Source organism: Paenibacillus sp. BAC0078, assembly GCF_054483875.1.
This window is the reverse complement of record NZ_JBTLRW010000030.1, coordinates 1-51,052: the sequence shown is the minus strand read 5'-3', so window position 1 is coordinate 51,052 and position 51,052 is coordinate 1. Positions and strand designations below refer to the sequence as shown.

Below are 51,052 nucleotides of genomic sequence, written 5' to 3'. Positions count from 1 at the left end.
GTTTTGATTATATCAGATCAAACCATGTAGGACAATTAAGCTGTCCAAAGACAGCCCTTGTCCTAAGCCGATTCATCCCATGCCTGAAGACGTTGGGCTTTCTCGGCTATATACTGTAAAGAAGCCAGCCTCCAATACAACCGGAGGCTGGCTTTTTTTAATTCAGAATTATTTGGCAAAACGAAATGCACTGAACATGGAGGAGATCAAATATCCGGCCACACCGCCAATAGGGATAAACAGCACAAGCCCCCACCAGCCATACAACGGCAGACAGATAGCCGCCGAGCACAGCAGGGCAAACGGCATCAGCATGATCGGCAGCGCCTTCGAGCCGGCCTCCGCCTTCTGCTGCTTGGTAAACGGCAGAATTCCGATATAATCATCCCCGGAGAACAGCAGCCAGAAGGAAGACAGCCAGTAGGACATTAACGCGATCAGCAGCGCGAAGATCAGCCACTTCAGCACGGAAGACACGATGAGCACCGCTACCAGCCCTACCCCGGTGAACTGCAGGTACAGCTTGAAATGCGCCGGATTCCGCAGCAGCGCTTTGATTGCCGCCGCCGTGAACCGGCTCTCCGGCAGCTTGGATTTCAGCAGCGGCTGCGACTTGCGGAAGATCCACGGCTTGTACCGCGTAGGACGCGGTTTATCCAGAACATTACGCAGCATGAGCGCGGCGATCCTCATCCGCTGCTTGAAGTCCTCGCGCACATCATTCATAAAAGTGCCGCGCAGCCGCAGGCGGTAGCGGATCGCCCAGGCCGTCACTGCCGCAAATACGGCGGTGGTCAGCAGCAGAAGCAGCGGGCTGTCCTTCCAATACAGCGCAGCCCGGATATAAATGGCACAGGGTACGGTCACCGCCGGAATCAGCCACAGCCAGCGGCGGAAGCCCTGGCGCTGCACCTTGACAAGATGCCCCAGCAGCTTGACACACCAGCTGCAGGCAATGGTCATGGCGAGCAGCGCCCAGGCCGCGCCCGGGCTGACCCCATAACCACGGACAATGAAGGGCAGCAGAATGATATACACCGCAGCCATCTTCAGCGCTGTAACTATAAGGCTGTAGACCACTCCCCGCAGAATAATTGTCCTGATCCATCCCTCCCTCTGCCTGAGGAACAGCAGATCGCCCTCTTGCAGAAGCAGAACCATCCCTCCCGTAGCCACAAGAATAGCCAGCAGGGCCGGAAGCATCATGAAGGGCAGAACTGTCACCCAGGAGGGCAGGTCATGATTCCATAACCCATAATAAAAACGTCCGCCAAGCAGCCCCCCGGGAATAATAATATAGAGCAGCACCGTCCAGTCTGCCGCCGTGCGGATAATTGCCCACTGCTCGCGCCAGTGGGAGGTCAGCCGCCGCAGAAACAATCTCTGCGCCGTAGGAAAAGCAAATGAATTCCTGCTCATGTCAACTCGTCGAAGCAATCAAACAACGACCCCTCCGGCAATCCCGCCTGAGCGCGGATCTCTTCCAGTGTACCCGAAGCGGTCATTCTCCCGCCGGAGATCAGCACGAAGCTGTCGCAAATCTTCTCAGCCGTATCCAGTACGTGCGTAGACATCAGCACCCCGGCTCCCCGCTCCCGCTCCGCTGCAAGCAGCCGCAGAAAGTCCTTGGTCGCGCGCGGATCCAGCCCAATGAACGGCTCGTCCACGATGTAGACATCGGGCTGGACCAGGAAGCCCAGCATCAGCATCATTTTTTGCTTCATGCCCTTGGAGAAGCCTGCCGGAAGATCGTTGCGGACATGCTCCATGCCGAACTGGGTCAGGAGCCTCCCGGCAGTCTCCTCAAAGGCTTCATAGGTCAAGCCATAAGCTGCGGCTGCCAGGTCCAGATGCTCCCACAGCGTTAAATCCTCATAAAATACAGGCTGCTCCGGCACGTAAGCATAGGATTTGCTCTCTCCGCCAAGGCTCACCTTGGCTTTGGCATGCTTCAGCAGCCCAAGCAGCGTCTTGATCGTAGTGCTTTTGCCGGCTCCGTTTGGTCCAATTAATCCCAGAAGCTGGCCCCGCCGCACTTGAAAAGAGATATCGGAGATCCTTGCATCTCCAGCCTCGTAGCCGGCCTGGTCAATGAAGACATCGAGTACGATTTCACGCTCTGAGCTGTCCTCTTCACTTTCTTTGATTGCTTCAGGCTTCTGTGCCTGCAGCGCTTCCGTCTCTTCCATGCAGTTCCATCTCCTACATTAATAGCTTTGGTATAATCGCCTACCGGATAGGATAGAATCCAGTAATCCGATCATATCATCCTCAGCGGCCCTATGCTAGGAAACTTCTGCTGCCGGTTCCGCCAAGGTTCGTACAGCCGCTGCATCCCTGTTTTCAATCCCGGTCCGCAGAAAGAGCAGCAGCGCTCCGAGCAGTGCCGCCAGGACCCCCGAGACAATAAAAGCCGAAATAGGCCCTGAGGCTGTAACCAATGCTCCCCCAGCTATCGGTCCGAGAATGACCGCCGCGCTCGTCAGGCTGCCAATGATTCCGAATATCCGGCCTGTGTAGGCTTCCGGCGTCCGTTTCTGAAGCATCGAGTTAAAAGGAATGATAACAAAGCCTGCACCCACCCCTACGAGAACGAACGACCCAAACAATGTAATGTTCATCCAGAGGCCTGCCTGTCCGTAAGCGGTCACTAAAGCGGCAATGGTGAAGACAGAACCCATAAGGACGGTACCTGCGCCCATAAAGACAAGCGGGCGTTTGCTGCAGCCCAGCCGGCCTGACGTCACCGCTGAGAGCAGTGTGCCGAAGCCGCTGGCGGCTACACACCAGCCAAGCAAATCGCCGCTCACACCAGGAATTTCCCGGAACAGGGTGATCGTCTGAGAATCGGCAATTTGAAGCACCAGAAGCACCGCTACAATCATCACCACTCCGCTGAGCACTACCGGCATACCGGCAATCAGCCGCAATCCGGCGCCCGCTTCACTGCGGAACGATTTGCGCTCCTGCGGGTTCTCCGCATTATCACTTGCCCGTTCTGTCTTGAACATCCCCACTCGCGGCAGTCCCAGGAGGATGACCGCAGACACCAGATAGCTTACCGAGTCGATTACATAACACGCGGAAATGCCGAAGGCCGCAACGAGCAGGCCGCCAAGGGCCGGGCCGACAATCTTCGTAATCTGCTCAATGGATGCGCTAAGCGCCACAGCCTGATCCATTTGTCCGGGAGGTACAAGCTCCTTGAGCTTGCCGCTTTTGGCCGGAGAGAACAGCACATCCAGAACTCCCTTGGCCAGCAGCAGAATATACACCTGCCATAAGGACCCGGCAAATACCAGACAGACCACAATTCCCGCGCGCACAAGATCTGATCCGATCATGATTGCTTTGCGGTCCATTTTATCGCTCAAGTATCCCGCAAAGGGACCGCCCAGCAGCATAGGCACTGCCATGCACAGCGATACGGCCGTAATCTCCCAAGGTGTAGCCTGCCACTTCAAACCAACCATAGTCAACAGCGCCAGCACATGCAGCCAATCCCCTACGTTCGATACAAGCTGTGCTGAGATCAGCAGCATAAACGGCTTGTTCGCGGTCAGCTTACCCGGCTTTTCTTCATAACCTTGAGATACGTTCATCCTTCATCCACTCTCCCGTTCGATTGGTTATCTCCTGTAACCCATCTTAAGGAAATTGGAAGGTGTATTCATCGACCCACAGGTGTAACTGTCTGCTGCGCCAGAGGCTGAATATCCTCTCCAACTCAAGGCGGATAACGATAAAAAAAGAAGGATTTTCACAACTTTGATGCACCGTCGAAAAATTGTTTGATTTTTAATAATTAAAAGTGTGCTCATTGTGACAAATCACATGTTCTTCGTCCATTCTTTGCCGTATTGTAAGATTATATCAATAACATTTATATTCCAAACCGTGCGGGGCAACCCTCACGATTAACAATAGAGGTGGAGAAGCATGATACAATCCTATGAACGCGATACTCAACTGACACTGCATTTGTACCGGGTTTTTGCCAAGTCCTTCAAGAGCATTAATGAGCACGCCGTAACCGGCAGCAAGATCGAAGGCTTCAATCCTACAGCCTTTGCCGTAATGGAGGTTCTTTATTATAAAGGACCACAGCCTATCCAGCAGATCGGCGCCAAGCTGCTGCTGCAGAGCGGCAACGTTACTTATGTCATCGACAAGCTGGAAGAACGCGGCTACCTGCAGCGCAAGCCTTGTCCGAGCGACCGGCGGGTGATTTTTGCCGAGCTGACTACAGAGGGCGAACGCCTGATGAACGAAATGTATCCGAAGTACTCGGAGCGGCTGCATCTTGCGTTCAGCGGACTGAGTGATGAAGAGAAGGAACAAATGATTACCCTTTTGAAGAAGATGGGCCTGCAGGCTGAGAAGCTCTCTCCTCTTCCCCGCAAGTAGCTTAAGTCAACAGGGGTTGTGAATCTATTCACTTATTAGATTATCGGCTATATGATGCAAAAAGCTGCACCATCCTGTTCAGGGGGCGCAGCTTTTTTTTGCACGGAAATATGATTCGAACAACGAGAGCTAAACCTTCTTAAGTGCCTTATTCTCCTCCATGACCGACGGCAGACCTTTATGCAGCCCTGAGGATATCACCAGCGATAGAACAGCAAACACAGCCATCACAATAAAAAGCGAATGCAAACCGCCTTCCAGCGCGCCCCGCAGACTGCTCCAGGCTTCGCCGGACAATGCAGCACCTTCATGCGGGTGAAGCAGTTGATTGATGTCAGTTCCGGCTGCAGCAGCACCTGACTCTTCGGCCAGTTGCCTGTCGATGTTCAGGTTCAGCCAGGAGCCAAAAATCGCCACCCCCACTGTCTGTCCAAGCGAGCGTGTAAAGGTATTAAGTGCTGTAGAAGCTCCGCGCTGGTTGTGCTCAACCGAGGACTGAGCGATAATCGTGAACACGGTGGAGGCATAACCGAAGCCTACGCCGCAGAACATCATCAGACACAGGAGCAGTAGTTGCGAAGACTCCGCGGTCATAAATGTCAGGCCGATGGCCCCTACTGCGATTAAGGTCAGACCCAGCATGGTTGTCCGCCGGGAGCCGGAGCGCAATATCATTCTTCCCCCGGCAATCGAGCCGAGCATCCATCCCACGGACATCGGGGCCAGGAGCAGTCCTGATAGGGCCGCGCTTTTTCCGAACACTCCTTGTACCCAAAGCGGCACATATGTGGTTAAGCCAATAATCAGGGTGCTGACCAGCAGATTGGCCCCGGTGGACACCGCGATATTGCGGATGGAGAACAGTCCAAGCGGAAGCATCGGCTCCTCAGTGCGGCGCTCCACAAACCAGAAGAAGACCAGCAGACAGACTGCAGCAGCGAGTGTGAGCAGCAGCAGCGGAGAGGTCCAAGGCAGATTCTGGCCTCCTACGGTAAGTCCGAAGAGCAGTGCCCCCATGCCTGCCGCGAACAACAGTCCCCCTAACACGTCAATCTTTGTCTTGCGCTTAACTCTCTCTTCCTTCAGGAAGCGGGTGATAAAGACAATGGATAATAGCCCAAAAGGCAGATTGAATACGAATACCCAGCGCCAGCTCAGGTAATCCACCACATACCCGCCCAGCAGCGGGCCTACCAGGGAGGAAATTCCCCATACGGAGCTAACCAGCCCCTGGGTTTTGGCCCGTTCCTTAATGCTGTAAATATCTCCTATAATCGTAAAGGTCATCGGAATCAGCGCACCTGCCCCAATTCCCTGAATGCCCCGAAAAATAATCAGTTGCTCCATACTCTGTGAAACACCGCACAGCAGTGAGCCCAGAAGAAAAACAGCCGTTCCGCCGATGAACACCGGCTTGCGGCCAATCAGGTCGCTGAGCTTGCCGAAGATCGGCGTTGTAACCGCCATCGCCAGCAGATAGGCAGTAAATATCCAGCTCAGCCACTGCATCCCTTGAAACTCGCTGACGATAGCCGGTCCAGCCGGTCCGGTTACGGTACCTTCAATTGCCGCCAGAAATGTGGCCAGCAGCACCCCTGTCAATATAAGCTTGCGTTCTGTTCCTGCAATTGCGTTCAATGAATCCATATCCTCTCTCTGCTTGATCCTTTCCTTACTTCATAGCTGCCGACGGCGCAGCAGGGCATACAGAACAACATCCTGAAAACCCGCCGCCGTATGCCGGTACTCACGCAGCAAGCCTTCCTGCTGAAAACCGAGTCCCCGGAACAGCCCCTCAGCCCGGGTATTGTCAGGATGGCACAACCCCTCAATCCGGTTCAGGCCCATCGTGCCAAAGCCAAAAGCCAGCACAAGCGCAAGCGCCTCCCGCATATAGCCCTGTCCCCAATAAGCCGGCAGCAGCTCGCACCCAATCTCGCCCCGGTAAGCTCCCTGAAGCTGCCAACTGTTATAACCGCAACTGCCGATCACTTCACCTTCCGGCCCGACAATACTCCAGCGCAGACTCTCCTCCACAGCCGCCATTTGCATAAGGAGGCGTATCAGCTCCTCTGCTTCCTCTGGTGAAGCGAGCGGCGGCGCGTCCAGCCAGGGGACAACCAAAGGATGGCTCCAAACCGCATACAGCGCCGCCGCATCTTGGGCAGCCATTGCCCGTAGCTCTACCTTCTGTCCTTGGAGTACGGGTATTACTCCGCCACATATGTACAACGCCCCCATCCCCCTTCAATCTTATCAGTATACCATCATCCGGGCACAGCACCTGGCGCTTTTTCACCAAAACCCCAGGGCAATTACTTACGGATTGTTTTGAACCCTGTACTCAAAGTTTCAGGAAATAATGGCTTCGGAAGCGTTCACCCTATTTGCCAGGTAACTGAGTTGGAATTTCTCCACTTCATTCTGCTGAATGACCTCCCAGAGAATGATATGTGGGAAAAAGTCCACTTATTTCCTTATAAAATCACTAAATGAAGGGAAATGAAGAGGTTTAAGTCTACTTTTTCCACCTAGTCATCAAAAAATCGGTAAAACTCACTAATTAGGTTCCCTTTTTCCACTTCATCCTGTTAGAAGATTCCTTGTTCTCACTGCTTTTCAGTTCATCCCCTAAGCGATTGCCCTGGCAAAATCCCCGGAAGGCTTGACGTATCCCGCTGCGCTGTACTATGTTGTTAGTTACAGTTATGGATTCATGCTGACTTATCGTACAGGAAGGTGATGCTTCATGTTTCAAGCCATGCCCTATGACGGCACACGCAGCGAGCGGTTTGAGGCGGTTCTTACCCAGCTCGGAGCACTGATGGAAGGCGAACCGAATGCCATTGCCAATCTGGCCAATGCCTCGGCGCTGCTTAAGCTCTCTCTGCCGGATACCAACTGGACCGGTTTTTATCTATTTGACGGCAAGGAGCTTGTGCTCGGGCCATTTCAGGGATTGCCGGCCTGCATCCGCATTCCGCTCGGCAAAGGAGTATGCGGCACAGCAGCAACGGAGCGCCGTACCCTTGTCGTGGGCGATGTGCATGCCTTCCCCGGACATATTGCCTGTGACGAAGCCTCGAACAGCGAGATTGTCGTTCCGCTGGTACGTGACGGCGTCCTGCTCGGCGTCCTTGACATCGACAGCCCGCTCAAGCACCGTTTTGATGATGAAGAACGGCGCTTCCTGGAGCGGTTCGCAGCAATGGTCTCGGAAGTTATTTAATCTGTCCCTCGGGACATACAAGACCCTCACAGGCGCAGAATGACCTGCGCTCCGTGAGGGTCCTGTTTCGTTCGTTAAGCTTCTCTCAGATACGGGAACAGTTCAAGCTTACCGCCGGACCGGACTGATGTTCCAGATCTCGGCAGCGTAGCGGCTGATCGTATTGTCACTGGAGAACTTGCCGGAGTGTCCAATATTAATAATCGACTTTTTCAGCCATTCCTTACGGTTGCGATAGGCCAGGTCTATCTTGACATGCGTCTCGACATAAGAAGCGAAATCCTTGAGCACAAAGAACTCGTCATTGTTGTCGATCAGCGACTGGTACAATGTCTCGAACTCCTGGGTGTGACAGCAGATAGGACCCGGGGTAACCAGTTGATCCAGCACTTCCTTCACACGGGAGTCTCCATTGTAAATATCGCGTGCGTGGTAGCCGCCAAACTGGTAGTAATCCATGACCTGCTCGGCCCGCAGACCAAATAGGAACATATTGTTGTCTCCCACCATTTCATGCATTTCCACGTTGGCCCCATCCATTGTGCCGATGGTCAGCGCACCGTTCATCATAAACTTCATGTTGCCGGTGCCGGAGGCTTCCTTACTCGCTGTAGAAATCTGCTCACTGACATCGGCGGCCGGAATGATCTTCTCTGCCAGCGAGACCGAGTAATTTTCCAGGAAGAAAATACGGATCTTGCCCTTGATGTCCGGGTCTTTGTTGACGACATCCGCCACAGTGTTAATCAGCTTAATTATCCGCTTCGCCAGGTGATAGCTCGGCGCCGCCTTGGCGCCAAAGATAAAGGTGCGCGGCACAATATCCATTGAAGGGTTGTCCTTCAGCTGATTGTACAGGTGCATAATATGCAGAACATTCAATAGCTGGCGCTTGTAGGCATGCAGCCGCTTGACCTGCACATCGAAGATCGAGTCCGGGTCAACCTGCACGCCATGCTTGCCGGCAATATACTCTGAGAGACGCACCTTGTTACGGCGTTTGATCCCGGCCACCTGCTCCTGGAAGGAGGCATCTTCACTGTACTTGATCAGACCGATCATCTCCTGCGGATGATGAACCCAGCGGGTGCCGATGGAATCATTGATCAGTCCGGCCAGCTCGGGATTGGCATGCTGCAGCCAGCGCCGGTGGGTGATGCCGTTCGTCTTGTTATTGAACCGGTGCGGATACATCTCATTGAACAGGCGCATTTCGCGTTTTTTCAAAATTTCTGTGTGCAATGCAGCAACTCCATTGACGCTATGGCTGGCTATAACTGCCAGATTGGCCATCCGTACCTGATCGTCATGAATGATCGCCATTTGATTAATCCGGTTCTGGTCCCCGGGATACTTGCTCATCAGCTCGCCGCAGAACCGGGCATTGACCTCCTCGATAATGAGGAAGATACGCGGCAGCAGCTCCCGGACCATCCCGAGCGGCCATTTCTCCAGCGCTTCGCTGAGAATGGTATGGTTGGTATAAGAGACCATGCGGGTGGTCATGCTCCAGGCCTTATCCCAGCCCAGTTCATGCACATCCATCAGGATTCGCATCAGCTCAGGGATCACCAGCGTGGGATGCGTATCATTGATATGCAGGGCTACTTTGTCCGGTAGCTGCTCAATCGGAAGTCCCGTCTTGCTGTAGGTCCGCAGAATGCTCTGCAGTCCCGCGCTGCAGAGGAAGTACTGCTGCTTCAAACGGAGCAGCTTGCCCTCATACTCCGAATCATCGGGATACAGGAACTCCGAGATCGACTCCACCGAACGCTTGTATTCCAGGAACTTGTGATAATCGCTTCCTGCCAGCGAACCGAACATTCTCGAAGGCTGGGTAATGGACTCTGCGCTCCAGTTGCGCAGCGTATTCACATGCCTGCGGTCTGCCCCAATAATCGGAACATCATAAGGAACCGCGCGCACCGCTTCATAGTCTTTGTGCTCGAAGACAAGCTCCCCGTCCTTTGCAGAGGTCTCAACATGTCCCCAGAACCGGACTTCCACCTGTTTGTCTTCACGTCTCACTTCCCATACGTTGTCATTCTGCAGCCAATTATCGGGCAGCTCCACCTGATACCCGTCAATGATCTTCTGCTCGAACAGGCCGTATTTATAACGTATGCCGCAGCCATGCCCCGCATATTGCAGGGAGGCCAGCGAATCCATGAAGCAGGCGGCAAGGCGGCCCAGACCGCCATTGCCGAGGCCCGCGTCCGCTTCCTCTTCTTCGACATCCCGGAGACAGAACCCCAGCTCCTCAAGTCCTGACCGTACAACCTCAAGCACGCCCATATTAAGCAGGTTGTTGCCAAGAAGCCTGCCGATCAGAAACTCCATTGAAAAATAGTATACCTGCTTATCCTTATCGGCTTTTAGTTTCTGGTTGGTTTCCACCCAATCTTTGCCCGCGCTCTCGCGGATCATATTGCCGAGAATGTTGTAAATATCGGCGTTAGATGCTTCTTCCAGCGGCTTGCCCAATTTTCCGATGAGTGTCTCGCGGAACACTTGTTTGAAAGTCTCTTTATCGTTGAACAACAGCAGGTTCCTCCTGACAAATGCTTATTTTAATTGCTTTTAGATTTTGCTGCTCTTGGCAATCACAAATGGGCGTTTGCTGTCTCCGACAAGTATCCTGTCCTTGCTCAAATGCACGTCTTTATCCATGATGACATTTTCGATGACGGCATTCTCTTCGATTACGCATTTCTGCATAATAACAGAGTTGATAATGCGCGCCCCCTTGCGGATCTGCACTCCCCGGAAAATCACGCTGTTCTCCACCGTTCCGGCGATAATACAGCCGTTGGCGACAAGCGAGTTGCTGACCTCCGCGCTGTCCAGATACCGGGTCGGGGCTTCATATTTAATCTTAGTCTGCACCTGATTCTCCTTGAACAGTCCGAAATAATTATCCTGCTGGAGCAGGCTCAAGCTGTTCTTATAATAGCTCTCCAGAGAGTTGATTACCGCATGGTAGCCGGTATACTCATAGGCGGCGATTTTGAACTTGTGGCGGTTCTTCTGGATGACATCGCGAAAGAAATAGCTTTCCCCATGAGCAATGCAGTATTCCACCTGCTCCAAAAACAGCTTTTTCTCCATAATGAAAATATCCAGATACACATTCGGATGGTCCTTCTCATGATGAATCTCCGTTACGGCATTCTCTTCGTTCACCTCAACGCGCAGGCACAGATCATGCTCCGGCTGGAGCTGGTCTATTTTTTTGTAAACCAGGGTTACGTCGGCCTCCTGCTCGAGATGATATTGGTACACCTCCTGAAGATCAACAGTGTTAATATGCTGGCTGCCGGAGAACACAATGTATTTGGCTGAAGCCCTTTTGAAGAAATCGAGATTGTTATGGTAATGCTGCAGATCCCCAAGGGAAGTATCCGTCGGATCATTCCAGTCGGGCGGCAGGATGAACAATCCTCCATGCTTGCGGTTCATATCCCATGACTTGCCGTCGCCAAGATGGTCCATCAGGGAGCGGTATTTGCGGCGGACGAACAATCCCACGCTCTCCAGCTCCGCCCGCATCATATTGGAGAGGACAAAATCAATCAGCCGGTAACGGCTGGCAAAAGGCACGGCCGCGCCACAGCGGAAATAGGTCAGCTCGTTTAGTTTATCCAGTTCATGGTCAAGATTAATGACGCCCATCAGTTGTTTCATCCGAATCCACCGTCCTCTGCTGGTTATATGGTTTTGGCCGCAATGCTTTTCCGTTTCTTGCTCCGGTTGTCGATCAGCAGAATTTCATCCTCATTCTCCCGCTCGATACCAATTTCCATATAATCCTCAATTTCCGTGTTTTCGCTGATGATGGCTTTGTGAATTCTGACGTTCTTGCCGATTTTGACCTTGGGCATAATGACCGAATCGGTAATCACGCTGCCTTCGCCCACTTCCACCCCGTAGAAGAGCACCGAATGCTTCACTTCTCCGCGAACGATGCAGCCTTCATTGATAATGCAGCCCGATACCTTCGCTCCGGGAGCCACATACTGCGCCGGCTGATTCGGATTGCGGGTGAAGATGCGCCAGCCCGGATCATTCAAATTCAGCGGCGGGGTATCGCACAGCAGATCCATGTTGGCTTCCCACAGACTTGTCACCGTACCGACATCCCGCCAGTACCCTTCAAAAGGATAAGCGTACAGGGACTGACCGTCCTCCAGCATGAGCGGAATGATGTCCTTGCCGAAATCATGGGAGGAGCCTGCGTTCTCCCCGTCCTCCAGCAGATGCTTGCGAAGAACCTCCCATTTGAAAATATAGACACCCATAGATGCCAGTGTGCTCTTAGGTTTGGCTGGCTTTTCCTCAAATTCGTAAATCTTCAGATCCTCCTCCGTATTGAGTATGCCAAACCGGCTGGCCTCCTCCAGAGGGACATCAATGACCGATATCGTGCAGTCGGCATTTCTCGCCTTGTGGTATTGCAGCATTGCGTTGTAGTCCATTTTATAGATATGGTCGCCGGACAGAATAAGTACATGCTCCGGGTCAAATTGGTCAACAAATTTAAGATTACGGTAAATCGCGTCTGCCGTTCCCCGATACCAGCTGCTTCCGTTCTCCCGTTCATGCGGCGGCAACACGAATACACCGCCATCCTTGCGGTTCAAATCCCAGTCACTGCCTACTCCAATGTATGAGTGCAGCACAAGCGGCTCATATTGCGTCAGCACACCCACTGTATCAATACCTGAATTGGAGCAGTTACTCAAGGGAAAGTCGATAATCCGGTAGGTCCCCCCAAAATAAACAGCGGGCTTAGCGAGTGATTTGGTCAATCCCTTCAACCTTTTCCCTTGGCCTCCCGCCAATAGCATGGCTACCATTTCTTTTTTCATCATGGAAGAGCCTCCTTGACTTATGGGTATTGAAGCATGTAATAAATCAGATTGGTTGAATAGAAATTTCAGAAAGAGGTGCAGCAAAAGAGATGATCTTGACAGGAAATGTGATAAGGTCAAAAACGGGGAAACCGATGGAATCGGGACAGTTCACCAGGTCCAAAGATAAGACTCAAGACCTGTATGTATCCTTATTGTAAAGTGTTCTATAGCCGCCGTCAAAACCCTTTATTGCCTTATTCGAAAACCTTAAAATACGAAATCAAAAATTTATATTTATGTAAAATATTAGAAGGAATTAAGGGGAATATATTGAATTGTATTGGATAGAGGGGATGACGGCTGTTATCCCGAATCCAATGATGAGAGGGGAAGGATTATGAAACAAAGGTTGCTGCTTTCTATGTTAGCGTTTGTTCTTGTTACCGCTTTCTTTCCGGCTGCCATCTATTCGGCGGGGGAAACAAAGCAAGACAGCAGGTCGGGCGCAGTCAGTGCCTACAGCATGATTCAACGTATGGGCAACGGCATCAATATGGGGAACACCCTGGAGCCCCCCTATGAAGGGGAGTGGGCTACTGCGGCCCGCGAATATTATTTTGATGATTATAAAGCCGCAGGCTTCAAGAATGTGCGAATCCCAATCCGCTGGGATAATCATGTAAGCAAGCAGTATCCGTACACCATTAACCCCGCCTTCCTGAACCGGGTTGAGCAGGTTGTTGACTGGTCGCTTTCACGGGGGCTGATCACCATTATTGACGCGCATCATGATGAATGGGTCATGGATAATTACTCGGGCAATATTCAAAGACTGGAGATGATCTGGAAGCAGGTTGCAGACCGGTTCAAGTACAAGTCGGACAATCTGCTGTTTGAGGTTCTGAACGAGCCGCATGGCAATATTCTGGACTCGGAAATAAACGATATGAATACAAGAATATTATCTATTATTCGGCAAACCAACCCTACTCGCAATGTCATTATTGGAGCAGGCTTTTGGAATTCCTGGCGTGCAATGGTCTACAACCTGCAAATTCCGAACGACCCGTATGTGATAGCTACCTTCCACTATTATGATCCGTATGACTTCACACATCAGTCAACCGGAACATGGGGAACTGATAACGATATGACTCAAATCCGCAAAGCTTTTGACAAGGTGAAGCAATGGTCCGATAAGAATCATATTCCTGTGTACCTGGGGGAGTATGGAGTGAAAGTGGAGAGTGACAGCCAGTCCCGCCTGAAATGGTACGATTATGTATCCGACGCAGCCGAGCACAATGGCTTCGCCCTCTCGGTATGGGATGATGAAGGCTGGTTCAAGCTGTATGACCGTAACCAGCGAACCTTTAATCAGCCGACACTTCGGGCGATATTGCAGAAGGGAACCTTCACTTGGCCAGATCCGGTAACCGTTCCTGATGATCCGGGGCAACCTCCGGTGTATTCCGTTGGATCACAGCTGTTCGATTCGTTTGAAGGGCAGCTGCAATGGAGCAGCTATCAAGGCAGCGGCGCTACAGTGGCCCACTCTCTGGTCAACGGAAATACCGGGAAAGCAATGCAGGTGCAGTTCACAGGCAGCGACGGGGGCTATTGGGGAGTAACGCGTGATGTGAATGCGGACTGGTCTTCCTGGGTTAGCCTATCCCTCGATGTAAAAGCGCAATCCAATGTGATTTTTAATGTCATACTTACTGAAAAGGGAACCGATCAAACGTCAGACGGTGAAAATTGGAAATATACCATTCGCGGCTCCTCCAATAATTGGAGCACTATTGTGATTCCGTTCAGCAAGTTCACCAAAAGAGTGGATTATCAGCCCCCGGGTGAAGACGCTAATGATAAGCTTAACCTGAACAAGCTAAAGAACATTCAGATTCTGCAATACAATACAGGATCCGGGACCGTTGTGGTTGATAACATCAAACTTATAGGGCTGCCTCAATGAGTGAAAAATCCGAATAACGAATAGACCGCTCAGATGAAAAAAAGCGACTGCAACCCGGTGTCCAGCCGGGGAGTGGTCGCTTTTTGCTCACGATATATCAAATGACTTATTTTTTTAATGAAATGACAAACTTGGAACCGGCCTTGCCGGCAAAAACGATCCTGCCATCCTCTGGCAACAAGACTTGATTCTTACCGCTGACCACAGAGTGGTTTATACAATTCCCTGCTTGATCATATACAGCAAATGCGCTATTCGCAGGTAATTTAACTGTCATTAGCTTACCTTTGGCGGCAGCCGGAACTGAGAACCATTTGGCATGACCGTCCACTGGGATCGTAGTTGCAGATTGTGTGCCTGAATAGAGGGGCTTCACGTATTCCTCACTGGCGTAAAGACTGCTTGCTAACGTAAAATACTCCACTCCATTTTTCATGAAAAGATTGATTTCCATATTATCCCGACCTGCTATTCCAGGGATTTGCTGCTGGTTCACTGCCTGGTTTGCCCCTACGATCTTTAAATTAAATACATAACCCGGAGTATCCTTACTTGTATAAATGGGTACAGCCGGCAAACCGTATTGGTATAACATCGACGAATATTTCTCACTTAATAAGTAATATTTTTTATTTTCGCGCTTTTTCCATGCGGCAGTAACCTCTTTGGATAATTCATTGGTTTCAAGTTTCTCAGCACTGTACTCCGAGGTAGCCGTTTGTCCAAGCCCTGGTACGCTTATATATGAACGGGACCACAAGTAGGTACGGCCATTTTTCTCCACAACAAATTTTATCTTTTCGGTGCCTTCTTTATTTACAAAAGAGCCATCAGCCGTATACGTATACTTTTGGGCAGGACTGTCCGGAGCGTCAATTGTGAATACTGACAGTACTCCCGCAGTACTCATCTCTACCTTTAACATAGTGGAACCGCCATAAATACCGGCATACCGGGACAGTTCCTGCGGCATATCCGCTTTTACAGGTATACCATATGATTTATCCGGCTTCAGTTTCTGAATGACCTTTTTCTCCTGAAGTGTACTAAGCAGCAGTTCATTCGCCAACATTTGGGTGACTAGGCTTGAACCCTCTGAAGAAGAGATCACAGCCGCAGCCATGTTCAATTCCGGGAGCACAACTAATGATGAATGATAGGACATTGTATCTCCACCTTTGGTTAGTGCCTTAATCCCGTATTGGTTGAATGGAAACAGGTTCACACTATCCCATCCTAATCCGTATGCAAAAGACTCATCGCTATCTTCCGGCCACATCCCTCTTTTATACTCTTCTTGTTCCATGGCTGTTACCGACTTCTTAGACAGAATGCCCTTGTTCTTTTCCGTGAAAATCTGTGAGAATTTAACGAGATCTTCAGCAGTTGAGTAGATACCGCCGGTACCGATAATATTATAATTCTCAACGGGGAGTTGTCCCTTGTACGCAGGGGAATAGATACCGGCCATTTCTGTTACATTCGGAGCATCCAGCGGAGTTTTTGTATGATTCATTGCCAGAGGCTCTGTGAAATACTTGTGTATAAATGCTGTAAAGCCCATGCCGCTAACTCTTTCTACCAGAATCTCAGCCAATGTAAAACCATCGTTACAATAGACCGAGAATGCCCCAGGATCTGCCTTTAGGCTTTGAGTCGCCAATTGCGCCAGCAAGTTATCATGTGCATAAGTATCATTATCATCATACAAGGCCACATTAGGGCCCGCTTTACCGAGAAGACCGGAGGAATGATTGAGCAGCATGCGTGGTGTGATCTGCTTGTAACGGTTGTCCTTCATCTTGAATTCAGGAATATAGTTCACAACGGGGAGATCCAAGTCTACTTTACCTTCATCTACAAGCTTCATCACAGCAGCCGTGAGCACTACTTTGCTCGTTGAACCTATCCCGTAAAGCGTATTTGAAGTAAGAGGGATTTTGCCGTTCAGGTCATTTTTGCCTGCCTGGCCTGAGACCACAATTTCTCCATCATCAATGAGCGCATATTGCACACTTGGGATGCCGTATGTTTTTGTCAGCAGGGCGGCTTTTTCTGCAGCTATTTTTTGGGTTGCAGCATAAGCAGGAGGACTGGTATATTGTGCAGCCGGTGCGGCCATTGCAGACATTGGAGCAAGCATCGTCAGCACAAGAGCTGCCGCAGCTATAGAATTTCTTTTTCTGGCAGCACTCATGCTTATCCTCATTTTTATTACCTCTCTTGGGTTCACTCTCACATCCACTCCTGTCTTCATATATGGTTGATCTATCTTAAAGGGAGCGCTAAAGGCAGCATAACCAACCAAGATGTCCCCCCAATGACGACAGTATGAACGGAATATGAACAGGTAAAAAAAAGCTGCCGGTCTAAAAATGATGCTGCTCCTTCTCGCTTCACTACCGAACATCTTCAGCAAACATTCAACGTGGTATGTCATAATGTAGCTAACTATTACCGATTTGGAGGAACAGACAATGAAGGCTGCCCAAGGTGTAAGACTGCTGCTCGTCGATGACGAGCCTCATATTCTCCAGTTCCTGGAGCTGGGCCTGATCAATGAGGGATTTGAAGTAAGAACCGCGCCGGACGGAGTCAGCGCCATAGCGGTTGCTGCTGAATTCAAGCCGCATGTGGCCATTCTCGATGTGATGATGCCGGGCATGGACGGATTCGAGGTATGCCGGTACCTCCGCTCGGAAGAAGCGGAAATTGCCGTGATTATGCTTACTGCAAAAGACGAAGTGGATGACCGTGTCAAAGGGCTGTCCATCGGAGCCGATGACTATATGGTGAAGCCGTTCAGCTTCGACGAGCTGCTGGCCCGGATTCAGGCGCGGCTGCGCAACCAGTTCCCGGGACTGCTCGGCGAAGTACGCTGCGGCCCCTTCCGCATCGACGGGCGCCGCAAGGAAATCCGCCACAAGGACGAGGTGCTGGAGCTGTCTCCTACGGAGTATGAGCTGCTGCAATATCTTGTGATCAATCATGGTCTGGTGTTAAGCAAACCGATGATTCTGGACAAGGTGTGGGGCTATGATTTCGGCGGTGAGGAAAATATCGTCGAGGTCTACATCCGCTCCCTCCGCGAGAAGCTCGGCGATAAGGAGCACCGGATTATCCGCACGCTGCGCGGTGCGGGATATCGTGTGGATCTGATATGATCGCCCGCGCCAAAAGCCTCTTCGGCAAATTTCCGGCGCCGCGTTCCCTGCGCAAGCAACTGCTCGCCATCTCGCTGCTGATCCTGTCGGGACTGCTCCTCCTGATCGGAGTGCTGCAGTATGTGCTAATGCGGGATTTCATTTACAGCAACAGAGCAGAGTCGATGGAAACGCAGATCCGCTCCGTGCCGCGTGAATTGTTTTTTAATTCGTTTGCTTTCAATGCGAATAACGGGGCGGGAACAGAAGCGAACAGCAAGGATACCAGCAAGTCGAATGCAGGAAGTGCAGCTCCGGGTAGCAGCACGGGCGGGACGAGCGGAACGGGCAGGGCGGGTGATTCGGGTGATTCGAGTGCTACGAGCGGTTCGAACGGTTCCGGTGGTTCGGGTACTTCCGTACCCGGCGGCGGCAGTGCAACAGACAGCGGCGCTCCGAACTCGCTCGCTCCCGGACTGCCGCCTTTAGGGAGCGGACTGGGTGGCGGTGAAACCCCTGAGAACATCCCTCCCGGCAGCATGCGCAGCTCCGGGAACAGACGCCCGCTGCTGCTGGATGCCCATACGACCCTCGCGATTTACAGCTCGGACGGCACTTTCAAGGATTTTCAGGAGGAAACGCTGTCTGATTCCGTCGCCCCCAGATTATCGAGTGCTGAATACAATGAGCTGCTGAAGCACACCACAGACAAGGCTTCCGGCAAGTACAGGCTCATTACAGCGGCAGATGGGAGAGAGCACCTGGCCGTATTTATGAATCTCGGCAAACCGGGGGAAGCCAAAATGCTGCTGCAGATGAGTGTCGAAACGGGTCCCCTGAGGGATGTAATCATGCAGCAGCTATTGATTTTTGCCGCATTGTCGGTGGTAGCCTTGCTGGCTGGACTGCTGCTGTATCTGCCTGCGCTGCGGAAGACGCTTGTTCCCTTATCCAAGATGGGAGAAGCTGCACAGATCATCGACGCGGGCAATCTGAATGAGCGTTTCCCGGTGAATCAGGGACAGTCGGAGATAGATAAGCTATCCAGTTCGTTTAACGGAATGCTGGAGCGGCTGGAGATTTCTTTTCACAATGAACGTGAAGCCAAGGAGCAAATGCGCCGTTTCGCCGCCGATGCTTCCCATGAGCTGAGAACGCCGCTGACTTCCATTCACGGATTTCTGGAGGTGCTGCTGCGCGGGGCGGCAGATAACAAAGATCAGCTCTACAGCGCGCTGACCAGCATGCATGGCGAGTCCAAACGCATCAATAAGCTGGTTGAGGATTTGCTGCTGCTGGCCCGAATGGACGGAGCACCGCAGCTTAATGTCAAAAACCTGCTGCTGGGGGAAGTTATCACTGAGATGCAGCCCCAGCTTCTGCTGCTCTCCGGTGACCGCAAGGTGACTTTTGATATATCCTCCGGTATCCGAGGAATGTATGATCCCGACAAGCTGAAGCAGGTTATTCTTAACTTATTTCACAATGCGGTGCAGCATACCGATGCGGAGAAAGGGACTATTCATATCTCGCTGCATGCCTGCGGCACGGAAACTGAGCTGGTTGTGCGGGACAATGGCTCAGGGATCGCGGCCGAGCATATCCCTCATGTCTTTGACCGGTTCTACCGCAGCGATTCCTCACGCACGCGCAAATACGGCGGTTCAGGTCTCGGCCTGTCCATTACGAAATCAATTGTGGAAGCGCACAGCGGGGATATCCGTGTGGAGAGCGTTCCCGGAGAGGGCACGGCCTTCAAGGTTAACCTTCCCTGCCTGCTTCATTAGCTATTGAGCTGTAATTAACGTTATAATAGTAAGTGAATTGATGGATAGCGCTTATCCAAACTTTTAGTCTACAGGAGGTTGATCTTATGTATGAAATCGCCGTAATCGGAGCCGGCCCTGCCGGCGCAAGCGCAGCCCTGTTCGCCGCAAAGGCGGGCAAAAAAACGCTGCTGGTCGACAACGACAAAGGTATGACACGCAGAGGCTGGTATGAGAACTACTACGGCATCGCCGAAATCGGCGGTCCTGATCTGGTGGAAACCGGCCACAAGCAGGCGGTCAAATTTGGTGCGGAGCTGGTGGCGGATCAAGCGGTGAACCTGGCCGCAAAAGGCGAAGGCTTCGTAATCGAGACTGAGAGCGGCGCCACTTATGAAGCGAAACATGTCATTCTCGCTACAGGCGTGCTGACAGACCTTGCTGCCAAAGCTGGAGTGGACACCAAAGACGGCACTGAACCGAGAATCAAAACGGTTGTAGCGGTTGATGCGCAAGGCAAAACCAACGTCGAAGGCATCTGGGCAGCAGGAACGGCAGCCGGAGTAAGCGTACACGCCATCATCACCGCCGGAGACGGCGCGAAGGTCGCCGTTAATGTCATTAGCGAGCTGAACGGTGCTAGATACGTCGATCATGATGTGCTGAAGGCTTAGGCAGGGTGATTTAGGCTGCGCTGAAGCAGGTCTCCTGCCGGTGGGCGGCAGGCTCGTATCATTAGGTCAACCTTTCGGGTTGGCCTTTTTTGTTCGTCCCGCACGCAGGTTAATTCGCTGATCCGGCATGATGAAGTAGCTAAGAAAAGGTTGAGCGAGATAGTTGTACTTCGTACACTTAAATCCTCACTTTTTTCGCCTAACAAAGCTTTAGTTGCAGTTCGTACACTTATATTTGCTGATTTCCGCTAAAATACCCTCTCTCCTGATTTTTAATTGTATGAAGTACAGCTAAACTCTGCGTTCAGACATTTTCGCACCAGATAGCTGCAGTAAGTACAATTAACTTTCCAGAGAGGTTCAGAGCAGGGCTGCGGCGAGTGGCGGCGGTTGGCTGCGAGTGACGGCAGTGGCTACGGGCAGCTTCGGGCAACACAGCAGTAAAACAAATTTTAGCCGGGACGGCGCAATTAACACAATTAACTTTCTTCAGCGAGAGTAAGAGACAGGGCGGCGGCGGGTGGCTACGGGCAGCTCCAGACGCCCTAGCAGGAAGACATACTTCGCGCAGACGGCACATAAGACCGTTCCAGATGATCATTAGCTGCCAGCCATGCTCCTCCGAAACCGCCTTATGCGGTTAGATGTCAATTGTCCGTGGCCGTCCATCAGTTCCTCCGGCTGCTTGCGCCTGCCCCCGGGAACTGCAGCACCGCCTGCGCTTCCACACCGTCGCCGAGGCTCCCGAGCAGCTCCCGCAGGTACGGCAGCAGCAGCGGCCGCAGTTCTTCACGCTGCAGGCCCATCTCCAGCGTCGCCTGGATATAGCCGAATTTGTCACCGATATCATAGCGCTTGCCTTGCAGATCAAGCGCCAGCAATCCTTCGCTGCGGCACACCTCATGCAGCGCATCGGTCAGCTGGTATTCGCCTCCGGCCCCGCGCTCCAGCCTGCTCAGCACTGAGAAGATCGAGGGCTGCAGGATATAACGCCCCATAATCGCGTTCGTTGAAGGCGCAGCCTGCGGAGCAGGCTTTTCCACCAATCCGCTCACCACATGCACACCTTTCACAGAGCCGCCGGAGGCGATAATCCCATACTTGCCTACCTCTGATCTGGGTACCTGCTGCACACCGACAATCGTCTGCTCTGACTGCTCGTACAGCTTCATCATCTGCGAGAGCGCCGGAGGCTCGGAGACCATGATGTCATCGCCTAGCAGCACGGCAAACGGCTCGTCGCCGATGAACTGCTCTGCGCACAGGATGGCATGGCCGAGACCGAGCGGCTCTTTTTGCCGGATATAATGGATGCTGGCCAGCGCGCTGATTCCCTGCACCTCGCGGAGCAAGTCCATTTTCCCCTTGTCCAGTAAGGTCTGTTCCAGCTCCACCGACTTGTCAAAATGATCCTCAATCGACTTCTTATTGCGGCCGGTCACAATAATAATGCTCTCAATGCCGGAGCGGACCGCCTCCTCAACAATATACTGGATCGCCGGCTTGTCGACGATGGGCAGCATCTCCTTCGGCTGCGCTTTGGTGGCTGGCAGGAAACGCGTACCCAGTCCGGCAGCGGGAATGACGGCTTTTCTAATTTTCATAATGAACCCCTCCCTTGCCTGTTATTTATTCAGCTGCGCAACTCTCTGCTCAGTCACGTTCTGCTGTTTCTTGCCGCTGTAGATTTCCTGAACGATATAGAGCGGACGCCGCTTGGTCTCGTCATAGATCCGGCCGACATATTCGCCCAGGATACCCAGCATGATCAGCACGAATCCGTTGAAGGTCAGCGTAATGCCGATCATGGACGCCCAGCCCTTAACGGCAGAGTCCGTAAACAGAGCCAGGTACAACACATACATAAGGTACAGAAACCCGCCTGCGGACAGAAGTCCTCCCAGATATCCCGCCAGCTTCAGCGGTTTATAGGAGAAAGAGGTGATGCCGTCCAGCGACAGCTTGATCATGCGCTTCAGCGGATATTTGGTTTCTCCGGCCAGCCGTTCATCACGTTCATATTCGATAGCCTTCTGGCGGAAGCCTACCCAGCTTACCAAGCCGCGTACAAAGCGGTTTTTCTCCGGCAGCCGTTTCAGCTCTTCGCACACCTTGCGGTCAATCAGGCGGAAGTCGCCGGTATCGACAGGAATCGAAATGTCCGTGGAATAGCGCAGCACCCGGTAAAAGGCGCTTGCGGTCCACTTTTTGAACAGGGATTCTCCATTCCGCTTGATGCGTTTGGCATACACGACCTCATAGCCTTGTTTCCATTCCTGGATCATATCCAGAATCAGCTCCGGCGGGTCCTGCAGATCAGCGTCGATAATGACCACCGCATCGCCCAGCGAATAATCCATACCAGCGGTAATGGCAATCTGGTGACCGAAGTTGCGGGACAGGTCGATCAGCTTCACGCTCTCATCCCAGTAGCTGTACTCCTCAATCATCTGCGCGCAGTTGTCAGTGCTGCCGTCATTCACGAACAGCAGTTCATAGGGTTCTCCTGTCGTTCCCATCACTTTCTTAATCCGCCGGTAGGTCTCCTGAATAACCGCCTCTTCGTTATACATTGGTATGACTACGGAATAGCGCACGCTGGTGCTCATGAGCAGCTCCTCCTTAAATATAAATATTGAAGCGCGCCTGCCGTAAAAGCTTCTGCGGCGCGCTTCATGTACAGCCTGCTGAACGACATCCTATTTCACCGTAACCTCATACAAGGTTCCGCCATTGATACCTGTCTCTGTTCCCTGCCAATCTGCGGTCGGAACCACTGTCCCGTTCTCCGTTATCCAGCTGGTAATTTCTGAATTGCCGCCGCGTCCGCCGCCGCCCATGCCGCCGGTGGTGACGAGGAAATATTTCACCTTGCCGCTGGCCACCAGCGCCTTCAGCGTATCGGTGGTATACGGTACATCCGAGCCGTTGAACCCGTTAAGAATGACTACCGATTCGCCTTTGTCGATGATATACGGGCCTGCCGTTCCGTAATCCATAGCTGCGAACAGATACTTCTCGCCCGTATTATGCTCCTTCAGGTAGGCCAGCAGATTCTCGTTGACACCTGCGGTGTTATTTCTGCCACCACCGCCACTGCCGCCTCCGCCGCCCATGCCGCCAAAACCACTGTCGCTGTCCGGGCCAGCCGCCGGGGTCATGCTGTTCAAGCCGTACGTTATCGGCGTAAACGCCCAGTACGTAGGTCCGATCAGCAGCACCAGCAATCCAAGCACAGCCGCCGCATGAATCAGCGGCTTCTCTTTGCCTTTCAGTATCCGAAGGATGAGCAGCAGCAAGGAAGCCGCGATTCCTGCCGCAAGTACACCAATGGACCAGCCGCTTCCGATCTTATCGTCATACGGATGAATAATGTACCACTGGAACACAGCCGTTGCGAGCGTTGCCGCCGGAAGCAGCCATGACAGCCAGGTTGAACGTTCCTTATAATAGGTCCAGAGCTGCAGCCAGCCTGCGCCGGCCAGCGCTGCAATCGGCGGAGCCATCATAATCAGATAGTACTGGTGGAAAAATCCGGCGATGCTGAAGAATCCCATAACCGGCACCAGCCAGGCCAGCCAGAACAGCGCTTCTTTATGCTTCTGGGTAAAGTTCCTTCTGCGCAGGCTGGCAAAAATCCCAATGCAGCCGAACAGCAGGAAGGGCAGCAGCCAGCTGGCTTGACCGGACAACGCCGACTGGAACAAGCGCAGCGGACCTGCGGTGCCTGTATTGAACATTCCGCCGCCACGGTTCATCCCGCCTGGACCGCCTTCAAACTGGCCGCCCTGGCCTCTGCCGAACTCGCGGCCCTCTCTGTCCGTTCGTCCGCCGGAGGCTTGGCCCTGCATTCCGCCGTCACCTGCGGCCTGTCCACGGCCAGTTGATCCGTCATCCGTTCCGCCTGGAGTCTGCCCCGGCGGCTGACCGCCATTGCCCGCTTGACCGCCGGCAGCACCCTGGCCGTCAGTGCCGTTCATCATCCCTTGGCCTCCAGCGCCATTCATGGCCGGCATCTCGCCGCCGTTCCATGCCGGCATTTCACCGCCACCGAACATCCCCCCGCCGCCTCCGGGGAAGCCGCCTCCGCCGCTGCCGCCTGTGCTGCGGTCACCGGTCAAACGCGATACCCCGTTGTAGCCAAAAGCCAGGTTCAGTACAGAGTTGGTGCCGCTGCTGCCCATATAAGGGCGTTTGCTGGCCGGGATCGAATCCACGATCACCGCCCAGGACAGGGAGACTGCCAGCAGCACTGCCGTGCAGGCTGCCAGCACCCCGGTTTTTTTCTTCCAGTTCACTTTCGCTGCCAGAATATAAAAGAGGTAAAATGCAGGCAATACCATGTAGGCCTGAAGCATTTTTTCGTTGAAGCCCACGCCAATAAGTGCAAATGCGGCAAGCAGGCTGCCGGTTTTGTTGCGCTTTGTTCCCTTGAACAGAAACCACGCTGCCAGTAGCAGTGTAAATACCAGCATGGCATCAATATTGTTCGTTCTGCTGACAGCAGCAGCTACCGGTGTCGAGGCCATTGTGAGTGCGGCCAGACGCGCCGCCGTTCTGCCGAAGGTCGGCTTCACCAGCAGATACACCAGCAGAACCGAGCCAACGCCGCCCAGCGCCTGCGGCAGAATAACACTCCAGCCGTGCAGTCCGAAGATCAGAGCGCTGAGCGTCTGAATCCAGAAGGTGACTGGCGGCTTATCGACCGTTACCGAGCCCGCCGAGTCCAGCGAGGCGAAGAAGAAATTGTGGAAGCTCTGCAGCATGCTCCCTACCGCCGTTGTATAGTACGTGTTTACATAATGATCATTCCAGATTCCATACCCGTACAGAAAGGCTGCAAGCAGCAGGATGACAAGCAGCACAACATCGGAACCCAGCTTTTTAATCAGTTTCATCTCACTCCACTCCCCATCCATCTAGTCCGGCAGTGCTCCCCCCCGGTCCAGCTTTACTTAGGTGTATTATTGCACCCGTACCTTAACCCATAATGAAATCAAGCTGAATGTTTGCTGAAACCCGGGCTAACCCGGATGATGCCGACACGCCAAAAAAATGGACATGAATCAGTCTTATGCTGAGTTCATGTCCATTCTTTGATATAAATGAGCTATATTATATGTGGACGATTCGAAAGGAGCGGGGGAAGCATGAGTAATATGTTTTTAATCGGCGAAATGTCAAAGCTCTTTCAGATTGATATCCGGACGCTGCGTTACTATGATGAAATCCATCTGTTCACGCCAGCATTTGTTGACGATGCAACAGGCTACCGGTACTACTCTATCGAACAATTCGAGCGCTTGAACACAATACTTTACCTCAAAGCGTTGAATATTCCTCTAAAAGAAATCAAGCAGTTTATAGACCAGCGGGATATCCAGCATATTCTAGCTTTATTGAAGGAACAACAGCGAAGAACAGAAGAGAAGATTCGTGAGTTCGAACAGATTGGGCAGAAAATTAATAACCGTATCCGGCAGATTGAAGATGTGTCCAAAGTAGAAGATCTTTTGAGAATCCGGGAAGTGCAGCTTCCGGAACGAATGATCATTATGCTTAAACAAAGGATTCTTAAAAGCGATAATCTGGAAATGCCCATTCGCATTTTAGAAAACAGCAGCAATATGAAGTCCAGTATTTTCTTGGGCCAGGTAGGTTTGACGATCTCAGTCACAAGCTTGCAGGAAAGGAATTTCGAAGAATACCATTCTTTATTCATGTTCGTGGAACCGGATGAGCCTAAACGTTTGGATTCCACTGCAAAATTGCTCCCTAAGCAAAAATACCTGACAATTCGTTTTGTAGGCACGCATGCAGACGCATCGCCGTATTACGAAAAATTGCTGGCATATGCAAACGGGGAGAGATACATTTTAACGGACGATGCGCTTGAAATTACATATATTGATTATGGAATTACGCAGGACGCCTCCAAATTCGTTACAGAAATTCAAATGCCGGTGCATAAGCATTGACCCTCCAGCCGCTGGAGGGTTTATTCTGTTTAAAACAGAATTATAGGAGAGAGCAACAATGATTGGAACGATTGTTAATGTATCAACTATTATTGCAGGCTGCGTAGCCGGAAGTCTTTTTAAGAAAGGTCTGAACGAGTCTTACCAAAATATTCTGATGCAGGCAATGGGACTTGCAGCGGCTGCCCTTGGCATCCACTCGCTCGTCACGTATATGTCGGCCAGCCAGTATCCCGTATTGTTTATTGTGAGCTTAGCACTTGGTGGTGTTATTGGTCAGACGCTTAATTTGGAGCAACGATTTAAGAATGTGGTTACCAGAATCTCAAAAGGAAATCTAGCAGAGGGGTTATCAACAGCGATACTGTTATTTTGCTTAGGAACAATGTCTATACTGGGACCAATAGAGAGTGCTTTACACGGGAATCATACGTATTTATTCACTAATGCTATTCTTGACGGGGTTACTTCGATTGTACTGGCATCTACATTTGGTATTGGAATCATTTGGTCTGCAGCAGTACTCTTCTGTTGGCAAGGGCTGCTGTACCTTCTGGCAAATGCTTTATCAGGTTTCATCACACCAGAGCTTTTGACTGAGACATCCATTGTTGGCGGAGTGCTGATATTTTGCTCTGGCTTAAACATTCTTGGTATACAAAACTTCAAGACGATGAATTTAATTCCCGCACTAATGATACCGGTTGTATTTATATTACTCAAAAATGTAATAGGTATGTGATACAGTTATCTCGGCTATTCACTCCGGCCCAGCGCGGCCAGTTTATTCACCGTATTCCAGTTGCGTGCGGTGATGGACGTGCCCAGCAGCTTCTCCAGCGGAACCTTGAACAGCGGGGATTTGCTTACACTCACCTCATACAGGGTGTACATTTCCCTCCCGGCTACAATAAGCTTGTCCGCACCATCAGCATAAGGCTGAAGCTGCTCCAGCGCCTCCTCCGAAGGCTCTTTTTCCAGAAAAGAAACATACAGCCGCTTATAAGCCTCTTCTTCAAAAATCTCAAACGGATTGCCTGCGATCACCGTTTCCAGTTGCTCCAGACTGCGGATCAGTACGGAAACATCAAATCCGAACGTCTCCATGATCTGTCTGCTAATGATCTCCGCAAGCGCATCGCTGTCGGTGTCTCCACTCTCAAACACTACATTTCCGCTCTGGATATAGGTTCGGACCCGGTCATATCCGAGCGACTCGAACATGGCCTTCAGCGCCTGCATTTTGATGATTTTGTTGCCGCCAACGTTGATGCCTTTCAGCAGCGCAATATAGGTATTCATAGCGCACCTTCTTTCCTTAACCATATTAAGGGGTCGATATAGAACTCAAACGTCTGCGGATCTCACGGACAAGCTGCTCTTTTTCCGCAGGCGGAATTCCTTCAACCAGCCTTGCCGCCGCTACCGGCAGCACCCAGGCATTGATCTCAGCGTATGAGCAGCCCGATAATTTGAGGTATTCCCGAATGTATCCTTTAGTGAGCCTCTGCCTCATAAAAGCTATCATCATCCTGGTTAACCAGGATGCCCCCGGCGGAACGGCTCCCATACTGAGCATCACCACGGTTCGTGCCGCATCCCCGGCAGGATTGCCGGAAATTCCTGTCATCCAGTCGATGATCCAGACTTGCTCACCCATTAGCACATTGTCGGGGTGGAAATCACCATGCAGCAGCCGCTCTCCCTCAGGCAGCTTCTCCAGCTCACCCAGCACAGCCGTTTTCTCCTCCAGCGTGAGCATGGGCGCGGCAATAATGGTTTTGTGCAGAGCTTCCTTCTGCCGTCCCAATCCCTCCGGGCCTTCAAGCTTATGCAGCTCATAATGAAGTGCCGCCATCTGCCGGGCATACCCGCCAAGCTTCCACGGCTTCTCGCTAATCAGCTTAAGCATAGACCGGCCATGAATCTGCTGGAATACAATGCCTTTGCGGCCCTCTGATGTAATAAGCTCCATGGGCTGCGGGGTCTGGACATTATGCCCATGCACATATGTACTGATCTTATATTCGTGTTCCACATGATGCTCCGGAATATTATCCCGGTAAAGCTTCAGAATCGCCCCGGTTCCATGCTCCCACACCTCAGCGGTTCTGCCTTCTCCTATTCTTTTCCCCTGCACGCTACTTCCCCCATCTACTCCAGATTGATACGAGTGAAATGCTCCACTACCGGGAACGGGCTGTAGTAATGATGCAAAAGCGCCTTCCATTCCTGATATTGGCCGGATTCTCTGAATCCTACGGTATGATCCTCAAGATTGCGCCATTTTACCAGCAGCAGGTATTTATGATCGTCCTCAAGACAATGCTGCAGCTCATGGCCTAAATACCCCTCAATGGAGGCAATCAGCACGGACGCTTCCTTAAAACTCTGTTCAAACTGACCGGCAAGCCCCGGCTTTACCTGAAGCATGGCTGCTTCCAGAATCATAACAATCATCTCCTTGCTGTATATTTTCCCGGTATCATGGTGCTCGTTCCTGACTTATCCCCCCCGATCATACCACGGAAAGCTGAGTTAGCGGTAAGCAGGCCTATTGCTGTGGAGCCGCCCGCTTGGCGCTTCGGGCCTGAATTTCTGCGGTGATCCATAATAACACAGGAATAACCAGCTGAAACGGAAGAGCGTAAATCTTATAGATATGGTAGGCGAAATATTCCATTTGCATAATATTCTCGTAGATGAAATCCGACAAATAGACCATAATCAGGCCCATCTGCAGCACTACGGAGCGGTAGCTGCTCAGCTTGAACACTTTAGCTACCCCATTGCAGGTTACATACAGACATAAGCTCACCTTCACAAAAAGTGCCGTGACAAATAAAACCGCCGACGAACCTTCAATTCTCGTTAGGAAATCGCCTATATTGATCCTGCTGACGGCTACATACGAGGGGAAATACAGGCTTGATAAAATATTCGGGCCCAGTACCAGCAAATTGCGCAGGGTAACAAAGATCACAATGACTCCCGCAAGCAGCACACCACTTACCAGAACCCGCTTGGCGGATACTTTTTTGGGCAGCACACTAAATGCACCCAGGAAGATTACAAGCTCCGCAAAAGGAAAGGTGAACGTGCCGATTGTATCCGTAGCAACAAGCCTCCACCCGCTGTCCAGAACCGGCAATAGATGATGATATTGAAATTTTGGGATAGACAGCAGCTCTAGTAATACAAGCACGGTGACAGTAAACAGCAGCAGGAACTTGGCGCTTCTCCCGAGCACCTCAAGTCCCGCCTTCACAACCCAAATACAGAGCAGACCGATCACCAGCATCGGGACAAGCATAGGCGTTGAGGTCAGGGCCACACTCTTGCCGAATTCGCCGAAATTCCGCAGCACCAGCGCACCCAAATGAAGGGCATACCATATGTACAGACAGGAGAGCACCCTGCCAAAGATGGCTCCGAACACCGTAATCAGCATGTCGTACAGATCCTTGCCAGGGAATAGCTTATGAAGCCGTGCGTAGATGAGCATAAGGGGGACCGCCAGCAAAATGGCAAATATCAGAGCAATCCAGCTGCTATTCCCGGATTGTCCCGAGACCCCCATAAACAGAGAACTGCCGATAATAAACAGAATGCATATACTTATAGCCTGTCCTGCCGGTATGTTTTCCTTGCTCATCTGTCCTCCCCCTTTCAGAAACGCGGGCTTAGAATAGCTTTTTGACCCAATTGACAATCAGCGGCGAAGGACTTGGAATCTCCCAATGCATGGACAAGGCAAACGCCAGGGAAAAGGACACAAGGCAGAGCACAGAGCACACATAGAAATCCCGTTTCCCCCCTTGCTTCAGCAGTCCGTAGGGATCAACTATAACGACCAAGGCATAAATGAGCACAAGGTAAATGACCATCCTAATCTCCTAACCTGATGGAACGCGAGGTTTTGGCGCTGCTCTCAATAATGACCTTTGAGCTTACTTCGACATCCAGATGAGTGAATTCCTCATTCCAGTTGTTCTGCAGCTTGGCCCAGGTTTTCGGCATGCGCTCATGAATGATTTCTCCAAAGCCAAAAATATCAGCATGATATTTCTGCTGAACCCCCCGGATGACAGAGCGTATCTCCTTTTGCAATTTCTCGCCGGCGCGTTTCTCAATGGCTGTTATATGTTTATTCTCAGAGAAGTTTTCAGAGGTCATCACTTCATCGAGATTCGTATGCGTCACCGTCTTGATCTGCAGCTTAAGCTTGCCGTCTGTCAGCTTCGGCTTCACCTTGGTCCTGTTTGATAATATCTCCAATGAGTAGGTGGGAATTCCCTGATCGTCAGCCACATCCAGCACGCCTCCTTTGATGTCATTTTTGGCAAACATCATACTTTTGGTCTCATCACCGTTCAATTTGCCCACCAGCTTGTCCTTTGAAAAGATGGCACACCCGTCTACACGCTCAATTTTTTTCCCGTTACTCTCATGGATATGGATCAGCGGTGCTATCGCATGGTTCCCCGAAGTCTCCAGCTTGTCGAGGAAATCCCATATTTCCACAACCGGGGCTGTGCTGGTGAACTTCTCATCGCTCATCATTTGCGCTAAATCAAACGACAGGATGGAATCTGTGGCACTGTTCAGATGCAGGATTTCACTCGCAGTCTTCTCATTTGACACAAATATAAATACATCTGATCTTGTTTCTGTATCTCTGCTGTACCAGTCAATCGCTTTAATTAAGCCTTCCCTCGCAATTTCCTCACTGATGATAATCACCTTGGCATGGCTCCAGAACAGCTTCTTGCCGGTCATGGAGATCATGTCGCGGACAATTTCGAACATCGTCCCGCCCGAAAGACTGAGCATTTTGAAGCCCGGCTGATTCTTGTCAAGCCCTCCCTTGGTGTCGAGCATCTCTGCCGTTAGCAGCATCTTGCCTTTGGTTTGGCTTTTGTCGATGGCCACGCCGGCCACTATGGACATATCATCAACCTCGACATAATCCCAGCAGCCGCTAATGCCAAGCAGGAGCACTACGCTGAACAGCACTGACAACAGTCTCCGCACTGGCCTCATGGCCTTCTAACCTTCTTGGCCTGCTTCCGCTTTATATTGCGCACACCGATTATCGCCGGACGCAGATACATATCCCACCAAGGGGCGCGGATGGCAGTGTCCTTAATATCCTCCGGCCGGATTGATCCTACACTAAGCATGTAGGGAACCCCGAAGGAGCGAAGGCTCATGAGATGAATTACCAGGCCGAGCAGTCCAAAGAAATATCCGTATATCCCGAGGAAGAAGACAAGGAGCAGCAGTCCCAGCCGCACTATGATCAATGGACCGGTAAGCCTTGGATTCAGCAAGGTTGTAATGCCGGTAAGACCTACGACGATAACCATCGGCGCACTGACCATCCGCGCATCCACAGCAGCCTGCCCGAGCACCAGTGCTCCCACTATGCTGACTGCCTGCCCAATGGAGGACGGAATTCTCGCCCCCGCTTCACGCAGAACTTCGAATATGGTCAGCATAATCAGAGCCTCAACCACTGTGGGAAAAGGAACCGAATACCTCGCAGTGGCAATACTGGTCAGAAGCGGTGTCGGAACCATCTCTTGGCTGTAAGTAACCAGCGCTACATAGACCGCAGGAATGCTGATCGACAGGATGGCTCCCAGTACCCGCAGCAGCCGGTTGAAGGAGGCGAAATAATAGTTAATATAATAATCCTCGCTGGCTTGAAAATTCTCCACAAACACAAAGGGCAGTGTCAGCGCAAATGGACTGCCTTCAATCAGAAGGGCAACTCTCCCCTCCATAATTTTGCTGACCACAGAATCGGGCCGTTCAGTGCTGCCGATCATCTCGAAGGGCGAATAGGGCTCGTCGCGGATCAGTTCCGCAAGATAGCCGCTGTCCAAAAGATGGTCGATTTCCACCTTCGCCAGCCGTTCCTGAAGCTCCTTGAGAATATCCGGCGAGGCCAGGCCCTCCATATAACAGATACAGGTTTTTGTCTTGGAGCGGGTTCCGACTTCACTAAAAACAAACTTCAGATCGGGATTCAGAACTTTACGGCGGATCATCGTCAGGTTAATGAGCAGTGACTCTGTAAAGCCTTCTCTCGGACCCCGGACTGCTTTTTCAGTCTCAGGCTCTTCTATGGCCCGGGTCTCCCAGCCTTGAGCATTTATGTTCAGCGCTCCGGCGTATCCGTCCAGTAAAAAAAGCGTTCTGCCGCCTGCAACGGCTCCAACTAATTCGTCAAGCTTAGTCGAGACTATAATGTCACTGACGGTAATAATTTCTGCACGGATTTTCTCCATCAACTCGGCGGGATTACGGCTTTCTTCTTCCGTGAATTCATAGGCCATCACCGGCCTTGTAATACCGTTCTGTATAAGCTCTCTATTGATCATTCCGTCCACGTAGATTAAGCCGCAGCGTACAGGTGTGCTATGCTTATTCTCAATCACCCTTATTATCAGGGTCCCGTCGCCGCTGAAGATCCGCCGAAACAGAGCCACTGTCTCATCGAGCGAGGGGCTAAGCGGCTGGGAAGAGGATATTTGTCCGGCGGCCTGTCCGCCGTTTGGGGCAGCATCTGTGTTGCTCACAGCAGTCACTCCTGACACAATACTTTTGATCTGATTATCCCCCGACTCCCTAACTCCTATTCGCCATAATTTAGCTGCTGTATTGCAAGAAAAAGACCCGTAAATTGCTTCCTAAGCAACTTCACGAGCCTTTCGGAAATACTCTCATACCCTAATAGAAAACATGTATTCCAGTTGATATAATTTAGTTGTATAAGTTAAACTTCAGATTTTATATTAGGGTCTGGGCGTAGCTACGGGGAATGTTTGGACTTCCGGCCGCTGTTGTCGTAAGAATTTCTTGATTTTTACCGCTCTAAGCGGATGAAATCCGGAGACAAAGGCGGACGCGTTCGCTCCTCCAGTTCCAAACTTCCCCTCCACACTTTTCCCTTTTTATTTTTCAAGTTCAACTTATATAGTTAAGCTGCAGTTACCCCTGTTTCTCAGCAATAAAGGAGCCCGTTATGACACCATTTACAGAAAAAGTTATCGCCGTTATACGCTCGATCCCCGAAGGCAGCGTCATGACCTACGGAGGCATTGCCCGCGCGGCAGGAAGTCCCCGGGCGGCCAGACAGGTCGTCCGCATTCTCCATTCCATGAGCCGCAAATACAAGCTGCCGTGGCACAGAGTTGTGAATGCTGAGGGGCGAATCGCTCTGACCGATGATGAATCCAGCTCACTGCAGCAGCTATTTTTGCTGGGCGAGGGAATCGTTTTTGATGATAAAGGCGTGATTGATCTTAAGCGTTACCTGCATCACCCTGAGCCAGATGAAGACTATTTTCTTCCGCCTCCGGAATAGGCGCGTCCGCTCCCTTTGCCCAGCACATTCAGCAGACAGTACATCGTCGCATAAATAGCCAGCAGCACACAGGCAGTGAACAGGCTGAAGAAGACAGACTGCCGGTTGAGGCTGTCCATAACGAGCTGGTATAGCTGATGCCGGTCGGTGAGCACATCCCAGCTGTTCAGCCGGTAGACCCGGCCAAGCAATACACCATATCCCCCCAGTGCACAGGCGAACAGCACGAAGATCCATGAGAACAGCAGATTGCTTTTGCGGTAAATGACCGCTTGGAACTGGTAGAGGGAAAAGAACCCCGTCAGCCAGCCGCTCCAGGTGAACAGCAGCAGCATGACCAGATCATACCAGAAGCGGCTCTGAACGGTTCCCCCGACGAAATACAGATTTTTGCGCATCATCAAATGCACCAGATCAGTCATAATGTAAGGCGCGTTCGGAAAAAACAGCAGCCAGGCTATGCCAAGCGGAAACACCAGCAGTCCGCCGACTTTCCTCTTATCCAGCTCATGGGCCGCCATAGAGAATACAAACGGAAGCCAGGCCAGAAACAGATTCCAGATCAAGAATTTGAAATAGTCATCCGTCCGCTGCGACACTACACTGTAGACCGCGAGCGTTGCTAGAGTCAGTCCCGCCAAAAGCAGAAATACTCTGGAATAGTTCAATTCCTTCATAAGTGTATAATCTCCTTATCCGTAAGAATTCGGTACAGGCTTCCTGTAATTGTACAAATATTTACGTGCCTTGTACAAATATGACATGAATAAAAAACCCGGACGACTGAGCGCCCGGGCTTAAGATTGCTGTTCCTAATTAAACGCTAATGTAAAAAAATTCGGGTGGCCGCATAGCTTCCAGTGTCTATACTTCTCCGCTCAGTTTGCGGGCCACTGCAGGCGTGCGGCCTTTGAACGTGCTGCGTCCAGCCGCTTCATCCAGTCCGGAGAACGCTGCGCATTCCCTGAAGGCCGCATGCCGGCAGCCCAGACATTTATTGTAGTTGATCAGCTTCAGCGCATCATTGATCGCTTCTCCCGTATGAGCATAGAACTGCGTCGCCCCGATCCGGTCATACAGCCCGGTCTTCTTGAGCAGCTCCAGCGGCTGGGATTGAATGCCGGAAATCATCAATTTCCCGCCATCCCCATGCAGCTCCTTCACCAGTGCCGCCAGATTGGCTTCGCCGGTAGTATCAATGAAAGGCACCTTACCCATGCGCAGCAGAATCACCTTCGGCTGGTCCGGTCCAAGGCCCGGCATCGTATCATCGAAACGGTAAGCAGCCCCAAAGAAAAGCGGCCCCTCCACACTATATATGCCAATTTGCGGACAATCATGGCTATCCGTGACCATATGCGCCTCCACCTTTACAGAAGAAGGATCAGGCAGCACCTTGGACACCATATGAACCTCGCCCATCCGTTTGACGAACAGCACCACCGCCAGCACAAGGCCAACCTCTACCGCCAGCGTCAAATCAGCAAAAACCGTCAGCAGAAAAGTAATGAACAACACCAGGGAATCCCCGGTCTTCAGCTTGAGCAGATGCAGAAATTCCTTGCGTTCGCTCATATTCCAGGCAACCACCATCAGAATCGGCGCCATTGCCGCCAGCGGAATACTCGATGCATACGGGGCGAACAACAATAGAATCAGAAAGACTACAACGCCGTGAATCACACCCGACAATGGAGATACGGCTCCGCTCTTAATGTTGGTAGCGGTTCTGGCAATCGCACCGGTAGCCGGAATCCCCCCGAACAGCGGCGCGGCAATATTGGCAACCCCCTGACCGATCAGCTCGCGGTTGCTGTCATGGCGGCTGCCCGACATTCCGTCGGCAACAACAGCGGACAGCAGCGACTCAATCGCGCCCAGCATGGCGATAACAAAGGCTGGACGAATCAGCAGCTGTATCCTCTCCCAGCTAATGACCGGGAAGTGGAAGCTCGGCAGCGTGTTCGGAATGTCCCCGTAGGCGGAACCGATTGTGGTCACCTTGCCGCTGAAGAACAGCGCCGCAATAATTGTTGCACAGAGCAGCCCAACCAGTGCTCCCGGTACTCTCGGTGCAAAACGCATTCCAAGCACAAGAACAGCCAGACAAATTACAGCCGTCAGAACACTGTACAAATTAATGGTCGAGATGTGCAGGCCAATTTCCTTCATATTATCCACAAAACTCTCATGCCGCTTTATACCTTTCAGGCCGAGGAAGTTCGCGATTTGCCCGGTGAAAATAATGACGGCTATCCCCGCCGTAAAGCCGATGGTCACAGGCTTGGGGATGAACTTGATCAGCACACCCAGCCGGAGCAGCCCCATAATAACCAGAATTACCCCGGCCATCATTCCGGCGAGCAGCAGGTTCTCATAGCCGTACTGCATGCCAATGGCGAACAAAATAGGAATAAACGCACCCGTAGGTCCGCCAATCTGAAACTTTGAACCGCCGAACAAGGAAATCAGAATCCCTGCGACTATGGTTGTATAAATTCCGTACTCCGGCTTTACACCGGAAGCAATAGCAAATGCCATCCCCAGCGGGATGGCAATAACGCCGACGATTAACCCTGAAATAAGATCCTTGCGCAGCGCAGCAATATTGTAGCCTTTAAAACGGCCCCACCCTATCATCCTTTAACCTTCTTTTCTCTGAATATCTGATTATTTGAATATAAGAGCAACATTACTCCTGCAAACCGCTCTTGTCAACGGGTAATCTGCCCCGGGAGACCCGGGGTCATTCGCTGCGGATACCTTCCAGAATGGAGATGGCGTTCACCAGGTGGTTGTCGAATATTTGCTTGGCTACCGCCAGCAGGTCTTTGATCAGGGGATCACGCAGCGAGTAGATTACCGTAGTGCCTTCTTTTACACTGGCTACCACATTTTTGGCGCGGAGCACGGCAAGCTGCTGGGAGACGGCAGACCCTTCGGACCCCAGAATGGCCTGCAGCTCGTTCACATTCTTCTCGCCTTCGCTCAGCAGCTCCAGAATACGAATCCGCATCGGATGAGCCAGCGCCTTGAAAAATTCCGTCTTGAATTGCTGAATTTCGCTGTTCATTGAACCTCTGCTCCTCATAGCTTACTTCTTGTTTATTGTTTATCTTAGCCTATTTAGTCAAGAGTGGCTATGCCGCCGGAGAATTTTTCAGGCTAGAGCGCCGGATACACAAGGATTTCTTTCGCCCTGATCTCCACAAAACCGCCAAGCGCCATCGGTTCACCGAGGCATTCAAGCATAATCAAATCTTCACCTAGCCGCAGGTAGCCGGTTCCGTCTTCCTCAATGTTCTCCAGTACACCGGTCAAGATAACATCGTTCCCCTCGGTCCGTATGCCATACTCGCCTCCGCTTGCAGGTACAATATCCACCCAGCGCATGAACAATGCAGGAAGCTCGAATTCCGCCGCACACTTGTCGCCCGGCTTCACGGGAGCACCGCACCAGATCCCTCTGCCTTCGCCAAAGTCCGCCCCAAAGAGTACTTCATCCTTTTTCCGACCTATACCAGTAATCTCAATATTCATCGCTCTGCCCCATCTGCTTAAGTTTACTGCATATTATACACGCTACCAGTCCGGTTACGCGATCAAGTATACTTCCGGGCGGCGGCACAGAGCAAACAGGGGAAGCTCCAAGCGCCCTTCGGCTCTCGAAACTTCCCCTGTGCAATTCAGCGAGAAAATAATAATAATTTATGGCTTGAAACCTTTATGGCCTTAAATTTAAGCAAACAGCTTCAGACCCGCGATCCGCTTCACCGCTTCTGCCAGCCGTTCTTCGCTGCTCACCAGTCCTACCCGCACATAACCTTCGCCGTAGGCTCCAAAGCCAATGCCGGGAGCGACGACCACATGCGCCTCATCCAGCAGCAAATCGGCGAAGCTCTGTGAAGTGTAACCTTCGGGAACCGGCAGCCAGGCGAAAAATGACCCGCCCGGAGCTTCAACCTTCCAGCCAAGCTCGCGCAAACCGCCGATCAGGATATTCCGCCGCGCTTCATAGCGGGCTATATTCTCCTGAACGCAGGTCTGCGGACCAAGCAGTGCCGCCGCTGCCGCTTCCTGGACCGCGCCGAACAGGCTGACATACATGTGATCCTGAAGCAGGTTCAAGCTCTCGATCACACTTGGGTTTCCTACGGCAAAAGCTACACGCCAGCCGGCCATGTTATAGGTTTTGGATAAGGTATAGATTTCAATCCCGGTGTCTTTCGCTCCCGGTGTCTGAAGATAGCTTAGTGGCCGCTGGCCCTCATAGCCGATTGCGGCATAAGCGAAGTCATGCACCACGCAAATGTTGTGCTCCTCCGCGAACTGCACCGTCTTACGGAAGAACTCTTCCGTTGCCACTGCGCCGGTCGGGTTGTTCGGATAATTCAGGAACATCAGCTTGGCTGCTGCCGCAGCTTCAGGGCTTATGCTCCCGTAGTCGGGCAGGAAGCCGTTCGCCGCAGTCAGCGGCATCATTTCCATGACCGCCCGGGCCAGCTCGATGCCCGACCAGTAATCGGGATACCCGGGATCAGGCACAAGCGCTGTATCTCCGGGGTTCAGGAGGCATTGCACCACTTCTACCAGTCCGGTTTTGCCGCCGAACAGAATGGCAACTTCACGTTCCGGCTCCAGTGCCACGCCATACTCCCGCTCGTAGAACGCGGCTACAGCCTCCTTCAGATAGCTGTGGCCGCGAAACGGAGGGTATTTGTGATTCAGTGGGTTCACCGCTGCCGCTTGCAGAGCCTGGACTATGTGCTCGGGTGTAGGCATATCGGGATTGCCCTGGCCGAGATTGATCACATCATGACCCGCTGCCGAGGCAAGGGCGGCTCTCCCGACAAGCGCGGCAAAAAACTGCTTGGGCAACGCTTGGAGCAATGCGGAAGGCTCAAAAATGTTCACTGGCAGGAGTCACCCTCTCCGGCATAAATTATTTGCTGAGCAGTTCACCGTTGTAGACCTTAACGTCCAGCGGAGCTGTCAGGAACTCGCCCGCTTTCCCAGCAAAGCCGGTAAAATGAGCGCTTGTATTGTGGCTGGATACGGCCTCCATATCGCGCCAGATTTCTACCATGATATAGGCATTTTCCTGTTCAGCATGCTTGTACAGCTCGTAAGAAAGATTGCCTTCTTCCTTATGGGTAGCGGCGAGCAGCGTTTTGGCTTCGGCCAGAAACTGCTCCTCACGGTCAGGATTGACTTGCATTAAGGCATGAATAATAATCATGGTCGGTTCCTCCTAAAAGTTTTGTTAGCGTGGCTTCCTAGAATTCACTGCGGCAAAATTCGCTTCGGAAGCATACGCCTAGTTTTGTTAGCGTTACTTCTAGTGTATACGTAGCTTAACGCTTATTTCCACTGTGCAATGGCATCAATCGGCAGGCGGACGGAAGCATAACCTTCTTCTGCGGCTTTACCGATGGAGATCAGCATTACCGGGATATAACGGTCTTTATCCATGCCGAAAACTTCAGCAATCTTGTCTTTCTCGAAGCCGCCGATAGCGTTGGTATCGTAGCCGTGGGCGCGGGCGGCCAGCATCAGCTGCATGGAGACAAGACCTCCGTCGATCATAATGGTTTCTCTATTCACATCAGCAGGCAGAACCGAGAAATGAGCAGTCAGGGCGGCGAGCTGTCTTTCTTTTACTTCAACAGGCATCAGTCCGCGCTTAACAGCCGTACCGTAAATTTCTTCGGCATTATCGAAGTTGTTCATATCCCCGAACACAGCAATCATCGCTGCGGAGGTCTCTACCTGCAGTTGGTTGAATTTAGCGATAGGCGCCAGCTTAGCTTTGCCTTCTGCACTTTCAATCACCAGGAACCGCCAAGGCTGCATGTTCACCGAGGAAGGGGCCAGCGTAGCTTCAGTAAGAATCTCGGTCATTTCCTCTTTGCTGATTTTGACGGATGTATCATATTTGCGGATGGAACGGCGACCTGTGATAATACTTGTGAAATCATTGGTTTTGGTAGTGTTCATTGTAAAAATAAGCTCCTTTATAGTTGGATTATAGATTATAGTTTATAGCTACAGCAGATTGATATTGTGCTGCAGGCGGGCAAGCATATCTGCGAGCGTTATGCGCTCATGTTCGTCGAAGCCGCTTAGCAAGCTGCTGATGAAACGGCTCTTCTCTTCCCGGTAAGACCGTATTTTCTCCCGGCCCTGCCCGGTCAGCGAGACAAGAGTAACTCTGTTGTCGGCAGGATTGTTGCGGCGGGAGATCATGCCGGTATCCTCCAGACTCTTGAGGTGGCGGGTGACGGCTGCTGCGTCGATGTCAACCTGCTTTTGCAGCGCAATCTGGCTGATCTCGTCAACCTGAAACAGCTCATGGAGCAGACGTAGACGTGTGGGACTTATGCCGGCACAGCGCTCAAATTTCGGCGTGACCGCTTTGTTCAGCCCCTGCAGCAGTTCAAAGACACGTTCTTCCTCAGGCAGATGTCCAGTCAAAATTAACCCCCTAACGCAAATATATTGTGCAAAATCTTTTTGACATTCATCAGTGTACACCCACATCATTGACCCGTCAACTATTATTTCTGCGTTACCTGTTTTTCTTGCTTGCAGGCCCGCTTCCCCATACAATCAAAGTACAGTTTTCTTCTACGAGGAGGCCTTTCTTCATGAAAATATCCCTGATTCAGCTCAATATAGCATTCGGCAATCCCCAGGCGAATTATGCTTCGGCAGAACGCCACATTCGGGCGGCAGCGGCTGACGGCGCGGAGGTTGTGATCCTTCCCGAGCTGTGGACAACCGGCTATGACCTAACCCGGCTTACGGAGATTGCCGATCCTGAGGGGAACACTGCGAAGGCTCAGCTGTCCGGCCTGGCCCGCGAGCTAGGCATCCATATTGTGGGCGGCTCCGTTGCAAGCCGGCAAGACAGCGGCATTACCAACAGCATGTATATCTTCAACCGCAGCGGAGAGCTCGCCGGAGAGTACAGCAAGCTGCATCTGTTCCGGCTGATGGATGAGCATCTGTATCTGCAGCCGGGAGCAGCCAAAGGGCTTTTCACTCTGGACGGGGCTTCATGCGCCGGATTGATCTGCTACGATATCCGCTTTCCCGAATGGGTCCGCGCCCACACTGCGCTCGGTGCCGAGATTCTGTTCATCAGTGCGGAATGGCCGCTGCCGCGCTTGTCCCACTGGCGGGCGCTGCTGATCAGCCGGGCGATTGAAAATCAATGTTATGTCGTGGCCTGCAACCGTGCAGGCGATGACCCGGCGAACACCTTCGCCGGACATTCGATGATTATTGACCCTTGGGGCGAGATCGTCTGTGAAGCGTCTGAAGGCGAGGAGATTGTCAGCGGCGATATTCATCTGTCCAAAGTGCGGGAGGTGCGTCAGCAGATTCCCATCTTCGCTGACCGGAGGCCGGAGCTGTACCGGTAGCTGTAGAAAAGGATGTACTTTCATAGGCGGCGGGGCGAGGGTCAACAACGGCAAGGGGTGCCCAACAACGGCATTTTTGCTGTTAGGTCACAAATTCATCTTTCTATGGTTCAACCAAAGCAGCTTATCCCCAACTTTATGCACAATTTATCCACAATGGGTGGGAACTATAACAAGAACAAAACGGCTGCGCCGTCCTTAACTGGACATTGCAGCCGTTTTAAGTTCGGAAATTACTGGAGTGCTCAGGCCACCTTGGGCTGTGGGGACAAAACAACGGGGATTAACCCAGGTGGAAAAAGGCAACTTAATTTTGTCCCCCTCGCTTCAAAGCAAACGCTTGTGGGAAAAAGTCCACCTAATCCGGCGGATTCGCAGCATTTCCTGTTGAAATCCCCTCAATTAAGCTTACTAATTCCCACTAACGCCGCTGCGAAACGCTTTTGAGCACATTTAAGTTTACTTTTTCCACTAACGCCGCTGCTGAGCGCTTTGTAGCACATTTAAGCTCACTTTTTCCACTTCACTCCGGGCATCATAACCTCCTCAGTCACTTCTGCAAAGCAGATCAAATTCTCCCAGCGGAAATTGGGACCAAAAACAGCTTATCCCCAGCTTTATACACATCTTACCCACAACCGGCAGGAAATCACCAGACAGAAAAAGGCTCCGCACCTGCTGAAGACAGCAGAATTGCGGCGCCTTTCGCCTTGCCTGTCTTACTCCGTTTCACCCGGCTTGGACGGACAGGGCCGGTTGCCTGGCGCAACCGCCCCGGGAAGGCTAGCGGGCGTACCGCTCCCGCAGCACCCGCGCGGCCTCCAGTACGCGAGAATCGCCGTACTGGAGATCATAGCCCGCCGCCTGCTGCAGCAGGGCGGCGGGCTGGAGGCTGACGCCGCGCCGGGTCAGCGCCTGGCGGAATCCTTCGGCGAACATCGCCGCCGAAGCCGGGCCGCCAAGCTCTTCGAGCGCGGCCAAAGTCTCCGGGCTGACGCGCGGATACGTCAGCGAACCATCACCGCCCGCGGCAATCTCGTAGAAGCCGCGGATCAATTCTCCGCGCTCCCGTCCGGAGCCGGAGACGATCACGAACGCGTGCACAAAGTACGCGTTGCTCTGCCGCCGCTGGGCGATGCCGCAGAACTTGCGGCCGCCGATGGCGAGATCGAAGTCGCCGGGGCAATACGAGCCGGCGACTTCTCCCGCTCTGATCTGCGCCGCTGCCTGCGGATGGCTTACGGCGACGGCTTCGGCGATAAGCGAAGCCAGCAGCCGGAAATCATCGTGAAAGTCCAGCTTGCCCGCAGGCTTCGGAAGAATCAGCGACACGTTGACGACCCCGGCATCCAGCGGCACCGCAGCGCCGCCGGAATGCCGGACCGCCGTGCGGAAGCCCTGCCGTTCAAGCTTGTCCATCGCCTCGGCTGCCCGGGGCAGCTTACTGTCCCTCAGGCCCAGCGCCACGCCGCCGGGATGGCTCCACAAATGCACAGACGGAGGAACCGCACCCGCTCCGATATCCCGGCACAGCGTCTCCTCAAAAGCGAACGGAAGCAGCATATCTCCGGCAATTGCCGCATTCGCTACCGCCCCGTTCCCATCTACTGCCGCTATGTCCCCGGCAGCCTGCATGTTTTCCGTTTCATTCAAATGTTCAAAAAGCGCCATAACCGGAGGAAGGCTGCTCCCTCCTGCCTGCTCCCGGCTGTCCGCTGGTCCGTTGCTCATAGATAAAACCTCCAATTTCTCCACTGACTACCGGTTTTCCCGGATACGGGCGATTAAGGTCATATGCTGTCATACCAATTAACGCCCGGGTATCCGTTACCCTGTAATATTCCATTATTCCGGCAATACTCTCATTGTAACCGATCGCTGCCCGGCCGCGAAGCGGCCGCTGAATCAGGCAATTGAAATAGCAGCAGGATACCGTTATTCTTAGGATATAAGAAGATGATTCATTCCGACAAGCTTTGCGCTGAAGCTCATGCTTACACAACCTACAAGAGTGGAGTGATGCCGCATGACTACCCTACAACTAGCGAAGGAACGGCAAATCAGCAAGACCAGACAATGGGAGCAGGCGCTGAACAGGCTGTACACCGACTATCAGGATTACTGCAAGAAAGTGCTGCGGGATTTTGACAGTGAGGATGTCCATCAGGCCAGGGTGAACAGCCGCAAGCTGCTGACGCTGCTGTCCATTCTCGATCCCGGCCACTCCGTCACAGATGAGCTGTACGGCACACTCAAGCAGGCCCAGAAAAGACTCGGCAAGGTCAGAGATGCGGATGTGCTTATCGAAGCCTTCAAGGATAAACGCAAGCAGGCGAAAGAAGCCGGCGCAAATGAAACCGCTGAGCTGCTGAAGGCAGTGATTGAGCAACAGAAGGGTGAGCGGAAGACGTACCGCAGGAAGCTGGCAGACAAGCTGCCGAAGCTTACCGGTAAAAGTCTGAACAGACAATGGGAGTCTTTTCTGAGCAGGGAGCTGGAGCAGCTTGCTGCCAAAAGAGATGCGAATGTCGTCATGCGCGAGCTGGAAGTCGCCTTTGAGCAGAAGAAAAAGACCTGCAAAGCCCTGTTCAAGGGTCCAGAGGCCGAATCCGCCGCCGCCTTCGACGCGCTGCATGAGCTGCGTATCGCCGCCAAGGAGCTCCGCTATACCGCGAGTGCCGCTGCCTTTGCGCTTAACCAGAAGTTCCATGCCGATGAAGAAATCTACAAGGGCATTCAGGAACAGCTAGGCGGCATTAATGATCGACGGATATGGCTGGAGGTGCTCAGCTCCGCTACCCCCGATGAACTGGGTGTTAGCAGAAGGGTGTGGGATGAATTCACAGACAGCCTCAGAGCCGAAGTATTGGAAGCGCTGCACCACAACGAGGTTGTTCCCTTCAGCGAGAAACCGAAGCAGCCCCATCACTCATAATATGCCATATTAAAAGGCAGGAGGCGCACGATATGCATGCGCCCTCCTGCCTTTTTCAGTTCTTAATTGCCCGGTACTGCAGCAGCCAGCCTGTTCAGCACACCCTGATAGACCGATTTCGGCCGCAAGCCAACCAGCTTCTCCATCGGCTGGCCCCCGCTGTACACGACCACAGTAGGCATACCCATCACTCCGGCTTCGGCCGCAAGCTCCGGCAGTTCGTCACAGTTCACTTTCAGTATGGTAACATCCCTTCCATACTCCTCGTCCAGCTCCTCCAGAATAGGCAGCAGCGTTCTGCAAGGCGGACACCACGGCGCGCCGTAATCAACCAGCACCGTTCCTCCCTCGCGCAGCTTCGTCCGCAGCGTATCGGCATGCTCCGCATTTATTATCGCCATCACGATTACCTCCTAGTGTATCTGTACACATTATGCTTATTCTGATTCGCTCTGCTCCTGCTGTATAGAAGCGATCCGCTGCTGCAGATTCAGCTTGATCTGGTTCAGCTGTACGAGCTGGCGCTCAATATCCTCCAGCTTGCTGCGGTACAGCGGCATCACCTCTGCACAGAAGGCCTCTTTATTCTTCAGCACACAATTCAAAAATCCGGCAATCTCCTCTGTAGATAAGCCCAGATTCAAATAAAGCTTGATCGTCTCCACCGTCTCCACGGCCAGCGGCGAATACTCGCGGTATCCGTTGGCCTGACGGAGCGGGGCGATCAATCCCTGACGCTCATAATATCGCAAAGAACGGACGCTGACGCCCGTCTTGGCTGCAAGCTCACCTATCTTCATGGCATTCTCCCCGGGGTTCATGAGAAATGGTCTGCCCTTAGTATAAACCCTGACACCAGTGTAAGGGTCAACACTTTTCTGCGCAGTTCGCAGGTTTGACCGGGCGAACACGGCTGGGAAGCGCTACACGCGGTCCGGTTCCTTTATTGAAACTACCTTACTGAATTGAAACTTACATACCATAAGGTGCGTACTTTTCAAGCCTTCGAATTGATTCTATACTGAGCGAAACATAGTGAGAGGGGGAGGTTTGGTTGGATTATCGCATTCAAATGGGGGAAGGAAGTCTGCGTCTTGGCACGCGGTTAGACCCCGCATATGATACTGTAGCTGTGAGCTCCAGCAATATCCGGGATCTGGTAAAATGGGGTATTCCTGAGGGTGTATACCGAGCCAAGGATATTGTCAGCGAAGCCGGAATCCTGCTCGAAGCGGTTTGTGCCCGGTTGGGAAGCGCCGCTGCAGCCGAGCCGTTGTTAAGGAATCTTCAAGCAAGCCTGGCGGTTTCCGGGAGAGAAGCGGTGCTGCCGTTCGCTTCGCTGGCGGCGGGCGAGGAGACGAAGAACCGTTTTCTGGTCCAGGCAGAGCAAATCGGAACAGCTATATCGGGCTGGGCACGGGAGGTTTATGCGAAGCAGCCGGGACGACAGCGGTACGGATACAACGGCTTGGTCCAGCTCGTTCATCGAAGCCGGTGTGACCAGCATTTATGGACGCCGGAGGTGGTAGGCATTTTAATGGGGCCGGCTGGCAGCCCGGAAGTCATGCAGTTATTCAACGAGTATTTGCATCAGCTCGTGCTGCTCAGAGATGCGCTCATTCCGTTTGAAAATTGGGAGGAGGTTCCCCTGGAGATCAGGGAGGAGCGTCAGGCCATCGGGCTGCGTCTCATCGAGCCGGCGCGAGACCGCTTCTTCACCGAGCTGATCGTCAAGCAAATTCCGCACAAGGAGATCGTGCGTTTTGCTCAAAAGGTGCTGTGCCCTGAGCTTGACCCGGTTGGCTACGGATTTCAATACAAGTTCGGAACGGTGCTACCCGCGGTGATCGGGAAATCGCCGGCAACCGCAGCCCCAAACCTGCTCCGCTGGCATCCCGCACAGCTGCTGTCAGCTTCGGAGTCTGGCGAGACAACCGCTATCGTATTTGACTACGAGCAGGCCGATTACGGTGCCGCGCCCCTCAGCCGGCTTGACCCCCTTACGCCAAAGAAGCAAGAGGCAGACAATGCCAACGCGGCAATCCAGCTCTTTAGCGGCGACGCAGATATCGTACCCCGGGTGATTGAGCCGGGCCGTGCTTCGTTGGTGCTGCGTCTGACTGATTTTGAGGGAAGCTGCGAATATCGTGTGGATGTCGGGCAGGCTTTGCGGGGGCAGCGCTACATGTACCGTCCCGAGGCCGCCATTCCCGCAACCGCAGAATCCACAGCTGGGACGGAGAACCGTTCCGGGTGGCTTGAGTACGCCGCCGCCGATATATTAGCCCTTCCCGGCCTGGTGGACAGCAGCCGGGAAGGCATACACTATGTTTCGGCCGAAGGGAATACACCTCTCTTATTGGGGCTGCTTGGCAAACTGTTCCCGCAAAACGTCGTTGTCATCGACAGTGACCGGGCGGATGAAGTGGCGGCGTCGCTTCGGGCGGGCAAACAATTCGGCGCAAAATTTCTGCTTCATCGCGGAGTTTCCTAAGTTTACGGTAAGAGGCCGGCTGTCGAGGAGGTTACGCGCGCTGCTCTGCGGCCGTCTGATCCTCTTCCGGAAATGCCCATATATAATCGGCGCCAAAGTCGCAGAGCTGGACTAAGATGGCCATAAGCTTTTTTCCCATATCGGTAAGCGAGTATTCTACCTTTGGCGGAACGACGGCATATACTTTTCGGGTGATTAATCCGGCGTTTTCCAGATCTCTTAGCTGTATCGTTAGCATTTTTTGCGTGGCTCCGGGCATCAATCGCAGTAGTTCATTGAATCGGTAGGTTTGTTGCGATAAATGGCCCAGAATTAAGGGCTTCCATTTGCCGCTGATCAATCCCAGCGTGATTTCGGAAGTACACATGAAATCATGATTGCGGTATCTGATCATTTCTTTGCCACCTCTTTTTTTGACTATAATGTCGAGTAATTAACTGTATTTACTATGGATTATATCAAATCGAGCCTTGCATATTCAAGAGTGAAAACCGCTGCTTATAGGGAGTGAACTAACCAGATATGTTGACTTTTAAATGAATGACCGTGCTGCCGCTTACTTTAGCTTTGCTGATCCTGATCACAGCGTGCTCGGAACGAGGCGAGGTTTCGGAAGTGTCTCCTGCTGGGACTTCACGCCGATCGCCACGCATAGCGCACCAAAAAATCCAACCGAAGCCTTAAGCTGCGGTTGGATTTTTTAAGTTCTTTTCAGAGGAAAATAGGCTACCAGGGCCAAGGATTTCCATCAAGATCGAGATAAGCCGGCTCCTCGCCTATGTATTTCTTGTGCTCCTGCACAATATTCATAATTTTGCGGGCGGACTCTTCCGGGGGTATCGGGGCTCCCTCATCCTTCTCGCCGCTCATATAAGTCTGCAGCCAGCCGGGATGAAAAACCATGACTTGGCCGCCCATCACCCGCAGATGGTTGTGCATGAGGGAGGATTGCATATTGAGCGCTGCTTTGGACATGCAATATCCGTACATATTAATCCTCCGATTACGGCTGATGCTGCCGGCTTCGGAGGATATATTCACAATCAGTTTTTGCTTGCCCTGCAGCAGCAGGCCCATTAGGGCGTTGCTGACCCGTAAAGCGCCGAGCGTATTTACATTATATAAATGGGCCATTGAGGCGTCATCCATATCAACGAGTATCGTGGCATCATCCGCGCTTTGAATAATACCGGCATTGTTGATAATCAGATCCACATGCCCGGTGCTGCCGGCAATGCTGCGTGCCGCGCTTTTCACACTTTCGCTGCTGCCGATATCAAGCGGGATCAGCTTCAAGCGCTCCGGGTATTGTTCTTTCAGCGCCGCAAGCTCTCCGGGCTCCGCCATATATTTACCGGCAAAAACCGTATATTTATTCTCAAGGAGCCAGCGTACAAGGAAGAATCCGAGTCCACGGTCAGCACCGGTAACACATGCAATTCTAATCATGAGATGGACACTCCCTCTCCTGAGGTATAAGTAACAAGCACTGCCCGCATTCCCTTCACCTTAGCATGGCGCCTATATTTTTACAATGTCCTGTACAGGACTGTATTTTCCCGGACAAGACTGCTTAATCTCCCTTTTGATTTAATTTTGAACTATGTTACAATCAGGGATATCATACTCAGGAAGGTGATTCAAGGTGTCCATTCAACAAATCCATACCCTGGATGAACTGCATCAATACGTGGAACAGCCCGGCAAGAAGCTGCTCTTCAAACATAGCACTACCTGCCCGATCAGCGCCAAAGCAAATGAGGAATTTCAAGCCTACGTCCAGGACTCCGGCACTCCGGCAGCCGTGGTTCATGTGATTGAGGACCGTCCGGTCTCGAACCAGATTGCCGAGGATTTCGGCATCAAGCATGAATCTCCGCAAATTTTTCTGCTGGAAGACAGCGAAGTCCGCTGGAATACCTCCCACTGGAAAATCACCCGCGATGCCATCAAGGAAGCTGTGAACCAATGAGCGAATCCGTTATCGTGTACTCCACTGCGAACTGCAGTGATTGCAACCAGGTGAAGCAGCTGCTGACGGAACAGGGCGTTCCTTTTGAGGTTAGAGATGTTATGACGAGCACAGCTTATCAGGAGGAAGTAGAGGAGCTTGGGTTCATGGGCGTTCCTGTTACTGTATCGGGAGAACATGCTGTCAAAGGCTTCAACCTTCCCGAGCTTAAAGTGCTGATCGAAGCCGCCGCGAAATAAAAGTGCTGATATACAAAAGGGAATCCGGCAGCAACCGGGGACCCTTTTTCTTTGTCATAATCCCCCATCACCCGGCTCCTTTTCCCCTAAAAATGAAAAACAGCGTGCGAGCGAGATAACGGGCCGATAAACGTCAACATATATGCTTTTAGCCAATTAATTACACCCAATCCCCGCAATTCAATGAAAGCTTGCCGCTGCCCTCCCTTTTCCTTTTTTACAAAGACCTGCCCGAAGTAGTATGATTCGTTTTGAAAGTAATTCATGAAAAGTTACATAAACGCTGAATTCCTGCCAAGCAGGAAACGGGGGAACCACCAGGCGAAAAGCCTACTTGGGGTGAATCCTAAGGGGACTGCACAGATGCGGTCTCACAGGGTAGGGCGACTCTCACCGTCCGAATCCGACAGCTAACCTCGTAAGCGTAAAGAGAGAGATCCTGATCCGCCACGCTTTTGCGCCAGGCTTATTTAAGCCTGTACCGGAGCCGCAGCAGAGGTCCTCCTCTGCTGCGGTTTTTTGTTGTACCCGCATAAGCTGATTTGGAGGATACAATGGCTTAAGACTTAGGGAATTTTGAGGAGGAAAGCTGAAATGGAGCAGCGCAGGCTGTCACGTATTGAGGTGTTTGTATTCAATGCTCCTTGGCCTGCCTTTTGCGGCCCGGAATCGTCCGGGAACTCCCGCTTCGGCATTCTGAGGCTTACCTGCAAGGCAGGTTGCAGCCTGGCCCAAGGCATATTATGCGCAGATGATACGGAATTTGACTTGATGAAATGGAGCAGCTTCCTGCGCACCATCCGGCATTGCCGGCTGGATGAAGCCATCGAGATCGTCCGCCGCCTGAGCCCGGAATGGGAACAGACACAGCGGGAGATGGTACAGACAGCCCTGCTCGATTTAAAAGCAAAGCTGCAGGGAAAAGTGCTGTCTGGCCATATCCAGACAGACTCGCGGCTTCATGCGGCTGCCGCAGGCAACGGCTCAAGTACGGGGCGGATGTATTATAAGCCTTCGGGAAGCCTGCTGCACCAGCGGAGCTGGCCAGATCTGGACACGGCGGAGCTCATCGACAAATCCATCGCTTATTACTCGATATTATAGATTTCATATTCAGAGAGGACCGTGAGATTATGCCTGACCCCTTATCGCATCAGCCGGCTGTCGCAGCCGGATACACGAAGTATGTTCAGAAATACAGCAGGAGCGTCTATGCACTCAGCAGCCTGCTGCTCGGGCAGGGAACCGAGGCGGAGGAGGCTGTGGTGAAGACCTTCGCAGCACTCTATGAGTCTTACCTGCAAAAGCGTTTAGACCCGCTTGCCTTCTCCCATGACGCTTACCGTGAATGCATCCAGCAATGCTCCCGGCTTGCACAAACCCACAAGCCCTGCTATGCAAATATGCTGTCTTGGGAAAACCGGCTTGTTCAGGCGCTCCGCTACGGTCTTAAGCTCCCCCTGCCTGAAATCAGCGCCATTCTTCAGCGGAGTGTGCCCGCCCTTAAGGTACAGCTCAGACAGGTGCGCGAACAGATGGCGGCGCAGGAGAACTTACTGCCGAAATCCAGCTTGACCGCCGGGTGAGGAGCGTAAGCATATGAACTAATTAGCCACCTGTGCCTTAACAACGGTATTTCTGCCGTTGTTTCTGAACAAACCAGCCATCTGCACCTCAACAACGGTATTTCTGCCGTTGTTTCTGAACAAGTCGGCCATCTGCGCCTTAACAACGGTATTTCTGCCGTTGTTCCTGAACAAACCAGCCATCTGCACTTCAACAGCAGCATTTCTGCCGTTGTTAAGGCACACATTTATCTTTTCAAGGTTACATCAACAGACGAAAATCATAGTTTCCTTAACGGCAGGCAGAGAGCTGCGGCAGAATGCCGCAGCTCTCTCTATTTCGTCTCAGCGCTTGCCCTTGCCGCCCTTAGTAAACCTCAAGAAGGCCATGCAGCAGCCCAATAATCCGACACCCAGCAATAACGTTTGCAGCGCGCCAAGCCAGGTCGAGCCCTCCGGCCGGATCAGGCTGCTGACAATAATCAGCAGGATCGAAGCCGCTACGAGCAGAGGCGTTTGTCTTTTTTTCATGTACAGCACCACTCCTTACCTATTAAGGTACACCATAAAAGAATATTTCACCAGACGAGCCGCAGAGGTAGAATTAATCCATAACCGGGACCACTCAGTCCCAACAGTTAAATATAACTTCACCGATTGTTTTTGGATTCCAGTATTTAATCATTTTTTGTTCGGATGTTCTTAAGGATAAATAGTATGTAAAAGTCCATTTCTCCTGTTCTTATTTGATAGGTGTAGAACGTTTTATAGTTTATTGGCGGTTCCTTATAAACTATCTTTCCGTTTTCATTCCTAATTGCATGGAATAGATAAGCTTCAAACGTTTTGATTTCTTGTTGACTCAATTCTTCTTCTGAAAAGCCGGTTACGCCCGGCTTCATTACAGTATATAGCCGAGAAAGCCCAACGTCTTCAGGCATGGGATGAATCGGCTTAGGACAAGGGCTGTCTTTGGACAGCTTAATTGTCCTACATGGTTTGATCTGATATAATCAAAAC

Annotated in this window: 50 protein-coding genes and 1 riboswitch; of the genes, 16 read left to right on the top strand and 34 right to left on the bottom strand. The window is 52.1% G+C overall.

The features are described from left to right. Nucleotides 1-168: 168 nt before the first annotated feature. The 3 genes from ACX1DY_RS29845 to ACX1DY_RS29835 form a co-directional block, all read right to left on the bottom strand. On the bottom strand, nucleotides 169-1,437 hold the full coding sequence (locus ACX1DY_RS29845) for an ABC transporter permease (protein WP_458967750.1): 1,269 nt from the start codon (nucleotides 1,435-1,437) through the stop codon (nucleotides 169-171). Further along, entirely contained in the window at nucleotides 1,416-2,189 is a 774-nt protein-coding gene (locus ACX1DY_RS29840; protein ID WP_458967749.1) for an ABC transporter ATP-binding protein, read from the bottom strand. The genes ACX1DY_RS29845 and ACX1DY_RS29840 overlap by 22 nt, the downstream gene beginning before the upstream one ends. Nucleotides 2,190-2,285: 96 nt before the next feature. Then, on the bottom strand, nucleotides 2,286-3,602 hold the full coding sequence (locus ACX1DY_RS29835; protein WP_458967748.1) for an MFS transporter: 1,317 nt from the start codon (nucleotides 3,600-3,602) through the stop codon (nucleotides 2,286-2,288). 337 nt (nucleotides 3,603-3,939) lie between these two features. On the opposite strand from ACX1DY_RS29835, the gene ACX1DY_RS29830 reads away from it, so the two are divergent. After that, a complete protein-coding gene (locus tag ACX1DY_RS29830; RefSeq protein ID WP_019913747.1) occupies nucleotides 3,940-4,407 on the top strand; it encodes a MarR family winged helix-turn-helix transcriptional regulator in 468 nt (155 codons plus the stop codon). 129 nt (nucleotides 4,408-4,536) lie between these two features. Here the strand turns inward: ACX1DY_RS29830 and ACX1DY_RS29825 are convergent, their stop codons facing one another. Continuing rightward, the gene (locus tag ACX1DY_RS29825) at nucleotides 4,537-6,054 is read right to left on the bottom strand and encodes an MDR family MFS transporter (RefSeq protein ID WP_458967747.1); all 1,518 of its coding nucleotides are present in this window, start codon (nucleotides 6,052-6,054) and stop codon (nucleotides 4,537-4,539) included. 30 nt (nucleotides 6,055-6,084) lie between these two features. Then, on the bottom strand, nucleotides 6,085-6,648 hold the full coding sequence (locus tag ACX1DY_RS29820) for a GNAT family N-acetyltransferase (RefSeq protein WP_458967746.1): 564 nt from the start codon (nucleotides 6,646-6,648) through the stop codon (nucleotides 6,085-6,087). A 508-nt stretch (nucleotides 6,649-7,156) separates the two neighbouring features. Between ACX1DY_RS29820 and ACX1DY_RS29815 the strand changes: the two genes are divergently transcribed. After that, nucleotides 7,157-7,636: a GAF domain-containing protein gene (locus tag ACX1DY_RS29815; RefSeq protein WP_458967745.1), complete on the top strand. Its 480-nt coding sequence runs from the start codon at nucleotides 7,157-7,159 to the stop codon at nucleotides 7,634-7,636. Between the two features lie 108 nt (nucleotides 7,637-7,744). Here the strand turns inward: ACX1DY_RS29815 and ACX1DY_RS29810 are convergent, their stop codons facing one another. Genes ACX1DY_RS29810 through ACX1DY_RS29800 form a run of 3 tightly spaced genes read right to left on the bottom strand, consistent with a single transcriptional unit; the run spans nucleotide 7,745 to nucleotide 12,507 of the window. Then, nucleotides 7,745-10,177: a glycogen/starch/alpha-glucan phosphorylase gene (locus ACX1DY_RS29810; RefSeq protein WP_458967744.1), complete on the bottom strand. Its 2,433-nt coding sequence runs from the start codon at nucleotides 10,175-10,177 to the stop codon at nucleotides 7,745-7,747. A 39-nt stretch (nucleotides 10,178-10,216) separates the two neighbouring features. Then, the gene (gene glgD / locus ACX1DY_RS29805; RefSeq protein WP_458967743.1) at nucleotides 10,217-11,320 is read right to left on the bottom strand and encodes a glucose-1-phosphate adenylyltransferase subunit GlgD; all 1,104 of its coding nucleotides are present in this window, start codon (nucleotides 11,318-11,320) and stop codon (nucleotides 10,217-10,219) included. A gap of 23 nt (nucleotides 11,321-11,343) precedes the next feature. Then, nucleotides 11,344-12,507, bottom strand: a complete 1,164-nt coding sequence (locus ACX1DY_RS29800; RefSeq protein WP_458967742.1) for a glucose-1-phosphate adenylyltransferase — start codon at nucleotides 12,505-12,507, stop codon at nucleotides 11,344-11,346. Between the two features lie 379 nt (nucleotides 12,508-12,886). Here ACX1DY_RS29800 and ACX1DY_RS29795 point away from each other — a divergent pair, with 379 nt between their 5' ends. Then, entirely contained in the window at nucleotides 12,887-14,464 is a 1,578-nt protein-coding gene (locus ACX1DY_RS29795) for a CIA30 family protein (protein ID WP_458967741.1), read from the top strand. A gap of 106 nt (nucleotides 14,465-14,570) precedes the next feature. On the opposite strand, the gene ACX1DY_RS29790 is transcribed toward ACX1DY_RS29795, so the two are convergent. Then, nucleotides 14,571-16,661 (bottom strand): serine hydrolase domain-containing protein, encoded by a 2,091-nt coding sequence (locus ACX1DY_RS29790; protein WP_458967740.1) that lies wholly within the window; start codon nucleotides 16,659-16,661, stop codon nucleotides 14,571-14,573. A gap of 280 nt (nucleotides 16,662-16,941) precedes the next feature. Between ACX1DY_RS29790 and ACX1DY_RS29785 the strand changes: the two genes are divergently transcribed. From ACX1DY_RS29785 to ACX1DY_RS29775, 3 genes are all read left to right on the top strand, one after another. Then, nucleotides 16,942-17,628, top strand: coding sequence for a response regulator transcription factor (locus tag ACX1DY_RS29785; RefSeq protein WP_458967739.1), 687 nt, complete (start codon nucleotides 16,942-16,944; stop codon nucleotides 17,626-17,628). Beyond that, a complete protein-coding gene (locus tag ACX1DY_RS29780; RefSeq protein ID WP_458967738.1) occupies nucleotides 17,625-19,394 on the top strand; it encodes a sensor histidine kinase in 1,770 nt (589 codons plus the stop codon). Before ACX1DY_RS29785 ends, ACX1DY_RS29780 begins: the two co-directional genes overlap by 4 nt. Nucleotides 19,395-19,480: 86 nt before the next feature. Further along, nucleotides 19,481-20,047, top strand: a complete 567-nt coding sequence (locus ACX1DY_RS29775) for an FAD-dependent oxidoreductase (protein ID WP_458967737.1) — start codon at nucleotides 19,481-19,483, stop codon at nucleotides 20,045-20,047. Between the two features lie 668 nt (nucleotides 20,048-20,715). On the opposite strand, the gene galU is transcribed toward ACX1DY_RS29775, so the two are convergent. From galU to ACX1DY_RS29760, 3 genes are all read right to left on the bottom strand, one after another. Continuing rightward, on the bottom strand, nucleotides 20,716-21,651 hold the full coding sequence (galU, locus tag ACX1DY_RS29770) for a UTP--glucose-1-phosphate uridylyltransferase GalU (protein WP_458967736.1): 936 nt from the start codon (nucleotides 21,649-21,651) through the stop codon (nucleotides 20,716-20,718). Nucleotides 21,652-21,672: 21 nt separating this feature from the next. Continuing rightward, nucleotides 21,673-22,656 (bottom strand): glycosyltransferase family 2 protein, encoded by a 984-nt coding sequence (locus ACX1DY_RS29765; protein WP_458967735.1) that lies wholly within the window; start codon nucleotides 22,654-22,656, stop codon nucleotides 21,673-21,675. Between the two features lie 90 nt (nucleotides 22,657-22,746). Continuing rightward, nucleotides 22,747-24,945, bottom strand: a complete 2,199-nt coding sequence (locus tag ACX1DY_RS29760; RefSeq protein ID WP_458967734.1) for a glycosyltransferase family 39 protein — start codon at nucleotides 24,943-24,945, stop codon at nucleotides 22,747-22,749. Between the two features lie 252 nt (nucleotides 24,946-25,197). On the opposite strand from ACX1DY_RS29760, the gene ACX1DY_RS29755 reads away from it, so the two are divergent. Together ACX1DY_RS29755 and ACX1DY_RS29750 are read left to right on the top strand one after the other, a co-directional pair. Next, nucleotides 25,198-26,025: a MerR family transcriptional regulator gene (locus ACX1DY_RS29755; RefSeq protein WP_458967733.1), complete on the top strand. Its 828-nt coding sequence runs from the start codon at nucleotides 25,198-25,200 to the stop codon at nucleotides 26,023-26,025. A gap of 58 nt (nucleotides 26,026-26,083) precedes the next feature. Further along, on the top strand, nucleotides 26,084-26,767 hold the full coding sequence (locus tag ACX1DY_RS29750) for a DUF554 domain-containing protein (protein WP_458967732.1): 684 nt from the start codon (nucleotides 26,084-26,086) through the stop codon (nucleotides 26,765-26,767). 14 nt (nucleotides 26,768-26,781) lie between these two features. Here the strand turns inward: ACX1DY_RS29750 and ACX1DY_RS29745 are convergent, their stop codons facing one another. From ACX1DY_RS29745 to ACX1DY_RS29715, 7 genes are all read right to left on the bottom strand, one after another. Then, entirely contained in the window at nucleotides 26,782-27,327 is a 546-nt protein-coding gene (locus tag ACX1DY_RS29745) for a DUF1697 domain-containing protein (RefSeq protein WP_458967731.1), read from the bottom strand. Nucleotides 27,328-27,352: 25 nt separating this feature from the next. Continuing rightward, the gene (locus ACX1DY_RS29740; protein ID WP_458967730.1) at nucleotides 27,353-28,165 is read right to left on the bottom strand and encodes a phosphotransferase family protein; all 813 of its coding nucleotides are present in this window, start codon (nucleotides 28,163-28,165) and stop codon (nucleotides 27,353-27,355) included. Nucleotides 28,166-28,179: 14 nt separating this feature from the next. Then, entirely contained in the window at nucleotides 28,180-28,476 is a 297-nt protein-coding gene (locus ACX1DY_RS29735; protein WP_458967729.1) for an antibiotic biosynthesis monooxygenase family protein, read from the bottom strand. A gap of 103 nt (nucleotides 28,477-28,579) precedes the next feature. Next, nucleotides 28,580-29,680: a GerAB/ArcD/ProY family transporter gene (locus tag ACX1DY_RS29730; RefSeq protein ID WP_458967728.1), complete on the bottom strand. Its 1,101-nt coding sequence runs from the start codon at nucleotides 29,678-29,680 to the stop codon at nucleotides 28,580-28,582. Nucleotides 29,681-29,708: 28 nt separating this feature from the next. After that, complete coding sequence (locus ACX1DY_RS29725) at nucleotides 29,709-29,912, bottom strand: hypothetical protein (RefSeq protein ID WP_458967727.1); 204 nt, start codon at nucleotides 29,910-29,912, stop codon at nucleotides 29,709-29,711. Nucleotide 29,913: 1 nt separating this feature from the next. Continuing rightward, nucleotides 29,914-31,068, bottom strand: coding sequence for a Ger(x)C family spore germination protein (locus ACX1DY_RS29720; protein ID WP_458967726.1), 1,155 nt, complete (start codon nucleotides 31,066-31,068; stop codon nucleotides 29,914-29,916). Beyond that, the gene (locus ACX1DY_RS29715) at nucleotides 31,065-32,612 is read right to left on the bottom strand and encodes a spore germination protein (protein ID WP_458967725.1); all 1,548 of its coding nucleotides are present in this window, start codon (nucleotides 32,610-32,612) and stop codon (nucleotides 31,065-31,067) included. Before ACX1DY_RS29715 ends, ACX1DY_RS29720 begins: the two co-directional genes overlap by 4 nt. A gap of 446 nt (nucleotides 32,613-33,058) precedes the next feature. On the opposite strand from ACX1DY_RS29715, the gene ACX1DY_RS29710 reads away from it, so the two are divergent. After that, nucleotides 33,059-33,400, top strand: a complete 342-nt coding sequence (locus ACX1DY_RS29710) for an MGMT family protein (protein ID WP_458967724.1) — start codon at nucleotides 33,059-33,061, stop codon at nucleotides 33,398-33,400. Here the strand turns inward: ACX1DY_RS29710 and ACX1DY_RS29705 are convergent. The 8 genes from ACX1DY_RS29705 to ACX1DY_RS29670 form a co-directional block, all read right to left on the bottom strand. Beyond that, nucleotides 33,376-34,077, bottom strand: coding sequence for a DUF1361 domain-containing protein (locus ACX1DY_RS29705; protein WP_458967723.1), 702 nt, complete (start codon nucleotides 34,075-34,077; stop codon nucleotides 33,376-33,378). The genes ACX1DY_RS29710 and ACX1DY_RS29705 overlap by 25 nt on opposite strands. Nucleotides 34,078-34,264: 187 nt before the next feature. Further along, on the bottom strand, nucleotides 34,265-36,040 hold the full coding sequence (locus tag ACX1DY_RS29700; protein ID WP_458967722.1) for a SulP family inorganic anion transporter: 1,776 nt from the start codon (nucleotides 36,038-36,040) through the stop codon (nucleotides 34,265-34,267). Between the two features lie 106 nt (nucleotides 36,041-36,146). After that, nucleotides 36,147-36,473, bottom strand: a complete 327-nt coding sequence (locus ACX1DY_RS29695; RefSeq protein ID WP_458967721.1) for an ArsR/SmtB family transcription factor — start codon at nucleotides 36,471-36,473, stop codon at nucleotides 36,147-36,149. 92 nt (nucleotides 36,474-36,565) lie between these two features. Continuing rightward, nucleotides 36,566-36,940, bottom strand: a complete 375-nt coding sequence (locus ACX1DY_RS29690; RefSeq protein ID WP_458967720.1) for a hypothetical protein — start codon at nucleotides 36,938-36,940, stop codon at nucleotides 36,566-36,568. Between the two features lie 198 nt (nucleotides 36,941-37,138). After that, nucleotides 37,139-38,314 carry an aminotransferase class I/II-fold pyridoxal phosphate-dependent enzyme gene (locus ACX1DY_RS29685; protein WP_458967719.1) on the bottom strand — a complete coding sequence of 392 codons (1,176 nt, stop codon included), beginning with the start codon at nucleotides 38,312-38,314 and terminating at the stop codon, nucleotides 37,139-37,141. A 28-nt stretch (nucleotides 38,315-38,342) separates the two neighbouring features. Further along, entirely contained in the window at nucleotides 38,343-38,639 is a 297-nt protein-coding gene (locus ACX1DY_RS29680; protein WP_458967718.1) for a putative quinol monooxygenase, read from the bottom strand. A 122-nt stretch (nucleotides 38,640-38,761) separates the two neighbouring features. Continuing rightward, nucleotides 38,762-39,397 carry a nitroreductase family protein gene (locus tag ACX1DY_RS29675; RefSeq protein WP_458967717.1) on the bottom strand — a complete coding sequence of 212 codons (636 nt, stop codon included), beginning with the start codon at nucleotides 39,395-39,397 and terminating at the stop codon, nucleotides 38,762-38,764. Nucleotides 39,398-39,445: 48 nt separating this feature from the next. Further along, nucleotides 39,446-39,874 carry a MarR family winged helix-turn-helix transcriptional regulator gene (locus ACX1DY_RS29670; protein WP_458967716.1) on the bottom strand — a complete coding sequence of 143 codons (429 nt, stop codon included), beginning with the start codon at nucleotides 39,872-39,874 and terminating at the stop codon, nucleotides 39,446-39,448. A 173-nt stretch (nucleotides 39,875-40,047) separates the two neighbouring features. On the opposite strand from ACX1DY_RS29670, the gene ACX1DY_RS29665 reads away from it, so the two are divergent. Further along, on the top strand, nucleotides 40,048-40,827 hold the full coding sequence (locus ACX1DY_RS29665) for a carbon-nitrogen family hydrolase (protein ID WP_458967715.1): 780 nt from the start codon (nucleotides 40,048-40,050) through the stop codon (nucleotides 40,825-40,827). A gap of 783 nt (nucleotides 40,828-41,610) precedes the next feature. On the opposite strand, the gene ACX1DY_RS29660 is transcribed toward ACX1DY_RS29665, so the two are convergent. Next, nucleotides 41,611-42,558, bottom strand: coding sequence for a lipoate--protein ligase family protein (locus ACX1DY_RS29660; RefSeq protein WP_458967714.1), 948 nt, complete (start codon nucleotides 42,556-42,558; stop codon nucleotides 41,611-41,613). A 295-nt stretch (nucleotides 42,559-42,853) separates the two neighbouring features. Between ACX1DY_RS29660 and ACX1DY_RS29655 the strand changes: the two genes are divergently transcribed. Continuing rightward, on the top strand, nucleotides 42,854-43,762 hold the full coding sequence (locus ACX1DY_RS29655; protein WP_458967713.1) for a CHAD domain-containing protein: 909 nt from the start codon (nucleotides 42,854-42,856) through the stop codon (nucleotides 43,760-43,762). Nucleotides 43,763-43,824: 62 nt separating this feature from the next. Here ACX1DY_RS29655 and ACX1DY_RS29650 read toward each other — a convergent pair whose 3' ends face one another. Together ACX1DY_RS29650 and ACX1DY_RS29645 are read right to left on the bottom strand one after the other, a co-directional pair. Beyond that, nucleotides 43,825-44,163 (bottom strand): thioredoxin family protein, encoded by a 339-nt coding sequence (locus tag ACX1DY_RS29650; RefSeq protein WP_458967712.1) that lies wholly within the window; start codon nucleotides 44,161-44,163, stop codon nucleotides 43,825-43,827. A gap of 36 nt (nucleotides 44,164-44,199) precedes the next feature. Then, on the bottom strand, nucleotides 44,200-44,562 hold the full coding sequence (locus tag ACX1DY_RS29645) for a MerR family transcriptional regulator (protein ID WP_458967711.1): 363 nt from the start codon (nucleotides 44,560-44,562) through the stop codon (nucleotides 44,200-44,202). A 254-nt stretch (nucleotides 44,563-44,816) separates the two neighbouring features. On the opposite strand from ACX1DY_RS29645, the gene ACX1DY_RS29640 reads away from it, so the two are divergent. Beyond that, nucleotides 44,817-46,256, top strand: coding sequence for a hypothetical protein (locus ACX1DY_RS29640; RefSeq protein WP_458967710.1), 1,440 nt, complete (start codon nucleotides 44,817-44,819; stop codon nucleotides 46,254-46,256). 31 nt (nucleotides 46,257-46,287) lie between these two features. Here ACX1DY_RS29640 and ACX1DY_RS29635 read toward each other — a convergent pair whose 3' ends face one another. Further along, nucleotides 46,288-46,650 carry a winged helix-turn-helix transcriptional regulator gene (locus tag ACX1DY_RS29635; protein ID WP_458967709.1) on the bottom strand — a complete coding sequence of 121 codons (363 nt, stop codon included), beginning with the start codon at nucleotides 46,648-46,650 and terminating at the stop codon, nucleotides 46,288-46,290. Nucleotides 46,651-46,982: 332 nt separating this feature from the next. After that, nucleotides 46,983-47,705 (bottom strand): SDR family oxidoreductase, encoded by a 723-nt coding sequence (locus tag ACX1DY_RS29630; RefSeq protein ID WP_458967708.1) that lies wholly within the window; start codon nucleotides 47,703-47,705, stop codon nucleotides 46,983-46,985. A gap of 196 nt (nucleotides 47,706-47,901) precedes the next feature. Here ACX1DY_RS29630 and ytxJ point away from each other — a divergent pair, with 196 nt between their 5' ends. The 4 genes from ytxJ to ACX1DY_RS29610 all read left to right on the top strand — a co-directional run bounded on the left by ytxJ (nucleotide 47,902) and on the right by ACX1DY_RS29610 (nucleotide 50,053). Beyond that, on the top strand, nucleotides 47,902-48,228 hold the full coding sequence (gene ytxJ / locus ACX1DY_RS29625) for a bacillithiol system redox-active protein YtxJ (RefSeq protein WP_458967707.1): 327 nt from the start codon (nucleotides 47,902-47,904) through the stop codon (nucleotides 48,226-48,228). Continuing rightward, the gene (locus tag ACX1DY_RS29620) at nucleotides 48,225-48,467 is read left to right on the top strand and encodes a glutaredoxin family protein (protein ID WP_458967706.1); all 243 of its coding nucleotides are present in this window, start codon (nucleotides 48,225-48,227) and stop codon (nucleotides 48,465-48,467) included. Before ytxJ ends, ACX1DY_RS29620 begins: the two co-directional genes overlap by 4 nt. A 271-nt stretch (nucleotides 48,468-48,738) precedes the next feature. Then, nucleotides 48,739-48,906, top strand: a riboswitch (cyclic di-AMP (ydaO/yuaA leader). 155 nt (nucleotides 48,907-49,061) lie between these two features. Then, nucleotides 49,062-49,571, top strand: a complete 510-nt coding sequence (locus ACX1DY_RS29615) for a hypothetical protein (protein WP_458967705.1) — start codon at nucleotides 49,062-49,064, stop codon at nucleotides 49,569-49,571. Nucleotides 49,572-49,600: 29 nt separating this feature from the next. Further along, nucleotides 49,601-50,053, top strand: a complete 453-nt coding sequence (locus ACX1DY_RS29610; RefSeq protein WP_458967704.1) for a hypothetical protein — start codon at nucleotides 49,601-49,603, stop codon at nucleotides 50,051-50,053. An 18-nt stretch (nucleotides 50,054-50,071) separates the two neighbouring features. Here the strand turns inward: ACX1DY_RS29610 and ACX1DY_RS29605 are convergent, their stop codons facing one another. Both ACX1DY_RS29605 and ACX1DY_RS29600 read right to left on the bottom strand, forming a co-directional pair. After that, nucleotides 50,072-50,227, bottom strand: a complete 156-nt coding sequence (locus ACX1DY_RS29605) for a hypothetical protein (protein ID WP_458967703.1) — start codon at nucleotides 50,225-50,227, stop codon at nucleotides 50,072-50,074. A gap of 150 nt (nucleotides 50,228-50,377) precedes the next feature. Next, on the bottom strand, nucleotides 50,378-50,563 hold the full coding sequence (locus tag ACX1DY_RS29600; RefSeq protein ID WP_019913808.1) for a hypothetical protein: 186 nt from the start codon (nucleotides 50,561-50,563) through the stop codon (nucleotides 50,378-50,380). Nucleotides 50,564-51,052: the final 489 nt, after the last annotated feature.

Coding starts and splice junctions, on each gene's coding strand:
- ACX1DY_RS29760 (WP_458967734.1), bottom strand. CDS start 24,945: ATGAAACTGATTAAAAAGCTGGGTTCCGATGTTGTGCTGCTTGTCATC.
- ACX1DY_RS29825 (WP_458967747.1), bottom strand. CDS start 6,054: ATGGATTCATTGAACGCAATTGCAGGAACAGAACGCAAGCTTATATTG.
- ACX1DY_RS29790 (WP_458967740.1), bottom strand. CDS start 16,661: ATGAGTGCTGCCAGAAAAAGAAATTCTATAGCTGCGGCAGCTCTTGTG.
- ACX1DY_RS29800 (WP_458967742.1), bottom strand. CDS start 12,507: ATGATGAAAAAAGAAATGGTAGCCATGCTATTGGCGGGAGGCCAAGGG.
- ACX1DY_RS29835 (WP_458967748.1), bottom strand. CDS start 3,602: ATGAACGTATCTCAAGGTTATGAAGAAAAGCCGGGTAAGCTGACCGCG.
- ACX1DY_RS29840 (WP_458967749.1), bottom strand. CDS start 2,189: ATGGAAGAGACGGAAGCGCTGCAGGCACAGAAGCCTGAAGCAATCAAA.
- ACX1DY_RS29680 (WP_458967718.1), bottom strand. CDS start 38,639: ATGATTATTATTCATGCCTTAATGCAAGTCAATCCTGACCGTGAGGAG.
- ACX1DY_RS29775 (WP_458967737.1), top strand. CDS start 19,481: ATGTATGAAATCGCCGTAATCGGAGCCGGCCCTGCCGGCGCAAGCGCA.
- ACX1DY_RS29745 (WP_458967731.1), bottom strand. CDS start 27,327: ATGAATACCTATATTGCGCTGCTGAAAGGCATCAACGTTGGCGGCAAC.
- ACX1DY_RS29635 (WP_458967709.1), bottom strand. CDS start 46,650: ATGATCAGATACCGCAATCATGATTTCATGTGTACTTCCGAAATCACG.
- ACX1DY_RS29700 (WP_458967722.1), bottom strand. CDS start 36,040: ATGATAGGGTGGGGCCGTTTTAAAGGCTACAATATTGCTGCGCTGCGC.
- ACX1DY_RS29785 (WP_458967739.1), top strand. CDS start 16,942: ATGAAGGCTGCCCAAGGTGTAAGACTGCTGCTCGTCGATGACGAGCCT.
- ACX1DY_RS29630 (WP_458967708.1), bottom strand. CDS start 47,705: ATGATTAGAATTGCATGTGTTACCGGTGCTGACCGTGGACTCGGATTC.
- ACX1DY_RS29795 (WP_458967741.1), top strand. CDS start 12,887: ATGAAACAAAGGTTGCTGCTTTCTATGTTAGCGTTTGTTCTTGTTACC.
- ACX1DY_RS29780 (WP_458967738.1), top strand. CDS start 17,625: ATGATCGCCCGCGCCAAAAGCCTCTTCGGCAAATTTCCGGCGCCGCGT.
- ACX1DY_RS29615 (WP_458967705.1), top strand. CDS start 49,062: ATGGAGCAGCGCAGGCTGTCACGTATTGAGGTGTTTGTATTCAATGCT.
- ACX1DY_RS29710 (WP_458967724.1), top strand. CDS start 33,059: ATGACACCATTTACAGAAAAAGTTATCGCCGTTATACGCTCGATCCCC.
- ACX1DY_RS29735 (WP_458967729.1), bottom strand. CDS start 28,476: ATGATTCTGGAAGCAGCCATGCTTCAGGTAAAGCCGGGGCTTGCCGGT.
- ACX1DY_RS29690 (WP_458967720.1), bottom strand. CDS start 36,940: ATGAATATTGAGATTACTGGTATAGGTCGGAAAAAGGATGAAGTACTC.
- ACX1DY_RS29730 (WP_458967728.1), bottom strand. CDS start 29,680: ATGAGCAAGGAAAACATACCGGCAGGACAGGCTATAAGTATATGCATT.
- ACX1DY_RS29755 (WP_458967733.1), top strand. CDS start 25,198: ATGAGTAATATGTTTTTAATCGGCGAAATGTCAAAGCTCTTTCAGATT.
- ACX1DY_RS29815 (WP_458967745.1), top strand. CDS start 7,157: ATGTTTCAAGCCATGCCCTATGACGGCACACGCAGCGAGCGGTTTGAG.
- ACX1DY_RS29665 (WP_458967715.1), top strand. CDS start 40,048: ATGAAAATATCCCTGATTCAGCTCAATATAGCATTCGGCAATCCCCAG.
- galU (WP_458967736.1), bottom strand. CDS start 21,651: ATGAAAATTAGAAAAGCCGTCATTCCCGCTGCCGGACTGGGTACGCGT.
- ACX1DY_RS29705 (WP_458967723.1), bottom strand. CDS start 34,077: ATGAAGGAATTGAACTATTCCAGAGTATTTCTGCTTTTGGCGGGACTG.
- ACX1DY_RS29645 (WP_458967711.1), bottom strand. CDS start 44,562: ATGAAGATAGGTGAGCTTGCAGCCAAGACGGGCGTCAGCGTCCGTTCT.
- ACX1DY_RS29650 (WP_458967712.1), bottom strand. CDS start 44,163: ATGGCGATAATAAATGCGGAGCATGCCGATACGCTGCGGACGAAGCTG.
- ACX1DY_RS29720 (WP_458967726.1), bottom strand. CDS start 31,068: ATGAGGCCAGTGCGGAGACTGTTGTCAGTGCTGTTCAGCGTAGTGCTC.
- ACX1DY_RS29820 (WP_458967746.1), bottom strand. CDS start 6,648: ATGGGGGCGTTGTACATATGTGGCGGAGTAATACCCGTACTCCAAGGA.
- ACX1DY_RS29765 (WP_458967735.1), bottom strand. CDS start 22,656: ATGAGCACCAGCGTGCGCTATTCCGTAGTCATACCAATGTATAACGAA.
- ACX1DY_RS29660 (WP_458967714.1), bottom strand. CDS start 42,558: ATGAGCAACGGACCAGCGGACAGCCGGGAGCAGGCAGGAGGGAGCAGC.
- ACX1DY_RS29830 (WP_019913747.1), top strand. CDS start 3,940: ATGATACAATCCTATGAACGCGATACTCAACTGACACTGCATTTGTAC.
- ACX1DY_RS29750 (WP_458967732.1), top strand. CDS start 26,084: ATGATTGGAACGATTGTTAATGTATCAACTATTATTGCAGGCTGCGTA.
- ACX1DY_RS29600 (WP_019913808.1), bottom strand. CDS start 50,563: ATGAAAAAAAGACAAACGCCTCTGCTCGTAGCGGCTTCGATCCTGCTG.
- ACX1DY_RS29695 (WP_458967721.1), bottom strand. CDS start 36,473: ATGAACAGCGAAATTCAGCAATTCAAGACGGAATTTTTCAAGGCGCTG.
- ACX1DY_RS29620 (WP_458967706.1), top strand. CDS start 48,225: ATGAGCGAATCCGTTATCGTGTACTCCACTGCGAACTGCAGTGATTGC.
- glgD (WP_458967743.1), bottom strand. CDS start 11,320: ATGAAACAACTGATGGGCGTCATTAATCTTGACCATGAACTGGATAAA.
- ACX1DY_RS29725 (WP_458967727.1), bottom strand. CDS start 29,912: ATGGTCATTTACCTTGTGCTCATTTATGCCTTGGTCGTTATAGTTGAT.
- ACX1DY_RS29675 (WP_458967717.1), bottom strand. CDS start 39,397: ATGAACACTACCAAAACCAATGATTTCACAAGTATTATCACAGGTCGC.
- ACX1DY_RS29610 (WP_458967704.1), top strand. CDS start 49,601: ATGCCTGACCCCTTATCGCATCAGCCGGCTGTCGCAGCCGGATACACG.
- ACX1DY_RS29655 (WP_458967713.1), top strand. CDS start 42,854: ATGACTACCCTACAACTAGCGAAGGAACGGCAAATCAGCAAGACCAGA.